Source organism: Cognatiluteimonas weifangensis (genome assembly GCF_003416885.1).
Taxonomy (GTDB): Bacteria; Pseudomonadota; Gammaproteobacteria; order Xanthomonadales; family Xanthomonadaceae; genus Cognatiluteimonas; species Cognatiluteimonas weifangensis.
In genome coordinates this window covers 1-54,999 of record NZ_QVPD01000013.1, presented here as the reverse complement: position 1 = coordinate 54,999, position 54,999 = coordinate 1, and the positions used below count along the sequence as shown (strand labels likewise).

Sequence of the window (54,999 nt, the reverse complement as noted above, 5' to 3'; positions counted from 1 at the left end):
GCGCGTCACCACCGGCTCGCGGCTGGCGGTGGCGGAAAACACGATGTCGACCTCGCCCAGGTGGCGGTCCAGTTCGGCCAGCGGCAGGGCGAAGCCGCCGTGGCGCGTGGCCAGGTCCTGGGCGTGGGCGAGGGTGCGGTTGGCGACCAGCAGGCGCTTGACCTGCGACTGGGTGAGATGGCGCGCGACCAGCTCGATGGTCTCGCCGGCGCCGACCAGCAGCACCGCGGCATCGGCCGGGCGGGCGAAGGAGGCCTGCGCCAGGCGTACCGCGGTGGACGCCACGGAAACCGGGTTGGCGCCGATGCGGGTATCGGTGCGCGCGCGCTTGGCGGCGGCGAAGGCCTGCTGGAACAGGCGGTCGAGCTGGCCGCCGAGGGTGCCGGCGTGGCGCGCGGTGGTCCAGGCGTGCTTGACCTGGCCGAGGATCTGCGGCTCGCCCAGCACCAGCGAATCCAGCCCGGTGGCGACCCGGAACAGGTGCCGGACCGCGGCCGCATCCTGGTGCCGGTAAAGGTAGGCGCGCAGGTCGGCGCCGGTGTCGGGATGGCTGGCGAGCCAGTCGACCAGCACGTGGCCGTCGTCGTCGGCCACGGCGTAGAGCTCGGTGCGGTTGCAGGTGGACAGCAACGCGACCTCGCGCACCGACGGCAGGGTGCGCAAGGTGGCCAGCGCGCCGGGCAGGCTGTGATCGGCAAACGCCACCCGTTCGCGCAGGCTGACCGGCGCGGTCTGGTGGTTGAGGCCGATGGCCAGCAGGGTCATCCGGTGGACGGGTCCGTTCAGGTGCGTGCGCTAAGCTGCGCGCGGAGCAAGGTCGCCATTTTACGGCCCGGTTGCAGTCGATGCCCGTTTCGCTGTGTTTTTCCCGCATCTGCCGGTCCGGCGTCGCGTTCGGCCTGCTGCTGTTGTGCCTGTCCGCTGCGCCGGCGGCGTCCGCGCGCGCGCCGGCCGAGGACACGCTGGGCGCGACCCTGGCCGGCGAGTTCGCCTTGCAGGCCGGCAAGCTGGACCAGGCGGCGCGCTGGTACCTGGAGGCCGCGCGCGCCGCCGAGGGCGATGCCGGTCTGGCCGAACGCGCGGCCCGGATCGCGCTGCTGGCCGACGACGAGGCCAGCGCCGCCGCCGCGGTGCGGCTGTGGCGGCAGCGGGCGCCGCAGTCGCTGGCGCTGCGCGCGGCCGAGGTCACGCTGGCCTTGCGCCGCAACGACGAGCGCGGCGCCCGGCGCGGGCTGGAGGCGCTGCTGCGCAGCCGCGACGCCGGGGGCGACGGCTGGCGCTACGCGCTCGCGGCACTGGGCGGCAGCGGCCAGCATCCGCAGCTCGCGGCCCGGCTGCTGGGCCAGTTGCTGGATGCGGACCTGATCCCGAACCAGCTGCAGGCCTGGCTCGCCTTCGGCGGCCTGGCGCAACGGCTGGACCAGGAAGCGCTGGCGGCGCGCATCGTCGCCGCGGTGATCGCGCGGTTCCCCGGCGAGCCGCGGGTCGCGCTGCTGCACGCCAGCCAGTTGCGCGAAAGCGGCAATCTCGAGGACGCGCGGCGCATCCTCGCCGGCCTCGAGGCGGCCACCGACGACAACCCCGACCTGCGGCTGTCTGTGGCGGCCGAATACGACGCCCTCGGCGATCCGGGTGCCGCCGCCGCGGTGCTCGCGCGCGGGCCGCAGGACGACCGCAGCTATGGCCTGCGCGCCGCGCTGCTGGCCAGGGCCGACGACAAGGCCGGGCTCGGCCGGCTGTACGAGGCCTTGCAGCGTGATGCCGCCAGCCCCGATCCGCAGCGGCGCCTGCTGCTGGGCCAGGTCGCCGAATTCCTCGGCCGCCAGGCGCAGGCGCTGGAGTGGTACCGCAGCGTCCCCGGCGGCGGGGAGCGCTGGCAGGCGCGCCTGCGCGCGGCCAACGTGCTGCACGCGCTGGCCCGCGCCGACGAGGCCTACGCCGAGCTGCGCCGGCTGCAGGCCGAGGCCGCCGCCGACGAGGACGCGCGCCGCGATGCCTATCTGCTGGAAGCCGAACTGCGGCGCCAGGACCAGGACGATCGCGGCGAGCTCGAGGCCTACGCCCGCGGCCTGGCCGCCTTCGCCGACGATGCGGCGCTGCTGTACGCGCGCGGCCTGGCCTGGGAGCGGCGCGACGACATCCCCCGCGCGGAAGCGGATTTCCGCCGCATCCTGGTGGCCGAGCCGGACAACATCGCCACCCTCAACGCGCTGGGCTACACCCTGGCCGACCGCACCACGCGCTACACCGAGGCGCTGGAGCTGATCGACCGCGCCCGCGTCGCCGAACCCGACAACCCCGCGATCATCGACAGCTACGGCTGGGTGCTGTACCGGCTGGGCCGGCACGAGGAGGCGCTGGTGCAGCTGCGGCGCGCCTTTGCCCTGCAGAAGGATCCGGAAATCGCCGCGCACCTGGGCGAGGTGCTGTGGGTCGGCGGGCAGAAGGACGAGGCGCGACGGTATTTCGAGGAAGGCCGCAAGCTCGACCCCGACAACCGCGCGCTCAAGCGGGCGCTGGCCAGGACCGGGGCGTGAGCGTGCGCGGCTGCCTGTTCGCCGTGCTCGGTGCCGGCCTGCTGGCGGGCTGCGTCACCCCCGCGCCGCGGGCGCCGCTGCCGCCGGCCGCGCGCGCCGCCGCCGAGGCGCAGCAGCAGGCGCGCGAGACGGCGCTGGCCCGGGCCGCGGACTGGGGGCTGCAGGGCCGGGTGGCGCTGGCCAACGACGGCCGCGGCGGCAGCGGCCGGATCGACTGGCGGCAGACCGGCGCGGCCTACGCCGTCGCCTTGAGCGCTCCGGTGACGCGGCAGAGCTGGCGGCTGCAGGGCGATGCCGACGGCGCGCGGCTGGACGGGCTGGAGGGCGGCCCGCGGGTCGGCGACGACGCGGTGCAATTGCTGCGCGAGACCACCGGCTGGGACATCCCGGTGATTGCACTGGCGGCCTGGGTGCGCGGCGCGCGCGCGCCGCAGGCCGGCCCGGCGCAGCTGCAGTTCACCGCCGACGGTCGCCTGGCGCAGTTGCAGCAGGACGGCTGGACCCTTGAGTACGGCGACTGGCGGCCGCAGCCCGGGCCGGGCCTGGAGCTCCCGATGCGGATCAGTGCCGAACGCGGCGCGGCGCGGGTGCGGCTGGTGGTGGACGCCTGGAATACCGGCGGCACCGACCCGTGAACCCGCAGCCCGCCCACACCGCGGACGGCTGGTCGCGCTGGCCGGCCCCGGCCAAGCTCAACCTGTTCCTGCGCATCCCCGGCCGCCGCGCCGACGGCTACCACCGGCTGCAGACCGTGTTTCGCCTGCTGGACTGGGGCGATAGCGTGCACCTGCGGCCGCGCCGCGATGCCCGCATCGTCCGCCACGGCGCCTCGGTGCCGGGCGTGGAGGCTGCCGACGACCTCCTGGTGCGCGCCGCGCAATTGCTGGCAGTAGAAGCCAGCATCGGCAAAGGCGTCGACATCCGCGTCGAAAAGCGTATCCCGGCCGGGGCCGGCTTCGGCGGCGGCTCGTCCGATGCCGCGACCGTGCTGGTGGCGCTGGACCAGCTCTGGGGCACGCACCTGGGCCTGGACCGGCTGGCCGCGCTGGGCCTGCGCCTGGGCGCCGACGTGCCGGTGTTCGTGCGCGGCGCCAATGCCTGGGCCGAGGGCGTCGGCGAGCTGCTGACGCCGCTGGACCTGCCGCCGGCGTGGTACGTGCTGGCCGATCCCGGGGTGCATGTCGCCACCGCGGCCTTGTTCCAGGCGCCTGAATTGACGCGCGATGCGCCCCTCGCGACAATAGCCGACTTCGTTTCGGGTGCTCCGCTCGGCAATGCCTTCGAGCCGGTGCTGCGCCGCCGCGAACCGGCCGTGGAGGCCGCGTTCGCTGCGCTGGCGCGGATCGGCCGGCCGCAGTTGACCGGGTCGGGCAGCGGCTGCTTCGTCGGCTTCGGCGATCGTGCTTCCGCGCAGGCCGGGCTGACCTTGCTGCAACAGGGCAGGCCGGCCGGCTTGCGGGCATGGATCGCCGAGGGCGCGGCGCGGTCGCCGTTGCATGAGGCGCTGGACGCGTATCGCCTGCAGGGGCGTCGCCAAGTGGCCCAAGGCACCGGGTTTTGATCCCGGCATTCGCAGGTTCGAATCCTGCCGCCCCTGCCATCCGCGGACCGTTCCGCGGCAGTGCGCGCCTGCGGGTGCGCAGGCGGGACAACCGGAAACCCGCGCACGGATGCGCTCCACCCACAGCCGCCAAGGTCAGAGCGACGCGGACATGACAAGGCAAGACGATCGCAACCTGCTGGTGTTCACCGGCAACGCCAACCGGCCGCTGGCCCACGCGGTGTGCAAAGAGCTCGGCGTGCGTCCCGGCAAGGCGCTGGTCGGGCGTTTTTCCGACGGCGAGGTGCAGGTCGAGATCGAGGAGAACGTCCGCGCCCAGGACGTGTTCGTGATCCAGCCCACCTGCGCGCCCAGCGCCGAGAACCTGGTCGAGCTGCTGGTGCTGATCGACGCGCTCAAGCGCGCCTCGGTGGCCAGCGTGACCGCGGTGGTGCCGTATTTCGGCTACGCCCGCCAGGACCGCCGCCCGCGCTCGGCACGCGTGCCGATCACCGCCAAGGTCGCCGCGCAGATGTTCTCCACCGTGCGCACCGACCGGGTGCTGACGGTGGACCTGCACGCCGAGCAGATCCAGGGCTTCTTCGACATCCCGGTCGACAACGTGTACTCCTCGCCGCTGCTGCTGGCCGACATCTGGCGCCACTACGGCACCCAGGACATGGTGGTGGTGTCGCCCGACGTCGGCGGCGTGGTCCGCGCCCGCGCCATCGCCAAGCGCCTGGACGACGCCGACCTGGCGATCATCGACAAGCGCCGCCCCAAGGCCAACGTGGCCACGGTGATGAACATCATCGGCGACGTCGCCGGCAAGGCCTGCGTGCTGGTCGACGACATCGTCGACACCGCCGGCACCCTGTGCGCGGCGGCGGCGGCGCTGAAGGCGCGCGGCGCGCTCAAGGTGGTCGCGTACTGCACCCATCCGGTGCTCTCCGGCGCCGCGCTCGACAACCTGGGCAAGTCGCAGCTCGACGAACTGGTGGTGACCGACACCATCCCGCTGTCGGAAGCGGCCCGCAACAGCGGCCGCATCCGCCAGCTCAGCGTCGCCGAGCTGCTGGCCGAGACCATCCGCCGGATCGCCTTCGGCGAGTCGGTCAGTTCGCTGTACGTGGATTGACCAGGGAGTCGCGATTCGGGATCCGGGAGCGGGCACTTCGCCGCTCCCCGATCCCGAATCCCGATTCCCGGGAGCCACCGCTCACCTGGTCGCGGGTGAGTGGCATCGCCGCCGCGAGGCGGTCCAACGCAACGAGAAGCGAGTAACGAAATGTCCGAACACAAGATCACGGCCACCAGCCGCAAGGACGAGGGGAAAGGTGCGAGCCGCCGCCTGCGTCGTGCCGGCCAGGTCCCGGCCATCGTCTACGGCGGTCGCGCCGAGCCGCTGAGCATCCAGGTCGAGCACGAGCGCACCTGGCTGCTCAGCCAGCAGGAGTGGTTCTATTCCTCGATCCTCGAGCTTGAGGTCGACGGCAAGGCGCAGAAGGTGCTGCTGCGCGATATGCAGCGGCACCCGTACAAGCAGCGGATCATGCACCTGGACTTCCAGCGGGTGAGCGCGGACGAGGCGATCCGGATGTCGGTGCCGCTGCGCTTCCTCGACGTGGAGAAGTCGCCGGCGGGCAAGACCGCCGGCGTGGTGGTGATGCACGAGCTGACCCAGATCGAGGTGAGCTGCCTGCCGGGCAACCTGCCCGCGTTCATCGCCGTCGACCTGTCCGGGCTGCAGCCGGGCGACACCATCCACCTGTCGAAGGTGCAGCTGCCGGCGGGCGTGGAAGTGCCCGAGCTCAAGCTCGGCCCCGACCACGACGTCGCCGTGGTGGTGGCGCGCTTCGCCCGCGCCGAGGCCGAGGAGCCGGCGGCGACGCCGGCGGCCGAGGCCGCGCCGGCCGCGGGTGCGGCCGCCGAGGGCAAGGGCGAGTAATCGCCGCGCCGCGGTGCGCCCGATGCGGGCGCGCCGCCGCGCGCCTTCGCGATGGCGGGTCTGCGACTCATCGTCGGGCTGGGCAACCCCGGTCCCGAGCACCTCAGGACCCGGCACAACGCCGGGTTCTGGTTTGTGGACGCCCTGGCGTCGCAGGCCGGGGCGCGGTTCGGGCTGGAGGCCAAGCTGTTCGGCGAGACCTGCAAGGTCGAGATCGCCAGGCAGCCGGTCTGGCTGCTGAAGCCGGCGACCTTCATGAACCTGTCGGGCAAGGCGGTCGCCGCGGCGCTGCGCTACTGGAAGATCGAGCCGGAGCAGGCATTGCTGGCGCACGACGAGCTCGACCTGCCGCCGGGCACGGCGCGGCTCAAGTTCGACGGCGGCCACGGCGGCCAGAACGGCCTGCGCGACACCATGCGCCTGCTCGGGCACGGGAAGTTCCACCGCCTGCGGATCGGCATCGGCCATCCCGGGCACAAGGACCGGGTCACGCCGTGGGTGCTGGGCAAGCCTGGCCGCGACGACGAGGCCGCGATCCTGCGCGCGATCGGCGACGCCCTCGACGTGCTGCCGCTGGCGGTCGCCGGCGACTTCAACGAGGCCATGAAGCGGCTGCACACGCCGCGCGAATAGCAGCATCACCGCGTCCGGCGCCCGCGCCGCACGCACGGAGTAGCACACGATGGGCATCCAATGCGGCATCGTCGGCCTGCCGAACGTCGGCAAGTCGACCCTGTTCAACGCGCTGACGAAGGCCGGCATCGCCGCGGCCAACTTCCCCTTCTGCACGATCGAGCCCAACGTCGGCGTGGTGCCGGTGCCGGACCCGCGGCTGGTCGCGCTGGCGGAGATCGTCAAGCCGCAGAAGGTGATCCCGACCGCGGTCGAATTCGTCGACATCGCCGGGCTGGTGGCCGGCGCCGCCAGCGGCGAGGGCCTGGGCAACAAGTTCCTGGCCCATATCCGCGAGGTCGACGCGATCTGCCACGTGGTGCGCTGCTTCGAGCACCCGGACGTGATCCACGTCGCCAACAAGGTCGACCCGATCGCCGACATCGAGACCATCGACACCGAGCTGGCGCTGGCCGACCTGGAATCGGTGGACAAGGCCCTGCAGCGCGCCGAGCGCGCGGCCAAGACCGGGGACAAGGACGCCCGGGCCCGGGTCGAGGTGCTGGCGCGGCTGCGCGCCGGGCTGGACGCCGGCCGGCCGGCGCGCGCGCTGGGCCTGTCGGAGGAGGATCGGGCCGCGGTTCGCGACCTGTTCCTGCTGACCCTGAAGCCGGTGATGTACGTGGCCAACGTGCTCGAGGACGGCTTTGCCGGCAACCCGCACCTGGACGCGGTCCGCGCCCGCGCGGCGGGCGAGGGTGCCGAGGTGGTGCCGGTCTCGGCGGCGATCGAGGAGGAGCTGAGCCAGCTGGAGGACGCCGACCGCGACGTCTTCCTGGCCGACCTGGGGCTGGCCGAGCCCGGCCTGAACCGGGTGATCCGCGCCGCCTACACGCTGCTGGGCCTGCAGACCTACTTCACTGCCGGGGTCAAGGAGGTCCGAGCCTGGACGGTGAAGGCCGGCGCGACCGCGCCGCAGGCGGCGGCGGTGATCCATACCGACTTCGAGAAGGGCTTCATCCGCGCCGAAACCATCGGCTACGAGGACTTCATCCGCTACCGCGGCGAGGCCGGGGCCCGCGAGGCCGGCCGGCTGCGGCTGGAAGGCAAGGACTACCGCGTTCAGGAAGGCGACGTGCTGCACTTCCGCTTCAACGTCTGAACGGGCGCGTTGACAGGAATCCCGGGCCCCGTCAAAATCGCGGGCTGTTTCACGATCGCTCGTGCGGACGCACCGGAGGGATACCCAAGCGGCCAACGGGGGCAGACTGTAAATCTGCTGGCTTACGCCTTCGGTGGTTCGAATCCACCTCCCTCCACCAGTTGTACCCACGCGACAAGGTTTCAGGCGGTTCCCGGCGCGGGAGTAGTTCAATGGTAGAACCTCAGCCTTCCAAGCTGATGGTGCGGGTTCGATTCCCGTCTCCCGCTCCATTGGACTCGACGCACCGGTCGGCGGACCACAGGCAACGACGCAACACAACCAGTTTCACGCTCACGTAGCTCAGTCGGTAGAGCACCTCCTTGGTAAGGAGGAGGTCGATGGTTCGATTCCATTCGTGAGCACCAACACGCGGGTCGCCCCGCAACACCCCGCCGAGTCCCGTGCGGGTTTGCGAAAGAAAAGCGGTTCCACCGGACTGTTCCATCACAAACGTTAGCGAGACGCAGCCATGGCAAAGGGTAAGTTCGAGCGCACCAAGCCCCACGTGAACGTGGGCACGATTGGCCACGTGGACCACGGCAAGACGACGCTGACGGCGGCGCTGACGAAGGTGGGCGCGGAGCGTTTCGGCGGCGAGTTCAAGGCGTACGACCAGATCGACATGGCGCCGGAAGAGAAGGCGCGCGGGATCACGATTTCGACCTCGCACGTGGAGTACGAGTCGCCGAGCCGGCACTACGCGCACGTGGACTGCCCGGGTCACGCGGACTACGTGAAGAACATGATCACGGGTGCGGCGCAGATGGACGGTGCGATTCTGGTGTGCAGTGCGGCGGACGGCCCGATGCCGCAGACGCGCGAGCACATTCTGCTGGCGCGGCAGGTGGGCGTGCCGTACATCGTGGTCTACCTGAACAAGGCGGACATGGTGGACGACGCCGAGCTGATGGAGCTGGTGGAGATGGAAGTCCGCGAGCTGCTGAGCAAGTACGAGTTCCCGGGGGACGACACGCCGATCATCAAGGGGTCGGCGCTGAAGGCGCTGGAAGGCGACCAGTCGGAGATCGGGGTGCCGTCGATCCTGAAGCTGGTGGAGGCGCTGGACAGCTGGATTCCGGAGCCGCAGCGCGACGTGGACAAGCCGTTCCTGATGCCGGTGGAGGACGTGTTCTCGATTTCCGGTCGCGGCACGGTGGTGACGGGGCGGATCGAGCGCGGCGTGATCAAGGTGGGCGACGAGATCGAGATCGTGGGCATCCGGCCGACGGTGAAGACGACGGTGACGGGCGTGGAGATGTTCCGCAAGCTGCTGGACCAGGGGCAGGCGGGCGACAACGCGGGCCTGCTGCTGCGCGGCACCAAGCGCGACGAGGTGGAGCGCGGGCAGGTGCTGGCCAAGCCGGGGACGATCACCCCGCACACCGAGTTCGAGGCCGAGGTGTACGTGCTGAGCAAGGACGAGGGCGGGCGTCACACGCCGTTCTTCAAGGGTTACCGTCCGCAGTTCTACTTCCGGACCACGGACATCACCGGTGCGGTGACGCTGCCGGAGGGCGTGGAGATGGTGATGCCGGGCGACAACGTGAAGATGGTGGTGTCGCTGATCAACCCGGTGGCGATGGACGAGGGGCTGCGGTTCGCGATCCGCGAGGGCGGCCGCACGGTCGGCGCCGGGGTGGTGGCCAAGATCCTGAAGTGACGCGACGGGGCGTCCGCGCCTGCGCGGACGCCTTGCCGGGACATGCCGGGAAGGGCGTAGGCGGCGCGAGCCGCCGTTGCCTTTTTCGGAAAGAGGTAAAAAACCGATACGCCAGTAGCTCAATTGGCAGAGCAGCGGTCTCCAAAACCGCAGGTTGGGGGTTCGAGTCCCTCCTGGCGTGCCAAAAATCAAGCGGGACGGCCGGATCGTCGTCCAACCGGACAAGGCATTGAGAAGTCCGCACAGGGATGTCCGGGCTCTTGCGAGGGACTCGCATTACGTGAACAGCAAGCTCGATCAATCCAAAGCCGCCGCGAGTCCGGGCGACCTGATGAAGTACGCGCTGGCGGCCTTGCTGGCGGTGGCGGGCCTGTTCGTCTGGTTCTACTTCGACGGCCGCTGGCCCGACGTGGCCCGCGTGCTGACCATGCTCGGCGGCCTGGTGGGCGCCGTGGTCGTGTTCCTGACCAGCCGCAAGGGCGTGGAAACCCGCGAATTCCTGTCCGAATCGCGCTTCGAGCTGCGCAAGGTGGTCTGGCCGACGCGGCAGGAGGCCACGCGCTCGACCTGGGTGGTGATCGCGGTGGTGGTGCTGATCAGTCTGGTGCTGGCCTTCTTCGACGTGATCATCCAGGCGGCGGTGAAGTGGTTCCTGGCGCGCTGACAGACGCACCGATTGCTGGAGCAGCAGGTTGATGGAAACGCAAGACAACGATGCAGGCAAGACCGCCACGGGCGCCGGCAAGCGCTGGTACGTCGTGCACGCCTATTCCGGCTTCGAGAAGTCGGTGGCGCAGGCGCTGCGCGACCGCATCGTGCGCCTGGGCATGGAAGAGCGCTTCGGCGAGGTGATGGTGCCGACCGAGGAAGTGGTGGAGATGCGCGCCGGCCAGAAGCGCCGTTCCGAGCGCAAGTTCTTCCCCGGCTACGTGCTGGTGCAGATCGCCACCCGCGACGAGGGCGGAATCCCGCGCATCGACAGCGAAAGCTGGCACCTGATCAAGGAAACGCCGAAGGTGATGGGCTTCATCGGCGGCACCGCCGACAAGCCGCTGCCGATCCGCGACGACGAGGCCGACGCGATCCTGCAGCGGGTGCAGGAGGGCGTGGAGAAGCCGCGTCCGAAGGTGCTGTTCGAGGCCGGGCAGATGGTCCGGGTCATCGACGGTCCGTTCAACGACTTCAACGGCGTGGTCGAGGAAGTCAACTACGAGAAGAGCCGCCTGCGCGTGGCGGTGCTGATCTTCGGGCGTTCCACGCCCGTGGAGCTGGAATTCGGCCAGGTGGAAAAGGCCTAGGAGCGTGGTTGCCGATTAGGGGTTGGCGGTTGGCGGAAGCACGGCTTTCGCGAATCGCGAACCACGGATCGCCGATCACTCGTTCACCAACGCGAGGAGCCTCACGGCGCTTGCACTCGCAGGAGCAAAGCAAATGGCAAAGAAAGTCGTCGGTTACATCAAGCTGCAGGTCAAGGCCGGCCAGGCCAACCCGTCGCCGCCGGTGGGCCCCGCCCTCGGTCAGCGCGGCCTGAACATCATGGAGTTCTGCAAGGCGTTCAACGCCGCCACGCAGAAGCTCGAGCCCGGCCTGCCGATCCCGGTGGTCATCACTGCGTACTCGGACCGCACCTTCACCTTCATCACCAAGACGCCGCCGGCGACGATCCTGCTGAAGAAGGCCTCGGGCGTGCAGTCCGGTTCCAAGCGTCCCAACACCGAGAAGGTGGGCAAGGTCACCCGCAAGCAGCTCGAGGACATCGCCAAGGCGAAGGAGCCCGACCTGACCGCGGCCGACCTGGAAGCGGCGGTGCGCACGATCGCGGGCTCGGCCCGTTCCATGGGCCTGACGGTGGAGGGCTGAGGACATGACCACGATGAGCAAGCGGATCAAGGCCCAGACCAAGCTGGTGCCGGGCAAGGCCTACGCCGTCGACGAGGCGATCGAGATCGTCCGCGGCAACGCCAAGGTGAAGTTCGTCGAGTCCGTCGACGTCGCCGTGCGCCTGGGCGTGGACGCCAAGAAGTCCGACCAGCAGGTGCGCGGCTCCACCGTGCTGCCCGCCGGCACCGGCAAGAGCGTGCGCGTGGCGGTGTTCGCGCCCGCGGGCGCCAAGGCCGACGAGGCCCTGGCGGCCGGCGCCGATGCCGTGGGCATGGACGACCTGGCCGAGAAGATGCAGGGCGGCGACCTCAACTACGACGTCGTCATCGCCACCCCGGACGCGATGCGCGTGGTCGGCAAGCTCGGCCAGCTGCTCGGTCCGCGCGGGCTGATGCCCAACCCCAAGGTCGGCACCGTGTCGCCGAACCCGGCCGAGGCGGTGAAGAACGCCAAGGGCGGCCAGGTCCGTTACCGCACCGACAAGGCCGGCATCATCCACTGCACCATCGGCAAGGCCGACTTCGAGGCCGGCAAGCTGAAGGACAACCTGCAGGCGCTGCTGCTGGACCTGATCAAGGCCAAGCCGGCGACCGCCAAGGGCCAGTATCTCCAGAAGATCTCGCTGAGTTCGACCATGGGCCCGGGCGTGACCGTGGACCCGTCGACGCTCGCGCTGAAGTGACGCGACGGCGCCCGCGCCTCGCGCGAGCGCCGTAGCCGGAACGCCGTCCGCGCACGCGGGGGCCCACCGGCGATCGGAAGTGTTGCGGGTTCCCGCTGTGGCGGGAGGAATGGATGGAAGGGTGGCGGTCCGGCGACCGCCATCCGCGACAGGTTTTGAGGGCATCGCCGAAGTCGCTCGCCGACCGACGCGATAGCCGTCAAAGACCGCAGGCGCGGTCTGCGCACATCGATGGCGGGCAGGGAGGCTCGCATTGGCAGGGAATCGCCGTCGATGGAAGCGGGATCGCTTAATGAGCTCCGCAAGGGGCGAGGCCTGCGTAGATGGTGCCGACCCTCCAGGGTTTTGCTGGCGCGAGCCAGCCTGGAAACGGCCACCACCCGGAACGCCACGAGGCGTTCCCGGCATCGCGCCAAACGATGCCGACCGAGGACCGCTCCCGCGCGCGTCGTGCGGGGCGGAGTTGAAGTACGGAGGAGTGCAATGGCTCTCAATCTGACCCAGAAGCAGGAAGTCGTTGCCGAACTGGCCGCGGTCGCCGGCAAGGCGCACTCGCTGGTCGCCGCGGAGTACGCGGGTCTCACGGTCGAGCAGTTGACCGGCCTGCGCAAGAAGGCGCGCAACGAAGGCGTGTTCCTGAAAGTCGCCAAGAACACGCTGGTGTCGCGCGCGGTGGAGGGTACCGATTACGCGGTCGTCAAGGACGCGCTGACCGGCCCGCTGCTGTACGCCTTCTCGCAGGAGGACCCCGGCGCCGCCGGACGTCTGATCAAGGAGTTCGCCAAGGCGAACGACAAGCTGAAGCCGCGCCTGGTGTCGCTGGGCGGGCAGTTGTACCCGGGCTCCCATGTGGATGTCCTGGCGTCGCTGCCGACCCGCGATCAGGCGTTGTCGATGCTGCTCAGCGTCATGGTCCAGCCCGCCACCATGCTCGTGCGCCTGCTCTCCGAGCCGGCCGCGCAGATCGCCCGCGTCACCAACGCGGTCGGTCAGCAGAAGGCGGCGTAAGGCCACCCAGTTCGGTTTCGGTTTCCGAATCAGTCGTTTCCAATCTTAGATAACAGAGGTAATCACGATGTCCCTTTCCAACGAGCAGATCATCGAAGCGATCGCCGGCAAGTCCCTCATGGAGGTGATGGAGCTGGTGAAGGCGATGGAAGAGAAGTTCGGCGTGTCCGCCGCCGCCCCGGTGGCCGTCGCCGCCGGTCCGGTCGCCGCCGCTGCCCCGGTCGAGGAGCAGACCGAGTTCAATGTGGTGCTGAAGTCGGCCGGCGAGAAGAAGGTCGAGGTCATCAAGGTGGTCCGCGCGATCACCGGCCTGGGCCTGAAGGAAGCCAAGGACCTGACCGAGGCCGGCGGCACGGTCAAGGAAGCCGTGTCCAAGGACGACGCCGCCAAGTTCAAGAAGGACCTGGAAGCGGCCGGCGCCACGGTCGAAGTCAAGTAAGCGTTGTCGCGTCGCCTGCGGCACGAGGCGACACCAAGGCTGGGGGCGCAAGCCCCCGGCCTTTGGCCGTTGTAGCAAGACCCGAAAACCGACACGAGTTGACAGTTGGAAGTAGCGGGAGAAGGCGTGCTGGTGCCGGCAATACCAGCGACTTCCCACTGGCAATTCCCCGATCTGAACAAGATTGTCCCCCCGGGCCCCGCGGACGCGCGGTTCCCGACAATCCGAGGCGGTAACCCACCATGACCACGGCTTCCACGACAGCTTCCAAGTCGATCCAGGCTTCCAAGGGCAGCTACTCCTTCACCGAGAAGAAGCGCATCCGCAAGGACTTCGGCAAGAGCCGTTCGATCCTCGAGGTGCCGTTCCTGCTCGCGATCCAGGTCGACTCCTACCGCGAATTCCTGCAGGAGCACGTCGAGCCTTCGCAGCGCGCCGACCGCGGCCTGCACGCCGCGCTGAAGTCGGTGTTCCCGATCGTCAGCTACAACGGCTATGCCGCGCTGGAATACGTGGGTTACAAGCTCGGCGAGCCGGGCTTCGACGAGCGCGAGTGCCGCAACCGCGGCCTCAGCTACGGCGCCCCGCTGCGGGTGACCGTGCGCCTGGTGATCTACGACCGCGAGTCGTCGAGCAAGGCCATCAAGTACGTGAAGGAGCAGGAGGTCTACATGGGCGAGATCCCGCTCATGACCGACAACGGCACCTTCATCGTCAACGGCACCGAGCGCGTCATCGTCTCGCAGCTGCACCGTTCGCCCGGCGTGTTCTTCGACCACGATCGCGGCAAGACCCATTCCTCGGGCAAGCTGCTGTACAGCGCCCGCATCATCCCCTACCGCGGCTCCTGGCTGGACTTCGAGTTCGACCCGAAGGACGCGCTGTTCACCCGCATCGACCGCCGCCGCAAGCTGCCGGTCAGCGTGCTGCTGCGCGCGCTGGGCTACTCCAACGAGGAGATGCTCAACGAGTTCTTCGAGATCAACACCTTCCATATCGATCCGGAGGCGGGCGTGCAGCTGGAGCTGGTGCCCCAGCGCCTGCGCGGCGAGACCCTGAACTTCGACCTGGCCGACGGCGACAAGGTGATCGTCGAGGCCGGCAAGCGCATCACCGCGCGCCACATCAAGCAGCTGGAGCAGGCCGGCGTGGCCGCGCTGGCGGTGCCGGACGAATACCTGGTCGGCCGCATCCTCTCGCACGACGTGGTCGACGCGGCCACCGGCGAACTGCTGGCCAGCGCCAACGACGAGATCACCGAAGAACACCTGGCCGCGTTCCGCAAGGCCGGCGTCGAGACCGTCGGCACCCTCTGGGTGAACGACCTGGACCGCGGCCCGTACCTGTCCAACACCCTGCGCATCGACGCGACCAAGACCCAGCTCGAAGCGCTGGTCGAGATCTACCGGATGATGCGTCCCGGCGAGCCGCCGACCAAGGATGCCGCGCAGAACCTGTTCCACAACCTGTTCTTCACCTTCGAGCGCTACGACCTGTCGGCCGTGGGCCGGATGAAGTTCAACCGCCGCATCGGCCGCAAGGAAGTCACCGGCGCCTCGGTGCTGTACGACGCCAAGTACTACGCCGAGCGCAAGGACGACGAGTCGGTGCGCCTGCGCGAGCAGCTGGGCGACAGCTCCGACATCCTCGACGTGATCAAGGTCCTGACCGAGATCCGCAACGGCCGCGGCACCGTGGACGACATCGACCACCTCGGCAACCGCCGCGTGCGCAGCGTCGGCGAGATGGCCGAGAACGTGTTCCGCGTTGGCCTGGTGCGCGTCGAGCGCGCGGTGCGCGAGCGCCTGACCATGGCCGAGGCCGACGGGCTGACGCCGCAGGAGCTGATCAACGCCAAGCCGGTCGCGGCCGCAGTGAAGGAATTCTTCGGCTCGTCGCAGCTGTCGCAGTTCATGGACCAGAACAACCCGCTGTCCGAGGTCACCCACAAGCGCCGCGTTTCGGCGCTGGGCCCGGGCGGCCTGACCCGCGAGCGCGCCGGCTTCGAGGTGCGCGACGTGCACCCGACCCACTACGGCCGCGTCTGCACCATCGAGACCCCGGAAGGCCCGAACATCGGCCTGATCAACTCGCTGGCGGTGTTCGCGCGCACCAACAAGTACGGCTTCCTGGAGACGCCGTACCGCAAGGTCGTCGACGGCAAGGTCACCGACGAGGTCGAGTTCCTCTCGGCGATCGAGGAAAACGAATACGTCATCGCCCAGGCCAACGCGCCGCGCGACGAAAAGGGCACCCTGACCGCACAGTTCGTCGCCTGCCGCTACCAGGGCGAGAACCTGCTCAAGCCGCCGTCCGAAATCCATTACATGGACGTCTCGCCGATGCAGACCGTGTCGGTCGCCGCGGCGCTGGTGCCGTTCCTGGAGCACGACGACGCCAACCGCGCGCTGATGGGCGCCAACATGCAGCGCCAGGCGGTGCCGACGCTGCGCGCGCAGAAGCCGCTAGTCGGCACCGGCATCGAGCGTGCCGTGGCGCGCGACTCGGGCGTGACGGTGAACGCGCGCCGCGGCGGCACGGTCGAGCAGATCGACGCCGGCCGCGTCGTGGTCAAGGTGAACGAGGACGAGATCTCCGGCGAGACCGATGCCGGCGTCGACATCTACTCGTTGATCAAGTACACGCGCTCCAACCAGAACACCTGCATCAACCAGACCCCGCTGGTGAACGTGGGCGACGTGGTCGCGCGCGGCGACGTGCTCGCCGACGGCCCGTCCACCGACATCGGCGAGTTGGCGCTGGGCCAGAACATGCTGGTCGCGTTCATGCCCTGGAACGGCTACAACTTCGAGGACTCGATCCTGCTCTCCGAGCGCGTGGTGCAGGAAGACCGCTTCACCACGATCCACATCGAGGAGCTGACCGTCCAGGCGCGCGACACCAAGCTCGGCCCGGAGGAGATTTCCGCCGACATCCCCAACGTCTCCGAGCAGGCGCTCAACCGCCTCGACGAGTCCGGCGTGGTCTACATCGGCGCCGAGGTCCGCGCCGGCGACATCCTGGTCGGCAAGGTCACGCCCAAGGGCGAGTCGCAGCTGACCCCGGAGGAGAAGCTGCTGCGCGCGATCTTCGGCGAGAAGGCCTCCGACGTGAAGGACAGCTCGCTGCGCGTGCCCCCGGGCATGGACGGCGTGGTCATCGACGTGCAGGTGTTCACCCGCGACGGCATCGAGAAGGACAAGCGCGCCAAGCAGATCGAGGAATCCGAGATCAAGCGCGTCAAGAAGGACTTCGACGACCAGTTCCGGATCCTGGAGGGCGCGATCTACGCGCGCCTGCGCGAGCAGCTGCTGGGCAAGATCGCCAACGGCGGCCCCGGCGTGAAGAAGGGCGACACCGTGTCCTCGCTGGTGCTCGACGGGCTGAAGAAGTCCGACTGGCTGCAGCTGCGGATGAAGGACGACGACGCCATCGAGGCGATCGAGCGCGCACAGAAGCAGATCGAGATCCACGAGAAGGAATTCGAGAAGCGCTTCCAGGACAAGCGCGCCAAGATCACCCAGGGCGACGACCTCGCCCCGGGCGTGCTGAAGATGGTCAAGGTGTACCTGGCGGTGAAGCGCCGCATCCAGCCGGGCGACAAGATGGCCGGCCGCCACGGCAACAAGGGCGTGGTCTCGATCATCGTCCCGGTCGAGGACATGCCGTACATGGCCAACGGCCAGTCGGTGGACGTGGTCCTCAACCCGTTGGGCGTGCCGAGCCGCATGAACATCGGCCAGATCCTCGAGACCCACCTGGGCTGGGCCGCCAAGGGCCTGGGCGAGAAGATCGACCGCATGCTGCAGGCCCAGGCCAAGGTCGCCGACCTGCGCAAGTTCCTCGACGAGATCTACAACCACGACACCCCAGCCAACCGCCGCGCCATCGGCGAGCAGCGCGTCGACCTGAAGCAGTTCAGCGACGAGGAACTGCTGGCGCTGGCCCGCAACCTGGCCGACGGCGTGCCGATGGCCACCCCGGTGTTCGACGGCGCGGACGAGACCGAGATCAAGAAGATGCTCGAACTCGCCGACCTGCCGACCAGCGGCCAGACCATCCTGCACGACGGCCGCACCGGCGAGGCGTTCGAGCGCCCGGTCACGGTCGGCTACATGCACATGCTCAAGCTCAACCACCTGGTCGACGACAAGATGCACGCGCGCTCCACCGGTCCGTACTCGCTGGTCACCCAGCAGCCGCTGGGCGGCAAGGCGCAGTTCGGCGGCCAGCGCTTCGGCGAGATGGAAGTCTGGGCGCTGGAAGCCTACGGCGCGGCCTACACCCTGCAGGAGATGCTGACGGTGAAGTCCGACGACGTGCAGGGCCGCAACCAGATGTACAAGAACATCGTCGATGGCGAGCACGAGATGGTCGCGGGCATGCCCGAGTCCTTCAACGTGCTGGTGAAGGAAATCCGCTCGCTGGCCATCAACATGGAGCTGGAGGAGCACTGATCCGCGCATAGCCGCGAACACCCAGTGCCCCTCGACCGGAGAACATCCAAATGAAAGACCTGCTCAACCTCTTCAACCAGCAGCGCCCGACGCTCGACTTCGACGCGATCAAGATCGCCCTGGCCTCGCCGGACCTGATCCGTTCGTGGTCTTTCGGCGAGGTGAAGAAGCCGGAGACCATCAACTACCGCACCTTCAAGCCCGAGCGCGACGGCCTGTTCTGCGCCGCGATCTTCGGCCCGATCAAGGACTACGAGTGCCTGTGCGGCAAGTACAAGCGCATGAAGCACCGCGGCGTGGTCTGCGAGAAGTGCGGCACCGAGGTCACCCTGGCCAAGGTGCGCCGCGAGCGCATGGGCCACATCGACCTGGCCTCGCCGGTCGCCCACATCTGGTTCCTCAAGTCGCTGCCCTCGCGCATCGGCCTGATGCTGGACATGACCCTGCGCGACATCGAGCGCATCCTGTACTTCGAGGCCTACGTCGTCACCGAGCCGGGCCTGACCCCGCTCGAGCGCGGCCAGCTGCTCAACGAAGAGCAGTTCATGCAGATGCGCCAGGAGCACGGCGACGACTTCGACGCCGCGATGGGCGCCGAGGCGGTGTTCGAGCTGCTGCGCACGATCGACCTGCAGGCGCAGATGGTGCAGCTGAAGGAGGAGATCGCCGCCACCGGTTCGGAGACCAAGCTCAAGCGCCTGACCAAGCGGATCAAGCTGGTCGAGGCGTTCCTGGAGTCGGGTAACCGCCCCGAGTGGATGGTCATGACCGTGCTGCCGGTGCTGCCGCCGGACCTGCGCCCGCTGGTGCCGCTGGACGGCGGCCGCTTCGCGACCTCCGACCTGAACGACCTCTACCGCCGCGTCATCAACCGCAACAACCGCCTGCGCCGCCTGCTGGAGCTCAACGCGCCCGACATCATCGTGCGCAACGAGAAGCGCATGCTGCAGGAGTCGGTGGACGCGCTGATGGACAACGGCCGTCGCGGCCGCGCCATCACCGGCACCAACAAGCGCCCGCTGAAGTCGCTGGCCGACATGATCAAGGGCAAGCAGGGCCGCTTCCGCCAGAACCTGCTCGGCAAGCGCGTCGACTACTCCGGCCGCTCGGTCATCGTGGTCGGTCCGTACCTGAAGCTGCACCAGTGCGGCCTGCCGAAGAAGATGGCGCTGGAGCTGTTCAAGCCCTTCATCTTCGCCAAGCTGCAGCGCCGCGGCCTCGCCACCACGATCAAGGCGGCCAAGAAGCTGGTCGAGCGCGAAGAGGCGGAAGTCTGGGACATCCTCGAAGAAGTCATCCGCGAGCACCCGGTGCTGCTCAACCGCGCCCCGACCCTGCACCGCCTCGGCATCCAGGCGTTCGAGCCGGTGCTGATCGAAGGCAAGGCCATCCAGCTGCACCCGCTGGTCTGCACCGCGTTCAATGCCGACTTCGACGGCGACCAGATGGCCGTGCACGTGCCGCTGTCGCTGGAAGCCCAGCTGGAAGCGCGCGCGCTGATGATGGCGTCCAACAACATCCTGTCGCCGGCTAACGGCGAGCCGATCATCGTGCCGTCGCAGGACGTGGTGCTCGGCCTGTACTACATGACCCGCGCACTGGAGAACACCCCGGGCGAGGGCATGGTCCTGGCCAACATCGCCGAGGTGAAGCGCGCCTACGACAACCGCGTCGCCGGCCTGCACGCCAAGGTCAAGGTGCGCATCACCGAGACCGTGATCGCCGCCGACGGCTCGCGCGAGAAGAAGACCTCGATCGTGGACACCACGATCGGGCGCGCGCTGCTGGCCGAAATCCTGCCGGAGGGCCTGCCGTTCGCGCTGGCCAACGTCGAGCTGACCAAGAAGAACATCAGCCGCCTGATCAACAGCTGCTACCGCACGCTCGGCCTGAAGGACACGGTCGTGTTCGCCGACAAGCTGATGTACACCGGCTTCGCCTACGCCACCCGCGCCGGCGTGTCGATCGGCATCGACGACATGATCATCCCGGGCGAGAAGAAGGAGATCCTCGAGGAGGCCGAGTCCGAGGTGCTGGAAATCCAGCAGCAGTACCAGTCCGGCCTGGTCACCGCCGGCGAGCGCTACAACAAGGTGGTCGACATCTGGTCGCGCACCAACGAGCGCGTGGCCAAGGCGATGATGGAGGCGATCGGCACCGAGAAGGTGAAGAACGCCAAGGGCGAGGTCGTCGACCAGAAATCGATGAACTCCGTCTACATCATGGCCGACTCCGGCGCCCGCGGTTCGCAGGCGCAGATCCGCCAGCTGGCCGGCATGCGCGGCCTGATGGCCAAACCGGACGGCTCGATCATCGAGACCCCGATCACCTCGAACTTCCGCGAGGGCCTGAACGTCCAGCAGTACTTCATCTCGACCCACGGCGCCCGCAAGGGCCTGGCGGACACCGCGCTGAAGACCGCGAACTCGGGCTACCTGACCCGTCGCCTGGTCGACGTCGCCCAGGACGTGGTGATCACCGAGAGCGATTGCGGTACCCACGATGGCCTGACCATGACCCCGATCGTGGAAGGCGGCGACGTGGTCGAGCCGCTGCGCGACCGCGTGCTCGGCCGGATCGTGGCCGAGGACGTGTTCCTGCCCGGCGACGACGTCGATCCGGTGGTGACCCGCAACACCCTGCTCAACGAGTCCTGGGTGCGCAAGCTCGAGGAAGCGGGCGTGCAGTCGATCAAGGTGCGCTCGACCATCACCTGCGAAAGCGCCTTCGGCGTGTGCGCGCACTGCTACGGCCGCGACCTCGGCCGCGGCCACATCGTCAACCATGGCGAGGCCGTGGGCGTGGTCGCCGCGCAGTCGATCGGCGAACCCGGCACCCAGCTGACCATGCGCACGTTCCACATCGGCGGCGCGGCGTCGCGTGCGGCGGCTATCGACAACGTCACCGTCAAGACCACCGGCTCGGTCAAGTTCAACAACCTCAAGCACGTGCGGCACGCCAGCGGCAGCCTGGTCGCGGTGTCGCGCTCGGGCGAACTGTCGATCCTCGACGCCCACGGCCGCGAGCGCGAGCGCTACAAGCTGCCCTACGGCGCCACCATCACCGTCGACGACGGTGCCACGATCAAGGCCGGGCAGACGCTCGCGCACTGGGATCCGCACAACCATCCGATCGTGTCGGAGGTGGCGGGCTTCGTCCGCTTCATCGACTTCATCGACGGCGTGACCGTGATCGAGAAGACCGACGAACTGACCGGCCTGGCCTCGCGCGAGATCACCGACCCCAAGCGTCGCGGTTCGCAGGGCAAGGACCTGCGCCCGATCGTGCGCATCGTCGACAAGAACGGCGAGGACCTCAACATCCCGGGCACCGATCTGCCGGCGCAGTACCTGCTGCCGCCGCGCTCGATCGTCAACCTGCAGGACGGGGCCGCGGTAGGGGTCGGCGACGTGGTCGCCAAGATTCCGCAAGAGGCGTCCAAGACCCGCGACATCACCGGCGGCCTGCCGCGCGTGGCCGACCTGTTCGAGGCGCGCAAGCCCAAGGACCCGGCGGTGCTGGCCGAGGTCTCCGGCATCGTCTCCTTCGGCAAGGACACCAAGGGCAAGCAGCGCCTGATCATCAAGGACGCCGACGGCAACGAGCACGAGGAGCTGATCCCCAAGTACCGCCAGATCATCGTGTTCGAAGGCGAGCACGTGGAGAAGGGCGAGACTGTGGTGGACGGCGAGCCGGCGCCGCAGGACATCCTGCGCCTGCTCGGCGTGGAACCGCTGGCCGTGTACCTGACCAAGGAAATCCAGGACGTCTACCGCCTGCAGGGCGTGAAGATCAACGACAAGCACATCGAGGTGATCGTTCGCCAGATGCTGCGCAAGGTCGAGATCACCGATCCGGGCGACAGCAAGTTCCTCAATGGCGAGCAGGCCGAGCGCCAGCGCGTGATCGAGGAGAACGCCAGGCTGGTCGCCCGGGGCGAGCTGCCGGCGAAGTTCGCGCCGGTGCTGCTGGGCATCACCAAGGCCTCGCTGGCGACCGAGTCGTTCATCTCCGCGGCCTCCTTCCAGGAGACCACCCGGGTGCTGACCGAGGCGGCCGTGCGCGGCACCCGCGACAACCTGCGCGGGCTCAAGGAAAACGTGATCGTCGGCCGCCTGATCCCGGCCGGCACCGGCCTGGCCTACCACGCCCAGCGCCGCCGCAATGCCGCCGGGTTGACCGAATCGGAGATGGAGACCCTGGCCGGCACGGTCACGGCCGAAGCCGAAGCGGTCGCCGAGAACGCCCCGGCGGGCGACGAGGCGGACGCCGGCTGATAGAATGCCGGCGTCGGCGGCCTTCCGGGGCCGCCACCAGACCACGAAATGAGGCGCAGGGAGCGCCTCGTCTTCGGCCCAGGGCAGGGCGGGAAATCAGGGAATCCGGGTGGATGGCCACGGCCGTCCCCCGGGGGTTCCGGCGATAGGCCGCGTTGACGCTAGCGTCGGGCGCGGGCTATACTTTTTCGTCTGAGCAGGCCGACTTATGCGGCCTGCTTCGTTTTCACCAGCGGATGCCGGTTCCCGACAAAACGGCCGCGCCGCTCCCCATCGAGCCCCGAACAACGCATGGCAACGATCAACCAGCTGGTGCGCAAGCCGCGCAACCCCGAGACCTACAAGAGCAATTCGCCGGCGCTGGCGAACTGCCCGCAGCGTCGCGGTGTCTGCACCCGTGTCTACACGACCACCCCGAAGAAGCCGAACTCGGCGCTGCGCAAGGTGGCCAAGGTACGTCTGACCAACGGTTACGAGGTCATCTCCTACATCGGCGGCGAAGGCCACAACCTGCAGGAGCACTCGGTGGTGTTGATCCGCGGCGGTCGCGTCAAGGATCTGCCGGGCGTGCGCTATCACACCGTGCGCGGTTCGCTCGACGCCGCCGGCGTGGCCAAGCGCAAGCAGGCCCGCTCCAAGTACGGCGCCAAGCGTCCGAAGGGTTGAGTCCGTCCGGGCGCCTGCCCGGAGCGGCGAGAGCGGCCACTCGTGGCCGCATTTCCAAACAAGCATTTTGAGATAGGCGAGCATCAGCTATGTCGCGTAAAGGCAACACTCCGCAACGCTCGGTCCTGCCAGACCCCAAGCACGGCAGCGAGACGATCGCGCGCTTCATCAACATGGTCATGTACAGCGGCAAGAAGTCCGTGGCCGAGAAGATCGTCTACGGCGCCATGGACGTGATCGGAGAGAAGAATCCGAATCCTCTGGAAGTGGTCGAGAAGGCGCTCGGCAACATCTCCCCGTCGGTCGAGGTCAAGTCGCGTCGCGTCGGCGGCGCCACCTACCAGGTGCCGGTCGAAGTGCGGCAGTCGCGGCGCATGGCGCTGGCGATGCGCTGGCTGATCGACTCGGCGCGCAAGCGCGGCGAGAACACCATGCCGCGCAAGCTCGCCGGCGAGCTGCTCGACGCCGCCGAGAACCGCGGCGGCGCGATCAAGAAGCGCGAAGAAACCCACCGCATGGCGGAAGCCAACAAGGCCTTCGCGCACTACCGCTGGTAAGCGCCGCCGCTCCGGCGACGGAGCCGTGGCGACGCAACCGGCGCGGGGCGAGCAGCCCCGGCTGCAAGAAGAGGCCGCCGCGAGGCGGCCACTGCGATTCGATCGCATGAGCCCGCACCGCGTGCGGACGACCCATTCGAAAAGAGATCACCACCGTGGCCCGCACCACTCCCATCGAGCGTTACCGCAACTTCGGCATCATGGCCCACATCGATGCCGGCAAGACCACCACGTCCGAGCGCATCCTGTTCTACACCGGCGTCAGCCACAAGCTGGGCGAGGTGCACGACGGCGCCGCGACCATGGACTGGATGGAGCAGGAGCAGGAGCGCGGCATCACCATCCAGTCGGCGGCCACCACCGCGTTCTGGACGGGCATGGACAAGTCCATGCCGCAGCATCGCTTCAACATCATCGACACCCCCGGGCACGTCGACTTCACCATCGAGGTCGAGCGTTCGCTGCGCGTGCTCGACGGCGCGGTGTTCGTGCTGTGCGCGGTCGGCGGCGTGCAGCCGCAGTCGGAGACCGTGTGGCGCCAGGCCAACAAGTACCACGTGCCGCGCCTGGCGTTCGTCAACAAGATGGACCGCACCGGCGCCAACTTCGACAAGGTCGTCGGCCAGCTGAAGTCGCGCCTGGGTGCGTACCCGGTGCCGATGCAGGTGCCGGTCGGCGCCGAGGACGGCTTCGACGGCGTCATCGACCTGGTCAAGATGAAGCGTATCCACTGGGATACCGCGTCCCAGGGCACGATTTTCGAATACGGCGAGATCCCGGCAGACCTTCTCGACAAGGCCACCGAGGCGCGTGCGTTCATGGTCGAGGCCGCGGCCGAGGCCAACGAAGCGCTGATGGACAAGTACCTCGAGGGCGGCGAGCTCAGCGAGGACGAAATCCTGGCCGGGCTGCGCGAGCGCACCCTGAAGACCGAGATCGTGCCGGTCTTCTGCGGCACCGCGTTCAAGAACAAGGGCGTGCAGGCCATGCTCGACGGCGTGATCCAGTTGCTGCCGTCGCCGGTCGACGTGCCGCCGGTCGTGGGCCTCGACGAGAAGGAGCAGGAGGCGCACCGCGAGTCTTCCGACAAGGCGCCGTTCTCGGCGCTGGCGTTCAAGATCATGACCGACCCGTTCGTCGGTTCGCTGACCTTCTTCCGCGTGTACTCGGGCGTGCTCAATTCCGGCGACCAGGTCTACAACCCGGTCAAGTCGCGCAAGGAGCGGATCGGCCGCATCCTGCAGATGCACTCCAACGAGCGCAGCGAGATCAAGGAAGTGCGCGCCGGCGACATCGCCGCCGCCGTGGGCCTGAAGGACGTCACCACCGGCGACACCCTGTGCGCGGTCGACAACGTGATCACCCTGGAGCGGATGACCTTCCCGGAGCCGGTGATCTCGATGGCGGTCGAGCCCAAGACCAAGTCCGACCAGGAAAAGATGGGCCTGGCACTGGGCCGGCTGGCGCAGGAGGACCCGTCGTTCCGCGTCAAGACCGACGAGGAGTCCGGCCAGACCATCATTTCCGGCATGGGCGAGCTGCACCTGGACATCATCGTCGACCGCATGAAGCGCGAGTTCAACGTCGAGGCCAACGTCGGCAAGCCGCAGGTCGCCTACCGCGAGACCATCCGCAAGGCGGTCAAGGCCGAAGGCAAGTTCGTGCGCCAGTCGGGCGGCAAGGGCCAGTTCGGCCACGTCTGGCTGGAGATCTCGCCGAACGAGCAGGGCAAGGGCTACGAGTTCGAGAACGCGATCGTCGGCGGCGTGGTGCCGAAGGAATACATCCCGGCGGTGGACAAGGGCATCCAGGAAGCGGTGGCCAACGGCATCATGGCCGGCTACCCGATCGTGGACGTCAAGGTGCGCCTGGTCGACGGCTCCTACCACGAGGTCGACTCGTCGGAAATGGCGTTCAAGATCGCCGGCTCGATGGGCTTCAAGGAAGGCTTCAACCGCGCCTCGCCGGTGCTGCTGGAGCCGATCATGAAGGTCGAGATCGTCACCCCCGAGGATTATCTCGGCGACGTGATGGGCGACGTCAGCCGCCGCCGCGGCATCCTGCAGGGCCAGGACGACAGTCCGTCGGGCAAGATCATCAACGCCATGCTGCCGCTGGGCGAGATGTTCGGCTACGCGACCAGCCTGCGTTCGATGTCGCAGGGCCGCGCCACGTTCACCATGGAATTCGACCACTACGCGGAAGCGCCGGCGAACATCGCCGAAGCCGTGATCAAGAAGAGCTGAGGCCGGGCCGTCGACGCCCGGGCCTCGGGCGATCGGCTCCCGGAACTGCGGAAGCCACTTTTTTCGAATCCAATCCGAATTACTGCACTAAAGAGAGACAGCCATGGCAAAGGGTAAGTTCGAGCGCACCAAGCCCCACGTGAACGTGGGCACGATTGGCCACGTGGACCACGGCAAGACGACGCTGACGGCGGCGCTGACGAAGGTGGGCGCGGAGCGTTTCGGCGGCGAGTTCAAGGCGTACGACCAGATCGACATGGCGCCGGAAGAGAAGGCGCGCGGGATCACGATTTCGACCTCGCACGTGGAGTACGAGTCGCCGAGCCGGCACTACGCGCACGTGGACTGCCCGGGGCACGCGGACTACGTGAAGAACATGATCACGGGTGCGGCGCAGATGGACGGTGCGATCCTGGTGTGCTCGGCGGCGGACGGCCCGATGCCGCAGACGCGCGAGCACATCCTGCTGGCCCGCCAGGTGGGCGTGCCGTACATCGTGGTCTACCTGAACAAGGCGGACATGGTGGACGACGCCGAGCTGATGGAGCTGGTGGAGATGGAAGTCCGCGAGCTGCTGAGCAAGTACGAGTTCCCGGGCGACGACACGCCGATCATCAAGGGTTCGGCGCTGAAGGCGCTGGAAGGCGACCAGTCGGAGATCGGGGTGCCGTCGATCCTGAAGCTGGTGGAAGCGCTGGACAGCTGGATTCCGGAGCCGCAGCGCGACGTGGACAAGCCGTTCCTGATGCCGGTGGAAGACGTGTTCTCGATTTCCGGTCGTGGCACGGTGGTGACGGGCCGAATCGAGCGCGGCATCGTGAAGGTGGGCGACGAGATCGAGATCGTGGGCATCCGGCCGACGGTGAAGACGACGGTGACGGGCGTGGAGATGTTCCGCAAGCTGCTGGACCAGGGGCAGGCGGGCGACAACGCGGGCCTGTTGCTGCGCGGCACCAAGCGCGACGAGGTGGAGCGCGGGCAGGTGCTGGCCAAGCCGGGAACGATCACGCCGCACACCGAGTTCGAGGCCGAGGTGTACGTGCTGAGCAAGGACGAGGGCGGGCGTCACACGCCGTTCTTCAAGGGTTACCGTCCGCAGTTCTACTTCCGGACCACGGACATCACCGGTGCGGTGACGCTGCCGGAGGGCGTGGAGATGGTGATGCCGGGCGACAACGTGAAGATGGTGGTGTCGCTGATCAACCCGGTGGCGATGGACGAGGGTCTGCGGTTCGCGATCCGCGAGGGCGGCCGCACGGTCGGCGCCGGGGTGGTGGCCAAGATCCTGAAGTGATGCGACGGGGCGTCCGCGCCTGCGCGGACGCCTTGCCGGGCTTCCGCCCCCCCGATCGTTTCGGTGGGACAGGGCGGGCGGATGGCAAGCTGAACCCGGGAGCCGGCCTGAAGGCAGGTCCCCGGGTGCCGGGCCCGCGAGGGCATGACAGCAAATCGCCGGCGGCTGCAGAAATGTGCTTGCGCATTTCTGCCTGCCCCGGCTAGAATGTGCGGCTCCGCGGCCCTTGCTTCCAACTGGGAGCCGCAATCAGCGAAATGAGGCGCAGGAGGCGCCTCGTTTTCGCCAGGCAGGGAAATGCCGCGCGGCAGCGCTCCGTCCGTCCCGAAAGATAGTTCGGGGCATCGTTGACGGGGCCGCACGCGCGTATGCAGTTTCCACCTGGCGGACCGGGCAACCGGTCCGCCTCGTTTTTCGGCCCGGAAGGCCGGCGGGGAACGCTCTCGCTTCTCCGGCAAGTCGTTGATTCGCAAGCATCCGTTGTTCACGGGTTCGGCGCACCCAGCCGTCGGCCTTCGCTCTTTACTTCGAGGAATTCCTCATGGCGGACCAGAAGATTCGCATCCGGCTGAAGGCGTTCGATCATCGCCTGATCGACCGTTCGGCCAGCGAGATCGTCGAGACGGCCAAGCGGACCGGCGCGCAGGTGCGCGGCCCGATCCCGCTGCCGACCAAGATCGAGCGCTACACCGTGCTGGTGTCGCCGCACGTCGACAAGGACGCGCGCGACCAGTACGAAACCCGCACGCACAAGCGCGTGCTCGACATCGTCGACCCCAACGACAAGACCGTGGACGCGCTGATGAAGCTCGAGCTCGCGGCCGGCGTCGACGTCCAGATCAAGCTGACCTGAGGGCCCCGCCATGACCGCGAAGAAGCATTCGTTGGGCATCGTCGGCCGCAAGGCCGGCATGAGCCGCCTGTTCACCGAGGACGGCAAGTCCGTGCCGGTGACCCTGATCGAGGCGACCCCCAACCGCATCACCCAGATCAAGACCGTCGAGAGCGACGGTTACAGCGCCGTCCAGGTCGCCGTCGGCGCCAGGCGCGCCGCACTGGTCAACAAGCCCGAGGCCGGCCACCTGGCCAAGGCCAAGGTCGAGGCCGGCCGCGGCCTGTGGGAACTGCGCGTGGCCGACGACCGGATCGGCGACTTCCAGGTGGGCGGCGAGATCCGCGCCGACATCTTCGAGGCCGGCCAGATCGTCGACGTCCAGGGCGTGACCAAGGGCAAGGGCTTCCAGGGCACGATCAAGCGCTGGAACTTCCGCATGGGCGACGCCACCCACGGCAACTCGCTGTCGCACCGTGCGCCGGGCTCGATCGGCCAGCGCCAGACCCCGGGGCGCGTGTTCCCGGGCAAGAAGATGGCCGGCCACATGGGCGCGGTGCGGCAGAGCACGCAGCGCCTGCAGGTGGTCAAGGTCGATGCCGAACGCGGCCTGATCGCGATCCGCGGCGCAGTGCCGGGCGCGCCCGGCGGCGACGTGATCGTGCGCCCGTCGAGCAAGGTTTAAGGAGAGATGACGATGGAACTCGCCATCAACAACGGCAAGACGCTGTCGGTGTCCGACGCGGTCTTCGGCCGTGAGTTCAGCCAGGACCTGGTCCACCAGGTCGTCGTCGCCTACCGCAACGCGGGCCGCGCCGGCACCAAGGCGCAGAAGACGCGCTCGGAAGTCAGCGGCACCACCAAGAAGTCGAAGAAGCAGAAGGGCGGCGGCGCCCGCCACGGCGCGCTGACCGCGCCGATCTTCGTCGGCGGCGGCGTGACCTTCGCGGCCAAGCCGCGCAGCTTCGCGCAGAAGGTGAACCGCAAGATGTACCGCGCCGCGATCTCCGCGATCCTGTCCGAGCTCAATCGCCAGGGACGGATCACGGTGGTCGAGAATTTCGACGTCGACGCACCGAAGACGTCCGGACTGGTCTCGAAGCTGAAGGATCTCAACGTCGGCCAGCGCCCGCTGATCGTCACCGAGGAAGCCTCCGAATCCCTGTACCTGTCGGCGCGCAACCTTCCCTACGTGGAAGTGCGCGACGTGCAGGGCCTGGACCCGGTCGCGCTGGTCGGCGCCGATTCGGTCGTGATCACGTCCCAGGCAGTCAAGAAGATCGAGGAGTGGCTGGCATGAACAGCGCTACCAGCGGCGCGGCGCGCGAGCTCGCCGCCAGCAAGCTCTACAGCATCATCCGTGCGCCGCGCGTGTCCGAGAAGACCGCGCGCCTGCAGGAAGTCTCCAACCAATACGTCTTCGAAGTGGCCACCGACGCGACCAAGGCCGACATCAAGGTCGCGGTCGAGAAGCTGTTCGACGTCAAGGTCGATGCGGTCAACGTGGTCAACGTGAAGGGCAAGAACAAGGCCTTCAAGAACCGCTCCGGCCGCCGCGGCGACTGGCGCAAGGCGTACGTGAAGCTGGCCGAAGGCCAGTCGATCGACGTGATGGCCAAGGCCTGAGGAACGATCCATGGCATTGATGACCTTCAAACCCACTTCCGCCGGCCGCCGCAGCGCGGTGCGCGTGGTCACGCCGGGCCTGCACAAGGGCGAGCCGCATGCCCCGCTGCTGGAGAAGCAGGGCAGGACCGGCGGCCGCAACCACCATGGCCGCATCACCACCCGCCACATCGGCGGCGGCCACAAGCAGCACTACCGGATCATCGACTTCAAGCGCGACAAGGAAGGCATCCCGGCGCGCGTGGAGCGGATCGAGTACGACCCCAACCGCACCGCGCACATCGCGCTGCTGTGCTACGTCGACGGCGAGCGCCGCTACATCATCGCGCCCAAGGGCCTGAAGGCCGGCGAGCAGGTGATCGCGGGTTCCGACGCGCCGATCAAGGTCGGCAACACCCTGCCGCTGCGCAACATCCCGGTCGGCTCCACCGTGCACTGCATCGAGATGAAGCCCGGCAAGGGCGCGCAGATCGCGCGTGCCGCCGGCGCCGGCGTGCAGCTGGTCGCCCGCGAGGGCGTCTACGCGATGCTGCGCCTGCGCTCGGGCGAGATGCGCAAGGTGCCGTCCGAGTGCCGCGCCACCATCGGCGAAGTCGGCAACGACGAGCACAACCTGGAGAAGCTCGGCAAGGCCGGCGCCAGGCGCTGGCTCGGCATCAAGCCGACCGTGCGCGGCGCCGCCATGAACCCGGTCGACCACCCGCACGGCGGCGGCGAGGCCAAGGCCGGCCAGGGCAACCCGCATCCGGTCACCCCGTGGGGCGTCCCGACCAAGGGTTACAAGACCCGCAAGAACAAGCGCACCCAGCAGTTCATCGTGCGCGATCGCAGGAGCTAATCGGCCATGGCACGTTCACTGAAGAAGGGCCCGTTCGTCGACCACCACCTGATGAAGAAGGTGGAGACCGCGGGCAGCAGCAAGAAGCCGATCAAGACATGGTCGCGCCGCTCGATGGTGATGCCGGAAATGGTCGGCTTCACCATCGCCATCCACAACGGCAAGAACCACATCCCGGTGCTGGTCAACGAGAACATGGTCGGGCACAAGCTCGGCGAGTTCGCCATGACCCGCACGTTCAAGGGCCATGGCGGCGACAAGAAGGCCGGGAAGTAAGGAGATGGCAATGGAAGCGAAGGCAATCCTGCGCACCGCGCGCATCTCTCCCCAGAAGGCCCGCCTGGTCGCCGACCAGGTGCGCGGGCTGTCGGCCGAGCGCGCCGTCAACCTGCTCAAGTTCTCCGACAAGAAAGCCGCCCACATGATCCGCAAGGTCGTCGAGTCGGCGATCGCCAACGCGGAGAACAACCAGGGCGCCGATGTCGACGAGCTCAAGGTCACCACCATCATGGTCGACGAGGGCCCGACGCTGAAGCGCTTCATGGCGCGGGCGAAAGGCCGCGGCACGCGCATCCTCAAGCGCACCAGCCACATCACCGTCGTCGTCGGCGAGGGCAAGTAATCATGGGTCACAAAGTTCATCCGACCGGTATCCGCCTTGGCATCTCCAAGGACTGGAACTCCAAGTGGTTCGCCGGCAAGAAGGAATACGCCGGCTACCTCGCCGCCGACCTCAAGGTCCGCGAGATGCTGCGCAAGAAGCTGGCCGCCGCCGGGATCAGCAAGATCCTGATCGAGCGCCCGGCCAAGACCGCGCGCGTCACCATCCACACCGCCCGCCCGGGCGTGGTGATCGGCAAGCGCGGCGAGGACATCGAGAAGCTGCGCAAGGAAGTCAGCGACCTGATGGGCGTTCCGGCGCACATCAACGTCACCGAGGTGCGCAAGCCCGAGCTCGACGCGCAACTGGTCGCCGAGTCGATCGCGCAGCAGCTGGAGCGCCGCATCATGTTCCGCCGCGCGATGAAGCGCGCGGTCGGCAACGCCATGCGCCTGGGCGCGCTGGGCATCAAGGTCAACGTCGCCGGCCGCCTCAACGGCGCCGAGATCGCGCGCTCGGAGTGGTACCGCGAGGGTCGCGTGCCGCTGCACACGCTGCGCGCCGACGTCGACTACGGTTTCGCCGAGGCCCGTACCACCTACGGCATCATCGGCATCAAGGTGTGGGTCTACAAGGGCGAGATCTTCGATTTCTCCCAGGTGGGCCAGGAGAAGCAGGACGATGCGCCGCGCGGCGATCGCCCTGACCGCAGCGACCGTCCGCGTGCGCCGCGTCGTGACCGCGAGGCGAGGGAATAAGCCATGTTGCAACCCAAGCGAACCAAATTCCGCAAGATGCACAAGGGCCGCAACGACGGCCTGTCCTGGAACGGCAACGCCGTCAGCTTCGGCGAGTACGGGCTGAAGGCGACCGCCACCGGCCAGCTCACCGCGCGCCAGATCGAGGCCGCGCGCCGTTCCATCAGCCGCTACGTCAAGCGCGGCGGCAAGATGTGGATCCGCGTGTTTCCCGACAAGCCGATCACCAAGAAGCCGATCGAGGTCCGCATGGGCTCGGGCAAGGGCAACGTCGAGTACTGGGTCGCGCAGATCCAGCCCGGCCGCATGATCTACGAGATCGAGGGCGTCGACGAGGCCACCGCGCGCGAGGCGTTCCGCCTGGCCGCGGCCAAGCTTTCGGTGACCACCACTTTCGTGTCCCGGACGGTGCGCTGATGGAACTCAAGCAGATGCGTCAGAAGTCGGCTGACGAGCTCAAGGCCCACCTGGTCGAGCTGCACAAGGAGCAGTTCTCCCTGCGCATGCAGAAGGCCACCGGCCAGCTCGCCAAGACCCACGAGGCCCGCCGGGTGCGCCGCGAAATCGCGCGCGTCAACACCCTGCTTGGCCAGCAGAAGTAAGGAATGGCCGACATGACGGAAAACAACGGGAAGAAGCTGCACACGGTCGAAGGCCGCGTGGTCAGCAACAAGATGGACAAGACGGTGACGGTGCTCGTCGAGCGCCAGGTCAAGCACGCGTTGTACGGCAAGTACGTCCGCCGCTCGACCAAGCTGCACGCCCACGACGCCGACAACGCCTGCAACACCGGCGACATGGTGCGCGTGGCCGAGTGCGCGCCGATGTCCAAGACCAAGAACTGGCGCGTGGTCGAGATCCTCGTCCGCGCGGCTGAATAAGGAGGGCCCGGCAATGATCCAGATGCAGAGCCACCTCGACGTGGCCGACAATTCGGGCGCCAAGGAAGTCATGTGCATCAAGGTGCTCGGCGGCTCCAAGCGCCGTTACGCCGGCATCGGCGACATCATCAAGGTGTCGATCAAGGATGCGATCCCGCGCGGCAAGGTCAAGAAGGGCGAGGTCTACGACGCCGTGGTGGTGCGCACCCGCAAGGGCGTGCGCCGCGCCGACGGTTCGCTGATCCGCTTCGACGGCAACGCCGCGGTGCTGCTCAACAACAAGCACGAGCCGATCGGCACGCGCATCTTCGGGCCCGTGACCCGCGAGCTGCGCTCCGAGAAGTTCATGAAGATCGTCTCGCTCGCACCTGAAGTGCTCTGAGCGGAGGAACGCAGATGAATCGCATCAAGAAGGGCGACCACGTGGTCGTCACCGCAGGCAAGGACAAGGGCAAGCGCGGCGACGTCGTGCGCGTGGCCGGCGACAAGGTCGTCGTGTCCAACGTCAACATCGTCAAGCGCCATACCAAGCCCAACCCCCAGGCCAACCAGCCTGGCGGGGTGATCGAGCGCGAGGCGCCGATCCATGTTTCGAACGTGATGCTGTTCAATCCTGCCTCGGGCAAGGGCGAGCGCATCGGTACCAAGGTGCTGGAGGATGGACGCAAACTGCGTGTGTTCCGCTCCAGCGGTGAGGCGATCGACGCCTGAGGAATGCAGCAATGACCAGCCGATTGGAAGAGTTCTACAAGCAGGAAGTGGTGCCGAAGCTGATGCAGAAGTTCGGCTACACCAACCCGATGCAGGTCCCGCGCCTGTCCAAGATCACGCTCAACATGGGCGTGGGCGAGGCCGCGACCAACAAGAAGATCCTCGAAAACGCGACCGCCGACATGGCCAAGATCGCCGGCCAGAAGCCGGTGGTCACCAAGTCGCGCGTCTCGGTGGCCTCGTTCAAGATCCGCGACGGCTGGCCGATCGGCTGCAAGGTGACGCTGCGCCGCGCGAAGATGTACGAGTTCCTGGATCGCCTGATCAACGTCTCGCTGCCGCGCGTGCGCGACTTCCGCGGCGTGTCGGGCCGCGCGTTCGACGGCCGCGGCAACTACAACATGGGCGTGAAGGAGCAGATCATCTTCCCGGAGATCGACTTCGACCAGGTCGACGCGCTCCGCGGCATGGATATCGCCATCACCACCACCGCCCGTACCAACGAGGAAGCCAAGGCCCTGCTCGAGGCCTTCCGGTTCCCGTTCCGCAACTGATCGACAGGACAGACAAATGGCAAAGACCTCCATGGTCAACCGCGAGACGAAGCGCGCGAAGCTGGCGAAGAAGTACGCTGCCCGGCGCGAGTCGCTCAAGCAGGTCATCAGCAGCCGGACGGCGAGCTACGAGGAGAAGATGGACGCCGCGGTCAAGCTGCAGAAGCTGCCGCGCGATTCCTCCGCCAGCCGCCAGACCACCCGTTGCGCCCTGACCGGCCGTCCGCGCGGCGTGTACAGCAAGTTCGGCCTCGGCCGCAACAAGCTGCGCGAAGCGACCATGCGCGGCGACGTCCCGGGCCTGCGCAAGGCCAGCTGGTAAGCAAAGGCTCCGCCCGCGACGGCAATTGCCGTCGCGGTTCCACGAATTCGCAATTCCGCGGATATCGGTGCACTCAAAGGTGACATTCAATGAGCATGACTGATCCCATCGCCGACATGCTGGTCCGCATCAGGAATGCGGCGGCGGTCGGCAAGCCGACGGTGAAGATGCCGTCGTCCAAGACCAAGGTCGCGATCGCCAAGGTCCTCCAGGACGAAGGCTACATCGCCGGCGCGCACGTGACCGAGGACGGTGCCAAGGCCGAGCTCGAGATCGTGCTGAAGTACTACGAGGGCAAGCCGGTGATCGAGCGCCTGCATCGCGTCTCGCGTTCGGGCCTGCGCCAGTACCGCGGCAAGGACGCGCTGCCCAAGGTGCTGGGCGGCCTCGGCGTCGCCATCATCTCCACCTCCAAGGGCATCATGACCGATGCGCAGGCGCGCCAGCAGGGCGTCGGCGGCGAAGTCCTGTGCTTCGTGGCCTAAGGGAGCAGCGAACATGTCTCGTGTAGCCAAGAAGCCGATCGCCCTCGCCAAGGGCGTCGAGCTGAACATCCAGGCCGACAGGATCGGCGTCAAGGGCCCGAAGGGCACGCTGTCGATCGCCAAGCCAGAGGGCGTCGAGGTCAAGGTCGAGGACGGCCACGCCGTGCTCTCCGCCGCCGACCCGATGTGGGTGCCGATGGCGGGCACCCTGCGCGCGATTCTGGCCAACATGGTGCAGGGCGTTTCCGCCGGTTTCGAGCGCAAGCTCGAGCTGGTCGGCGTCGGCTACCGCGCCGCGATGCAGGGCAAGGACCTGAACCTGTCGCTGGGCTTCTCGCACCCGGTGCTGTTCCCGGCGCCCGAGGGCATCACCATCACCACCCCGACCCAGACCGAGATCGTGGTCAGCGGGGCCGACAAGCAACGCGTCGGCGAAGTCGCGGCCAAGATCCGCGGCTTCCGACCGCCGGAGCCGTACAAGGGCAAGGGCGTCAAGTACGCCGGCGAGAACATCATCCGCAAGGAAGCCAAGAAGGCATAACGCGGATCCTTCCGCAAGAGCCCGCACAGCCATGCGCGGACTTTTCGAACCTTCAGCTTCCGGAGACAGAAGACCATGGAAAAGAAGATTGCCCGCCTGCGCCGCGCCAAGTCCACGCGCGCGCACATCCGCGAACTCGGCGTGCCGCGCCTGTCGGTGCTGCGCACCGGCCAGCATCTGTACGCACAGGTGTTCAGCGCCGACGGCTCGAAGGTCCTGGCCGCGGCCAGCACCACCCAGGCCGACGTGCGCGAGGGCCTGAAGAACGGCAAGAATGCCGACGCCGCCGCCAAGGTCGGCACCGCGATCGCGCAGAAGGCACGCGCCGCCGGCATCGAGAAGGTCGCTTTCGACCGCTCGGGCTACCGCTACCACGGCCGCATCAAGGCGCTGGCCGATGCCGCGCGCGAGGGCGGCCTGCAGTTCTGATTCGCGTCACCTGCCGGTGCGGGCCGCACCGGACGGCACGGCCAGTTCTGGTCGTGTCCGGCACATCCGGACCACGCCACAACCATAAGCGGCTCCGCCGCAAGCAAACCCCTCAACAGACGGAATCATCGAGATGGCAGACGAACGAGCACCGCGGGGCCGCGATCGCGATCGCAACCGCGAGGAAATGGACGACGGCATGATCGAGAAGCTGATCGCGGTCAACCGCGTCAGCAAGACGGTCAAGGGCGGCCGCCAGTTCACCTTCACCGCGCTGACGGTGGTGGGCGACGGCGACGGCAAGGTCGGTTTCGGCTACGGCAAGGCGCGTGAAGTGCCGGTCGCAATCCAGAAGTCGATGGAGCAGGCGCGTCGCGGCATGTCCCGCGTCGACCTCAACAACGGCACCTTGTGGCACGCGGTCAAGTCCGGTCACGGCGCGGCGCACGTGTACATGCAGCCGGCCTCGGAAGGTACCGGCGTGATCGCCGGCGGCGCCATGCGCGCCGTGCTTGAGGCGGTGGGCGTGAAGAACGTGCTGGCCAAGGCCACCGGCTCGCGCAACCCGATCAACCTGGTGCGCGCCACCCTCAAGGGGCTGACCGAAATGCATTCGCCGGCCCGGATCGCGGCCAAGCGCGGCAAGAAGGTGGAGGACCTGCAGCATGGCTAAGAAGGAAACCGGCGCCACCCAGGGCAGCGGCACCGTCAAGGTGCGGCTGGTCAAGGGCCTGCGGGGAACCCAGGCACGCCATCGCCTGTCTGTGAAGGCTCTGGGCCTGAACAAGCTCAACGACATGCGCGAACTCAAGGACAGTCCGCAGGTCCGCGGCCTGATCAACAAGGTCCACTACCTCGTGCGGGTTGAGGAGTAATCACCATGAAGCTCAATACACTCAAGCCGGCCGACGGCGCGCGCCAGGAGCGCAAGCGCGTGGGCCGTGGCATCGGTTCGGGCCTGGGCAAGACCGCGGGTCGCGGTCACAAGGGTTCGTTCGCGCGCTCGGGCAAGGGCAAGATCAAGCCCGGCTTCGAGGGCGGCCAGATGCCGATGCAGCGGCGCCTGCCGAAGATCGGTTTCGCCTCGCTGAAGAAGCACGACACCGCCGAAGTGCTGCTGTACCGGCTGGATACGCTGCCGGCGGGCGAGGTCGATTTCGCCGCGTTGCGCGCCGCCAAGCTGGTCCCCGCCAGCGCCAGGCAGGCCAAGGTCGTGAAGAAGGGCGAGATCAGCAAGTCGTTCGTGCTCAAGGGCGTGCTGGCCACCGCCGGCGCCAAGGCCGCGATCGAGGCGGCCGGCGGCCGCGTCGCCGCCGCGGAAGCAGGGGAGTAAGCCGCGCATGGCGCGCAGCGCTAACGCATTGGCCGGGCTGGCCGGCGCCGGCAAGTTCACCGAACTGCGCCAGCGCCTGCTGTTCGTGGTCGGTGCGCTGCTGGTGTACCGCCTGGGCTGCTACATCCCGGTCCCGGGCGTGAATCCGGAGGCGATGCTGCAGCTGATGGAGTCGCAGGAAGGCACCATCGTGGACATGTTCAACATGTTCTCCGGCGGCGCCCTGTCGCGCTTCAGCCTGTTCGCGCTGAACGTGATTCCGTACATCTCCTCCTCGATCGTCATGCAGCTGATGGTGCAGGTCCTGCCCAGCCTGAAGGCGATCCAGAAGGAAGGCGAATCCGGACGCCGCAAGATCACCCAGTGGTCGCGCCTGGGCTCGATCCCGCTGGCGATCTTCCAGTCGGCGGGCATCGCCATCGCGCTGCAGAGCTCCGGCGCCAGCAACGGCATCCCGGTGGTGTACGCCCCGGGTTGGGGCTTCGTGATGACGGCGGTGGTGGCGCTGACCGCCGGCACCATGTTCCTGATGTGGGTCGGCGAGCAGGTGACCGAGCGCGGCGTTGGCAACGGCGTGTCGCTGATCATCTTCGCCGGCATCGTCGCCGGGCTGCCGGGGGCGGTGTTCGGCACGCTCGAGCAGGCGCGCAACGGCGACATCAGCGCGCTGGCGGTGATCTCGATCGGGCTGATCGTGATGGCGGTGACCTGGTTCGTGGTGTTCGTGGAAAGCGGGCAGCGCCGGATCACGGTCAACTACGCGCGCCGCCAGGGCGGCCGCAGCGCGTACATGAACCAGTCCTCGTTCCTGCCGCTCAAGCTCAACATGTCGGGCGTGATCCCGCCGATCTTCGCCTCCTCGATCATCATGTTCCCGGCGACGGCCTCGACCTGGTTCGGCCAGGCCGGTTCGGCGCTCTGGCTGCAGAAGGCGAGCCAGGCGCTGTCCCCGGGGGAGCCGTTGTACCTGCTCCTGTACGGCGGGCTGATCGCCGGTTTCACCTTCTTCTACACTGCGCTGGTCTTCAACTCGCAGGAAACCGCCGACAACCTGAAGAAGTCCGGTGCGCTGATCCCGGGCATCCGCCCCGGCAAGGCCACCGCCGACTACGTCGACGGCGTGCTGACGCGGCTGACGGCGGTCGGCGCCGCCTACCTGGTGGCGGTCTGCCTGCTGCCGGACCTGATGCGGACCGAACTGGGTGCCTCGTTCTATTTCGGCGGCACCTCGCTGCTGATCGTGGTGGTGGTGGTGATGGACTTCATCGCGCAGATCCAGGCGCACCTGATGTCGCACCAGTACGACAGCCTGCTGAAGAAGGCGAACCTGAAGGGGCGAGGGGGCGCACGCTAGCGCGGCACCGCTTCGACCGCCCGGCCACGGCCGGCCGGGCCGGACTCCCCGGAGTCCGGCGCCAGCGCCATGGAGGGCATGCAATACCCGCCGGACCGACCTATGCGCGGACCGGCAAGATGGGCGACCCGGGCGGCGGTCTCGCGCGCGGGTGGTCCGGGGCCGATCCGCGCGCCGGAGTAGCGCGCGGGGCCGGATAGGGCGGTTCGCCGCCCGCTCCGGCCAGCCCGGGACCGTCGCCGGAGCATGGGCACACTCCCCATGCCGGAGTCGCGGAAGCCCCGGCTTCCGAGGCTTCCTGTGAACCCGAGACCCTGTTAGAATTTTCGATTCACTCCGCCGGGTGTGACCCATCCGGCCGCCAACCAGTTTGGAGACCGCGTCATGGCGCGTATTGCCGGCGTCAACCTGCCTGCCCAGAAGCACGTCTGGGTCGGGCTGCAAAGCATCTACGGCATCGGCCGTACCCGTTCCAGGCAGGTCTGCGAGGCCGCCGGCGTCGCGCCGTCGACCAAGATCCGCGACCTGTCGGAGCCGGAAGTCGAGCGCCTGCGCCTGGAGATCGGCAAGTTCGCCGTCGAAGGCGACCTGCGCCGCGAGGTCGGCGTGGCCATCAAGCGGCTGATGGACCTGGCCTGCTACCGCGGCCTGCGCCACCGCCGCGGCCTGCCCCTGCGCGGCCAGCGCACCCGGACCAACGCCCGTACCCGCAAGGGTCCGCGCAAGGCCATCAAGAAGTAAGGAACCGACATGGCCAAGCCAGCTGCTGCGAAAGTCAAGAAGAAGATCAAGCGCGTCGTCACCGACGGCATCGCCCACGTCCACGCTTCTTTCAACAACACCATCGTCACCATCAGCGACCGCCAGGGCAACGCGCTGTCGTGGGCGACCTCCGGCGGCGCCGGCTTCCGCGGCTCGCGCAAGTCGACCCCGTTCGCCGCGCAGGTCGCCGCCGAAAAGGCCGGCAAGGCCGCGCTCGACTACGGCGTGAAGTCGCTGGAAGTGCGGATCAAGGGCCCGGGCCCGGGCCGCGAATCGGCCGTGCGTTCGCTGAACAACGTCGGCTACAAGATCACCAACATCATCGACGTGACCCCGATCCCGCACAACGGGTGCCGTCCGCCGAAGAAGCGTCGCGTCTGAGGAGCTGAGAAGAGATGGCTCGTTATATCGGTCCCACCTGCAAGCTCGCCCGTCGCGAAGGCGCCGACCTCGGCCTGAAGTCGCCGGCCCGCGCGCTGGATTCCAAGTGCAAGCTGGAGCAGAAGCCCGGCCAGCACGGCGCCGGCACCGGCGCCCGCCGCAGCAAGCTCTCCGACTACGCCACCCAGCTGCGCGAGAAGCAGAAGGTCAAGCGTATCTACGGCTTGCTGGAGCGCCAGTTCCGCAACTACTACAAGAAGGCCTCGACCCGGAAGGGCAACACCGGCGAGAACCTGTTGCAGCTGCTGGAAACCCGTCTGGACAACGTCGTCTACCGCATGGGCTTCGCCATCACCCGCCCGGCGGCGCGCCAGCTGGTCAGCCACCGCGGCGTCACCGTCAACGGCAAGCCGGTCAACCTGCCGTCCTACCAGGTCAAGGCCGGCGACGCGATCGCGTTGTCCGAGCGCGCGCAGAAGCAGTTGCGCGTGCAGGAATCGCTGACCGTGTCCTCGCAGATGGACCTGTCGCCGTCCTGGATCGAGGTCGACGCCAAGAAGTTCGCCGGCGTGTTCAAGGCGGTGCCGGATCGCGCCGACCTGCCGGCCGACATCAACGAGGCGCTGATCGTCGAGCTGTATTCCAAGTAACCAGACCGGCGCTCCCGGGTGTCTATCGGCATCCGGGGTCGCCTCGAGACATCGCCGGCCCGCCCTGCGGACACCGGCCGCCCTCCCGCCCGGAGGGCAGCAAGAGCTGCAAGCCGGCGCCCACCCCAAGCGCCGGAATATTTGGAGACGCTGCAAACATGACGGTTACCGCCAACCAAGTCCTGCGTCCGCGCGGCCCCCAGATCGAACGCCTCGCCGGCAACCGCGCGAAGGTCGTGATCGAACCGCTGGAGCGCGGCTACGGCCATACCCTGGGCAACGCGCTGCGCCGCGTGCTGCTGTCCTCGATCCCCGGCTTCGCCATCACCGAGGTCGAGATCGACGGCGTGCTGCACGAATACAGCACCATCGAAGGCCTGCAGGAAGACGTGCTCGAGGTGCTGCTCAACCTCAAGGACATCGCCATCCGCATGGGCACCGGCGACAGCTCGACCCTGAGCCTGTCCAGGCAGGGCCCGGGCGTGGTCACCGCCGGCGACATCAAGACCGACCACAACGTCGAGATCCTCAACCCCGAGCACGTCGTCGCGCACCTGACCAAGGACACGGCGCTGAACATGCGGCTCAAGATCGAGCGCGGCTTCGGCTACCAGCCGGCCGCGGCCCGCCGCAAGCCCGACGAGGAAACCCGCGCGATCGGCCGGCTGATGCTGGACGCCTCGTTCTCGCCGGTGCGCCGCGTCGCCTACGCGGTGGAAGCCGCGCGCGTGGAACAGCGCACCGACCTGGACAAGCTGGTGCTCGACATCGAGACCAACGGCACCATCGACGCCGAGGAAGCCGTGCGCACCGCCGCCGACATCCTCAGCGACCAGCTGTCGGTGTTCGGCGACTTCACCCACCGCGACCGCGGCGCGGCCAAGCCGACCGCCGCCGGCGTCGACCCGGTGCTGCTGCGCCCGATCGACGACCTGGAACTGACCGTGCGCTCGGCCAACTGCCTCAAGGCCGAGAGCATCTACTACATCGGCGACCTGATCCAGAAGACCGAGGTCGAGTTGCTGAAGACCCCGAACCTGGGCAAGAAGTCGCTCACCGAGATCAAGGAAGTGCTCGCCCAGCGCGGCCTCTCGCTCGGCATGAAACTGGAGAACTGGCCGCCGGCGGGCATCGCCTCGCACGGCATGATGGGGTAAGCCCGGGCCGCTTGCGCGGCATTGCCGCGCGCCTGGGCGAACGCCCGGCGTACTGCGCCGGGCAGGGGTACCAGACTTCGACTGCGATGTCGTAGCCGAAGCCGAAGCATCGGATCCAGGGCAGGCTGCCACGGACCCGGAGGCAGCGAAGCGATACCACGCCGACGGGCCCAAGGCCCGCGGTGCGCCGCCCACGGAGGGTCGGCCAGGACCAGCGCAGTCCGCAGTTCCAACGCCACGACGGCGACAGCGAAGTTCAACGATTTCAACATTCACCAGGAATCCAAGCCATGCGCCACCAGAAATCCGGACGCAAGTTCAGCCGCACCAGCGCGCATCGCCAGGCGATGTTCGAGAACATGGCCGCCTCGCTGATCAAGCACGGCCTGATCCGCACCACCCTGCCCAAGGCCAAGGAGCTGCGGCGGGTCGCCGAGCCGCTGATCACGCTGGCCAAGACCGATGGCGTCGCCAACCGCCGCCTGGCGTTCACCCGCCTGCGCGACAAGGAGGCGGTCGGTACCCTGTTCACCGTGCTCGGCCCGCGCTACAGCACCCGCCCGGGCGGCTACCTGCGCATCCTCAAGTGCGGTTTCCGTGCCGGCGACAACGCGCCGATGGCGTACGTGGAACTGGTCGATCGGCCGCAGGCCGCTGCCGAATAACAAGCCCCTCGCGTCGTCCCTGTCTGCCGAAACCCCGGCCCGCGCCGGGGTTTCGCGTTGTGGGGCGGGCCGACCGTGGCCGCGCCGCGCGCCGCCTGCCGCGCTGCGCGCGGAAGCGCGGCCGATCCGGCCGCGGTCGCGGCTTTCCAAGCCGGGCCGCGGCCATTATCGTGCACGGCATGACGATGAATCCCCTCCGCTGGTCTTTCCGCGCCCGCTGCCTGGCGGGTTTTGCCGTGTGCGCGGCCCTGATCGCCTACGCCCTCTACGCGCAACTGGTCGACGGACTGCAACCGTGCCCGCTGTGCATCTTCCAGCGCGTGGCGTTCGCCGCGCTCGCACTGGTGCTGCTGATCGCGGGCCTGCATGCGCCGCGCGGCGACGGGGGCCGGCGCGCCTACGGCGTGCTGGCGCTGCTCGCTGCGCTGACCGGCCTCGCCATCGCCGGCCGCCACGTCTGGTTGCAGCACCTGCCGCCCGACCAGGTGCCGATGTGCGGTCCGGGGCTGGATTACCTGCTGGAGGCGATGCCGGTCGCCGGCGTGATCCGCACCGTGCTGACCGGCTCGGGCGAGTGCGCGGCGGTCGACTGGACGCTGCTCGGGCTGTCGATGCCGGAGTGGAGCCTGCTCTGGTTCGTGCTGCTCGCGGCATGGGTCGCGGCGACGATGTTCCGCCGGCAGCGTTGAAGGCGGCCTGCGGGCCCGCGCGGGCTTTCCACGGTCGCGGTTGCGGCGGCACCATGCCGGCGCGATGATGAACGGCCGCATCGCCGCCAACAGAAACCGTCCATGCCCGGCCCAGATCGCAACCTGCAATCCGTGAACCTCGACGCAGGCTGGGCGCCGGAATCCTGGCGCGCGCGCCCGTCCACGCAACTGCCGGCGTATCCGGATGCCCGCGCGCTGCAGGAAACGCTGGCGGAACTGCGCGCGTTGCCGCCGCTGGTGACCTCCTGGGAGATCCTCGCGCTCAAGCAGCGCCTGGCCGAGGCGCAGGACGGCCGGCGCTTCCTGCTGCAGGGCGGGGATTGCGCCGAGAACTTCGGCGACTGCAGTCCCGATGTGATTTCCAACCGGCTCAAGGTGCTGCTGCAGATGAGCCTGGTGCTGGTGCACGGCCTGCATCTGCCGGTGGTGCGCGTGGGCCGTTTTGCCGGGCAGTACGCCAAGCCGCGCTCGCTCGACACCGAAACCGTCGACGGCACGACCCTGCCCAGCTATCGCGGCGACATCGTCAACGCGCCGGAGTTCGACGCGCGGGCGCGCACGCCGGACCCGCAGCGCATGATCAGGGCGCACGCGCGTTCGGCGATGACCATGAACTTCGTGCGTGCGCTGATCGACGGCGGCTTCGCCGACTTGCATCATCCCGAATACTGGAACCTGGACTGGGTCGGGCATTCGCCGCTGGCCGACGAATACCGGCGCATGGTCGTCGGCATCGGCGATGCGGTGCGCTTCATGGAGACCCTGTCCGGCAACGCGGTGAACAACCTCGACCGGGTCGACTTCTACACCTCGCACGAAGCGCTGCTGCTGCCGTACGAGGAAGCGCAGACGCGGCAGGTGCCGCGGCAGTGGGGCTGGTTCAACCTGGGCACGCATTTCCCGTGGGTCGGCATGCGCACCGCCGCGGCGGACGGGGCGCACGTGGAGTACCTGCGCGGCATCCGCAATCCGGTCGCGCTCAAGGTCGGGCCGTCGGTGGCGCCGGAACAGCTGCTGCGCCTGGTCGACGTGCTCAACCCCGACGACGAGGCCGGACGGCTGACGCTGATCCACCGCATGGGCGCGACGCAGGTCGCGAACAAGCTGCCGCCGTTGCTCGACGCGCTGCGCCGCGACGGGCGCCGCGTGCTGTGGGTCTGCGACCCGATGCACGGCAACACCGAGGTCACCAGCAACGGCTACAAGACCCGCCGTTTCGCCAACATCCGCAGCGAGCTCGAGCAGGCTTTCGAGCTGCACGCGGCGGCCGGCACCCGGCTGGGCGGCGTGCACCTGGAGCTGACCGGCGAGGACGTCACCGAGTGCACCGGCGGCGCGCGCGCCTTGACCGATGCCGACCTGGCGCGCGCTTACCGCTCCACCGTGGATCCGCGCCTGAACTACGAGCAGGCGCTGGAGATCGCGATGCTCATCGTACGCAAGCAGGCGCAACTGGCCGCGCCGGCATCGACCTGATCCGCCGCCGGCGCATGCCAGGTTCGATGCGGTCCCGCCCGGAGCGCGCCATGTCCCCGATGCCGATCCTGCTGCTGGTCGCCACACTGTTCGCCGCCGGCGCCGCCCGTGCCGGGGAGGCGGTCCGCATCCTGCCGCAGGACAGCGGCGTGGAGGTGCGCCTGCGCGGGATTTCCGCGGTCGATGCCGATGTGGCTTGGGCCAGCGGCCGCGAGGGCACGGTCCTGCGCACCATCGACGGCGGCGCGCACTGGCGCGCGCTCGAGGTGCCGGGCGCCGGCGCGCTCGATTTCCGCGATATCGAGGGTTTCGACGCCGACACCGCGGTGGTGCTGAGCATCGGCCCGGGCGCGGCCTCGCGCGTCTATCGCACCGAGGACGGCGGCAAGAGCTGGTCGCTGACGCTGCAGAACGACGACCCGCGCGCGTTCTTCGATTGCATGGCGTTCCGGGGCGAGCGCGGCTGGCTGCTGGGCGACCCGGTCGACGGCCGCTTCCAAATCTATGCCAGCGCCGATGGCGGGCGCAGCTGGCGCTTGCAGGAAACCCGCATGCCGCAGGCACGGGCCGATGAAGCCGCGTTCGCCGCCAGCGGCACCTGCATCGCACCCACGCCCTGGGGCGAACAGCTTGCGGTCAGCGGCGGCGGCGCGGCGCGCGTGTACCTGGGCGATTCCGGACAGCGCGAATGGTGGGCCGTGGACAGCGGCCTGCCGTCGCGGGTGCCGGCCGCGGGCCTCTTTTCCGCCACACCGATGGGCGAGGACATGCTGCTGGTCGGCGGCGACTTCGAGCACGAGGCGGCTGCGGGCAGCGCGGCGCGGGTGCGCTTCGTCGACGGCCACGGCATGACGGTCGAAGCGTTGCCGGCGCCGCGCGGTTACCGATCCGGTGCAGCCTGCGCAGGCGCGGGCGATGCACGCTGCGTCGCGGTCGGCCCCAGCGGCGTGGATGCGCTGGTCGACGGCGCCTGGCGCGGTGTGTCGGAGACCGGCTACGACGCCGTCGATTTCGCCGGCGGCGTCGGCTGGGCCAGCGGCGATGCGGGCCGGATTGCCCGCATCGAGTTCAGCGACTGAGCGCCTGCGTCACTGCGCCGGCGGTTGGCGCAGGTCCAGTGTCGGCAGGAACCGTGGTGGCTGGCGCGCCTGCGTGGCCTGCTCGAACCCGTAGGCGATCGCGATCAACGTCGGTTCGCTCCAGGCCGCGCCCATGAACACGATCCCGATCGGCAGCTCGTGGGCGAACCCCGCCGGGACCGTGATCGAGGGATAGCCCGCGACCGAGGTCAGCTGCGAGACGCCGCCGATGGTCGGGTCGCCGCTGACGACATGGTCGCCGAGCACCGGGTCGGTGGGGAAGGCGGGGCCCCACGACGGCGCCAGCAAGGCGTCGAGACGGTGCGCCTGCAGCGCCGCATCGATGCCTTCCGGGCCGGCGCGGCGCTGCGCCCGCGCCAGTGCGTCCAGGTAGGCGCGGTCGCTCAGCGGGCCCTTGGCCTGCGCCTGCTCGAACAGTTCCTGCCCGAACCACGGCATTTCCTGCGCGGCATGCGCCCGGTTGAAGGCGATCAGGTCCGCCAGCGTCTTCACCGGCGCATCGGCTTGCGCCAGGTAGGCGGCGATGTCGTGCTTGAACTCGTACAGCAGCACGGTGAACTCGTCGTCGCCGAGGGCGTCGATGTTGGGTACCTCGACCGGGTCGACGATCACCGCGCCCTGCGCCTTGAGCACCGCGATGGCCTGCTCCAGCACGCGGTCGGCATTGGGTTCCAGGCCGGCGAGCTTGCGCACCACGCCGATGCGCTTGCCGGCCAGCGCCCCGGGCTTGAGGAACGCGGTGTAGTCGGTCGCATGCGCCGCCGCCGGGGCCGTGGCCGCATCCGCCGGATCGCTGCCGGCCAGCGCGGTCAGCAGGATCGCGGCGTCGGCCACGGTGCGCGTCATCGGCCCGGCGGTGTCCTGCGAGTGCGCCAGCGGGATGACGCCGCTGCGGCTCACCAGCCCCAGCGTCGGCTTGATCCCGACCAGCCCGGTCATCGCCGCCGGGCAGATCACGCTGCCGTCGGTTTCGGTGCCGACCCCGACCGCGGCCAGGCCGGCCGCGATCGCGCTGCCGGTACCGGAGCTGGAGCCGCAGGGATTGCGGTCCAGCACGTACGGGTTGCGGGTCTGTCCGCCGCGTCCGCTCCAGCCCGAGCTGGAACGGTTGGAGCGGAAGTTGGCCCACTCGCTGAGGTTGGTCTTGCCCAGGATCACCGCGCCGGCCGCGCGCAGGCGCTGCACCAGGAAGGCGTCGGCCTGCGGCCGGTGCTCGGCCAGCGCCAGCGAGCCTGCGGAGTTGACCATCGGCGTGGCGTCGATGTTGTCCTTGAGCAGTACCGGGATCCCGTGCAGCGGGCCGCGCGACTGGCCGGCCTTGCGTTCGGCGTCGCGGGCATCGGCGTCGGCGAGCGCATCCGGGTTGAGTTCGATCACCGCGTTGAGCGTGGGACCGGCGGCGTCGATCGCGGCGATGCGGTCGAGGTAGGCCCGGGTGAGGGCGCGGCTGCTCAGGCTGCCGTCGCGCAGTCGTGCCTGCAGGGCGGCGATGTCGCTTTCCGCGATATCGGACGGTTCCGCATCGGCGGACGCGATCGCTGCCTGCGCGCGCGGTGGCGGCGCGGAGCCGGCGAGCGCGGGAGCGAGCGGCAGCAGCAGCGCCAGCAGCAACGGTTTGCAGCGCATGACGTTTTTCCCCGTGTGCGGTGCGGCGACCGCGAGGCCGACAGCATCCCGCCGGACGCCGCCGCAGGCAAGTCGCGGGCGGCTAGTAGCGGCGCCGCAGCAGGTCGCGCGCCAGCACCCACACGATCAGCAGGTTGATCGCCAGCACCGCCAGCGCCGGCCAGCCCGGGTGTCCCCACAACGCGTACAAGTCCAGCGGCAGGTACAGCGAAGCGGCGATGCAGCCCAGCCACGAGGCCCACGCCCGCGCGTGCCACAGGCCCCAGGCTTCGAGCAGATGCAGCAGGCCGTAGGCCAGGATGGCCGCGGCCGCCAGGTGCACCGCATCGGGGTTGATCTGGCGCGCGAACAACGCCAGCGTGCCGTCCCGCGGATCCAGGTGGAAACGTTCGATCAGCGCCCGCACCCAGCGCCGCAGCGGGGCCGGCCCCAGCAGCTCCAGACCGCTGGCGGCGAGCACCGCCAGCAGGCCCTTGGCGCCTTCGACCAGGGCGATGGCATGCAGTCCCGGATGCGCGTGCGGATCGGGGTTGTAATGCGGATGCCGCGGGTCCGTCGGCGGGTAGTCCACGCCCGGGCGCGGGCTGCGCGCGGCCTCGCGCACCGGGGCGCCCGGGGCGGTCATGCCGCCCGCGATGCGCGCTTGCGGTCGACTTCGGTGCGGTGCTTCTTGCGCAGGCGGATCGCCCGCGGCGTGACCTCGACCAGTTCGTCGTCGTCGATGAATTCCAGCGCCTGCTCCAGCGACAGCCGGATCGGCGGGATCAGGCCTTCGTCGTCGTCCTTGCCGGCGGCGCGGAAGTTGGTCAGCTGCTTGCCGCGCAGGGCGTTGACGGTGAGGTCGTTGTCCTTGGAGTGGATGCCGACGATCTGGCCCTCGTAGATCTCCTCGCCCGGCTCGATGAACAGCCGCCCGCGCTCCTGCATCGCGATCTGCGCATAGGCCGGCGAGCTGCCGGTGCCGTTGGAGATCAGCACGCCGTTCTGGCGCTGGCCGATCGCGCCCTCGGCCCTCGGCCGGTAGTGGTCGAACACGTGGAACAGCAGGCCGGTGCCGGCGGTGAGGGTACGGAACTCGGTCTGGAAGCCGATCAGCCCGCGCGCCGGGATCAGGTAGTCCAGGCGCACGCGGCCCTTGCCGTCGGGCTCCATGGTCTGCAGCAGCGCGCGACGCTCGCCCAGCCGCCCCATCACGCCGCCCTGGAACTGCTCCTCCAGGTCGACCACCAGCGACTCGTACGGCTCCTGCAGCACGCCGTCGATCTCGCGGATGATCACCTCCGGGCGCGACACGGCCAGCTCGTAGCCCTCGCGGCGCATGTTCTCGATCAGGATCGACAGGTGCAGCTCGCCGCGGCCGGAGACCTTGAACTTGTCGGCATCGGCGGTGTCCTCGACCTTGAGCGCGACGTTGTGCGCGGTCTCGCGGACCAGGCGGTCGCGCAGCTGGCGCGAAGTCAGGAACTTGCCGCCGCTGCGCTCCTTGACCCCCGCGAACGGCGAGTCGTTGACCTGGAAGGTCATCGAGATGGTCGGCTCGTCGACCGTCAGCACCGGCAGCTGCTCGACCGCGGACGGATCGCAGAGGGTGTCGGAGATGCCCAGGCCCTCGATGCCGCTGAAGGCGATGATGTCGCCGGCGCTGGCTTCCGCCACCTCCACCCGCTCCAGGCCCATGAAGCCGAGCACCTGCAGCACCTTGGCGTTGCGGGTCCTGCCGTCGGCGGACACCACCGTCACCGGCATGTTGGTGTGCACCGTGCCGCGCTGGATGCGGCCCACGCCGATCACGCCGACGTAGTTGTTGTAGTCCAGCGAGGTCACGCGCATCTGGAACGGGCCGTCCGGGTCCACCGGCGGTGGCGACACGTGCTGGCAGATCGCCTCGAACAGCGGAGTCATGTCGCCTTCGCGCACGTCCTCGCTGAGCCCGGCATAGCCCTGCAGGCCGGAGGCGTACACGGTGTGGAAATCGAGCTGTTCGTCGTTGGCGCCGAGCCGGTCGAACAGGTCGAAGGTCTGGTCCAGCACCCAGCTCGGGCGCGCGCCCGGGCGATCGACCTTGTTGATCACCACGATCGGCTTGAAGCCCATCGCGAACGCCTTCTGGGTGACGAAGCGCGTCTGCGGCATCGGCCCGTCCATGGCGTCGACCAGGATCAGCACCGAGTCGACCATCGACAGCACCCGCTCGACCTCGCCGCCGAAATCGGCGTGCCCGGGGGTGTCGACGATGTTGATACGCCAGACCTGGCCGTCGCGGTCGGTCCAGCGGATCGCGGTGTTCTTGGAGAGGATGGTGATGCCGCGTTCCTTCTCGATGTCGTTGCTGTCCATGACCCGGTCCGGGACCGCGGCGCGCTCGTCCAGAGTGCCGGACTGCTTGAGCAGCTGGTCGACCAGGGTGGTCTTGCCATGGTCGACGTGGGCGACGATGGCGATGTTGCGGAGGCGTTCGATGGACATCGGGGATGCGCGCCGGGACACGGCGGGGCGGAGGAAAGGGAGCCGGACATTATACGGGCATGGCCTGACCCCACGCCGGCTACGGTAAACTCCGCGCCCCCGGCGACCCGCGACCCCGCGCGGCATCCCGGCCACCGCAAGGAGTCCGCCCCATGTCCCTCACCGCCCTTTTCGACACCGATCGCGGCCCGATCAAGGTCGAGCTGTACCCCGACAAGGCCCCGCTGACGGTGGCCAATTTCGTCAACCTGGCCCGGCGCGGCTTCTACGACGGGCTCAATTTCCACCGCGTGATCCCCGATTTCATGATCCAGGGCGGCTGTCCGGAGGGATCCGGGCGCGGCGGCCCGGGCTACCGGTTCGAGGACGAGACCGGCAACGGCGTCCGCCACGAGCGCGGGGTGCTGTCGATGGCCAACGCCGGCCCCAACACCAACGGCAGCCAGTTCTTCATCACCCATGTCGCCACGCCGTGGCTGGACGGCAAGCACACCGTGTTCGGCAAGGTGCTCGAAGGCCTGGAGGCGGTCGACAAGATCGAGCAGGGCGACCTGATCCGCTCGGTGCGGATCGAGGGCGATGCCGACGCGGCGCTGGCGGCGAAGGCCGACCGCGTCGCCGAATGGAACCGCATCCTGGCGGCCTGAACGCCTGCGCGACCGGCGCGCGCGGCACGGCGGCTCCCCGGGTTGCGGGAGCCGCTGTGCTAAAATTTCGGGTCTCCCAGCGTCATTTTCCCGAGGTTTCGCGATGCTCCAGTTCGCTCGCCGCGTCGGTCGCGCCAAGCCCAGCGCGATCATGCAGGTCGCCGAGAACGCCAAGCGGCTGAAGGCCGAAGGCCGCGACATCATCAGCTTCTCGATCGGCGTGCCGAACTTCCTGCCGGGCGAGCACGTCTACGCCGCCGCGCGCGACGCGCTGGCGCACGACTCCGGCCAGTACGGCAGCAATCGCGGCTCCGACGCGCTGCTGGACGCCTTCCTCGCGCACATCGCGCAGGTCGGCCTCAGCGGCTATACCCGCGCCAACTGCGCCACCGGCATCGGCGCCAAGCACGTGCTCTACAACCTGGCCGAGGCGCTGCTGGAGGAGGGCGACACGATCGCCTTCCCGGTGCCGTACTGGACCAGTTACCTGGACATCGCCGAGATCCTCGGCGCCAACGTCGAGCTGCTGCCGTGCCCGGCGTCGCAGGACTACAAGCTCACGCCCGCGCAACTGGATGCGGCGCTGGCGAAGAAGCCGCGCGTGTTCCTGTTCAACAACCCGTCCAACCCGACCGGCATGGTCTATTCGAAGGCCGAGATCTCCGCGCTGGCCGATGTGATCGCCAGGCACCCGGACACCTGGGTCATCACCGACGACATCTACAACCGCATGGTGTTCGACGGCGTGGGCTACCACAACTTCGTGCACGCCCGGCCGGGGCTGCGCGAGCGCGTGATCTTCGTCGACTCGCTGTCCAAGACCTACGGCATGCCGGGCTGGCGGGTGGGGTTCATGGCGGGGCCGGAGTCGGTCGCCAAGGCGGTGGTCACGCTCAATTCCAACCACATCACCAACCTGCCGGAAATCACCACGGCCGCGGCGGTCGCCGCGCTGTCGGGGCCGCAGGACGTGCCGCAGGCTAGGTGCGCCGAGTTCCAGGCGCGGCGCGACCAGGTGGTCGCCGCGTTCGCCGCAATCCCGGGCGTGGTCTGCCCCCGGCCGCAGGGCGCGTTCTACGTGTTCCCCGACGTCAGCGTCGCCTTCGGCAAGACCCACGCGCCCAGCGGCACCCGGATCGGCAACGATGTCGAACTGTGCAATGCGCTGCTGGAAACCAAGGGCGTGGCCTGCGTGCCGGGCTCGGCGTTCGGCGAGCCGCGCGCCTTGCGCATCAGCTACACCTGTCCGGCGCCGCAGCTGGCGCCGGGACTGCAGCGCATCCGCGAGTTCTTCGCCGAGCTGAGCTGACGGCCAGCGGCGAATGGGGATTCGGGATTCGAGATTCGGAAGATCCCGGGCCCTCAGTGAGCCTGTTTTGACGAATCCCGAATCTCCAATCCCGCATCCCGGAGTGACCCCATGAAACAACCCGTCCGTGTCGCCGTCACCGGCGCTGCCGGCCAGATCGGCTACGCCCTGCTGTTCCGCATCGCCGCCGGCGAAATGCTGGGCAAGGACCAGCCGGTGATCCTGCAGCTGCTGGAGCTGCCGATGGAGAAGGCCCAGGCGGCGCTGCGCGGCGTGATGATGGAGCTGGAGGACTGCGCGTTCCCGCTGCTGGCCGGGATGGTCGGCACCGACGATCCGGAAGTCGCGTTCAAGGACGCCGACGTCGCCCTGCTGGTCGGCGCGCGCCCGCGCGGCCCGGGCATGGAGCGCAAGGACCTGCTGCTGGAGAACGCCAAGATCTTCACCGTCCAGGGTGCGGCGCTGAACAAGGTCGCCTCGCGCGACGTCAAGGTGCTGGTGGTCGGCAACCCGGCCAACACCAACGCCTACATCGCGATGAAGTCGGCGCCGGACCTGAAGCCCGCGAACTTCACCGCCATGCTGCGCCTGGACCACAACCGCGCGCTGAGCCAGCTCGCCGTCAAGGCCGGCGTCGCGGTCGGCGACATCGAGAATCTGGTCGTGTGGGGCAACCACAGCTCGACCATGTATCCGGATTACCGCTTCGCCACCGTCGGCGGCGCATCGCTGAAGGACAGGATCGACGACGCCGACTGGAACGCGAACAGCTTCATCCCGACGGTCGCCAAGCGCGGCGCCGCGATCATCGAGGCGCGCGGGCTGTCCTCGGCCGCCTCGGCCGCCAACGCCGCGATCGGCCACGTGCGCGACTGGGTGCTGGGGACGAACGGCAAGTGGGTGACGATGGGCGTGCCCTCGGATGGCAGCTACGGCATTCCCGAAGGCATCATTTACGGCGTGCCGGTGACCACCGCCAACGGCACCTACACCCGCGTCCAGGGCCTGCCGATCGACGAGTTCAGCCGCGCGCGCATGGACAAGACCCTGGCCGAGCTGGAGGAAGAGCGCGCCGGCGTGGCGCACCTGCTGTAGGCAGACGGCGAAGGCGGCCACGGCCGCCTTCGCCGCGTTGCGTTTCCTGCGCGTCATTCCCGCGCAGGCGGGAATCCAGGGTTTTTTCACCGTACCCGGTAGCCAACGTTCACGGGATCCCGCCTCGGCGGGGACGACGAGTCGAGAGGTCACCATGTCACAGCACTCCGCCGGCGCCCGTTTCCGTGCCGCGCTCCGCGAAGAATCGCCGCTGCAGGTGATGGGCGCGATCACCGCCTACGCCGGACTGATGGCCAAGCGGGTCGGCTACAGGGCGCTGTACCTGTCCGGCGGCGGCGTGGCCGCCAATTCGCTGGGCGTGCCGGACCTGGGCATCTCGACCATGGAGGACGTGCTCACCGACGCGCGCAGGATCGTCGACGCCACTGGCTTGCCGCTGCTGGTCGACATCGACACCGGCTGGGGCGGGGCATTCAACATCGCCCGCACCATCCGCAGCTTCGAGCGCATCGGCGTGGCCGCGGTGCACATGGAGGACCAGGTCGGGCAGAAGCGCTGCGGCCATCGCCCGGGCAAGGAAGTGGTGCCCGCTGAGGAGATGGTCGACCGGGTCAAGGCCGCGGTGGACGCGCGCGGCGACGCCGGCTTCGTGATCATGGCGCGCACCGACGCGGCCGCGGTGGAAGGCATCGACGCCGCGATCGAGCGTGCGGTGGCCTACGTCGAGGCCGGCGCCGACATGATCTTCCCGGAGGCGATGAAGACGCTGGACGATTACCGCAAGTTCAAGGCGGCGGTGCGGGTGCCGATCCTAGCCAACCTGACCGAGTTCGGCAGCACCCCGTTCTTCACCACCGACGAACTGCGCGGCGCCGGCGTCGACATCGCCCTGTATTGCTGCGGCGCCTACCGCGCGATGAACAAGGCCGCGCTGAATTTCTACGAAACCGTGCGCCGCGAAGGTACGCAGAAAAACCTCATCGGCACCCTGCAGACGCGGGACGAACTCTACGACTTCCTCGGCTACCACGCCTACGAAGACAAACTCGACGCGCTGTTCGCGCAGAAGAAGTAAGGGGATTCCATGAACGACGCTACCAGCACCCTGCCCAGGCCGAAGAAGTCGGTCGCCCTCAGCGGCACCGCCGCCGGCAATACCGCGCTGTGCACGGTCGGCCGCAGCGGCAACGACCTGCACTACCGCGGCTACGACATCCACGACCTGGCCACGCAGTCGAGCTTCGAGGAGGTCGCGCACCTGCTGGTGCACGGTGCGCTGCCGACCGTGTCGCAGCTGAAGGCCTACAAGGCCAAGCTGCAGCGCCTGCGCGGGCTGCCGGCCATTGTCGCCGAGGCGCTGGAGCTGGTGCCGGCCAACGCCCATCCGATGGACGTGCTGCGCACCGGCTGCTCGGTGCTGGGCACGGTGCTGCCGGAGCGCGACGGCCACCCGGCCAGCGAGGCGCGCGACATCGCCGATCGGCTGATGGCCAGCTTCGGCTCGATGCTGCTGTACTGGTGGCATTTCACCCGCAACGGCCGCCGCATCGACTGCGAGACCGACGACGACTCGATCGCCGCGCACTTCCTGCACCTGCTGCACGGGCAGCCGCCGTCGCAGCTGCACGCCGAGTCGCTGGACAAGTCGCTGATCCTGTACGCCGAGCACGAGTTCAACGCCTCGACCTTCACCGCCCGGGTGATCGCCGGCACCGGCAGCGACATGCATTCCTGCATCACCGGCGCGATCGGCGCGCTGCGCGGGCCCAAGCACGGCGGCGCCAACGAGGTGGCGATGGACATCATCAGCCGCTACGCGACGCCGGACGAGGCCGAGGCCGACATCCGCGCGCGGATCGAGCGCAAGGAAATCGTGATCGGCTTCGGCCATCCGGTCTACACCGTCGGCGATCCGCGCAATCCGATCATCAAGGAAATCTCGCGCAAGCTGTGCGCGGATGGCGGCAACCGGCTGCTGTTCGACGTGTCCGAGCGGATCGAGACGCTGATGATGGACAGCAAGAAGATGTTCCCCAACCTGGACTGGTACAGCGCTTCGGCCTACCACATGCTCGGGGTGCCCACGCCGCTGTTCACGCCGCTGTTCGTGATCGCCCGTACCTCCGGCTGGAGCGCGCACGTGATCGAGCAGCGCGAGGACGGCAAGATCATCCGCCCCAGCGCCAACTACACCGGCCCCGAAGACCGCGCCTACGTGCCGGTCGACAAGCGCTGAGCCCGCTGCTGCCGCTCCCGCCTGCGCGGGGGCGGCGGCAAGACTTCGCTTCCCGACTTGGGGATCTGCGCCCTGCTGACGATGTCGCGTCTTCAGTCGGGGCGCAGGCCATGCCTAGCGCCCGACCTCGGGTCGTGGCCTGGCCTTTTGAGATCGGCTTCGCAGGAGTCGCTGCCCGGCGGGCTGGAGGTGCTGCGCCCTCCTCACGACCTCCCGTCCTCAAGTCGGGGCGCGGGCCATGCATGCCCTGACGGACCGTCACGTCTGCAATCTGGAGATTGGCTTCAGACGGAGTCGCCGCCCGACGGGCTGGGGATGCTGCGCCCTCCTGGCGACGTCCTGTCTTCAAGTCGGACCGCAGACTATTCATGGCCTGATCTTGGGAAATCGGCTTCGGAGGGAGTCGCCGCCCGGCGGGCTGGGGGTGCTGCGCCCTCCTGACGACCTCCTGTCTTTAAGTCGGGTCGTGGACCATCCATGGTCCA

59 protein-coding genes and 5 tRNA genes (1 of these 64 only partly in view) are annotated in these 54,999 nt (G+C 68.5%); 60 read left to right on the top strand and 4 right to left on the bottom strand.

All coding sequences use genetic code 11. The annotated features are described in order from the left end of the window. A protein-coding gene (gene hemA, locus D0Y53_RS11200; RefSeq protein WP_117203405.1) for a glutamyl-tRNA reductase crosses the window boundary here: on the bottom strand, positions 1–765 show its 5' portion. The gene continues 558 nt to the left of window position 1, outside the view; the window shows 765 of its 1,323 coding nt (coding positions 1–765); it begins with the start codon at positions 763–765; its stop codon lies beyond the left edge, outside the window. Positions 766–845: 80 nt separating this feature from the next. Between hemA and D0Y53_RS11195 the strand changes: the two genes are divergently transcribed. The 55 genes from D0Y53_RS11195 to D0Y53_RS10925 all read left to right on the top strand — a co-directional run bounded on the left by D0Y53_RS11195 (position 846) and on the right by D0Y53_RS10925 (position 45,153). After that, complete coding sequence (locus tag D0Y53_RS11195; protein ID WP_117203404.1) at positions 846–2,537, top strand: tetratricopeptide repeat protein; 1,692 nt, start codon at positions 846–848, stop codon at positions 2,535–2,537. Continuing rightward, positions 2,534–3,172, top strand: coding sequence for a lipoprotein insertase outer membrane protein LolB (gene lolB / locus D0Y53_RS11190; protein WP_117203403.1), 639 nt, complete (start codon positions 2,534–2,536; stop codon positions 3,170–3,172). The genes D0Y53_RS11195 and lolB overlap by 4 nt, the downstream gene beginning before the upstream one ends. Further along, entirely contained in the window at positions 3,169–4,098 is a 930-nt protein-coding gene (ispE, locus tag D0Y53_RS11185) for a 4-(cytidine 5'-diphospho)-2-C-methyl-D-erythritol kinase (protein ID WP_117203402.1), read from the top strand. The genes lolB and ispE overlap by 4 nt, the downstream gene beginning before the upstream one ends. After that, positions 4,061–4,137, top strand: a tRNA-Gln gene (locus tag D0Y53_RS11180). The genes ispE and D0Y53_RS11180 overlap by 38 nt, the downstream gene beginning before the upstream one ends. Positions 4,138–4,249: 112 nt before the next feature. After that, positions 4,250–5,215 carry a ribose-phosphate diphosphokinase gene (locus tag D0Y53_RS11175; RefSeq protein WP_158550647.1) on the top strand — a complete coding sequence of 322 codons (966 nt, stop codon included), beginning with the start codon at positions 4,250–4,252 and terminating at the stop codon, positions 5,213–5,215. 150 nt (positions 5,216–5,365) lie between these two features. Beyond that, positions 5,366–6,025, top strand: a complete 660-nt coding sequence (locus D0Y53_RS11170) for a 50S ribosomal protein L25/general stress protein Ctc (protein WP_117203400.1) — start codon at positions 5,366–5,368, stop codon at positions 6,023–6,025. 51 nt (positions 6,026–6,076) lie between these two features. Then, complete coding sequence (gene pth, locus D0Y53_RS11165) at positions 6,077–6,658, top strand: aminoacyl-tRNA hydrolase (protein WP_117203399.1); 582 nt, start codon at positions 6,077–6,079, stop codon at positions 6,656–6,658. Positions 6,659–6,707: 49 nt separating this feature from the next. Further along, a complete protein-coding gene (ychF, locus tag D0Y53_RS11160) occupies positions 6,708–7,799 on the top strand; it encodes a redox-regulated ATPase YchF (RefSeq protein WP_117203398.1) in 1,092 nt (363 codons plus the stop codon). 74 nt (positions 7,800–7,873) lie between these two features. Further along, positions 7,874–7,959: transfer RNA gene (locus tag D0Y53_RS11155), tRNA-Tyr, on the top strand. 38 nt (positions 7,960–7,997) lie between these two features. After that, a tRNA-Gly gene (locus D0Y53_RS11150) sits at positions 7,998–8,071 on the top strand. A 59-nt stretch (positions 8,072–8,130) separates the two neighbouring features. Then, positions 8,131–8,206, top strand: a tRNA-Thr gene (locus tag D0Y53_RS11145). Between the two features lie 104 nt (positions 8,207–8,310). Then, complete coding sequence (tuf, locus tag D0Y53_RS11140; RefSeq protein WP_117203397.1) at positions 8,311–9,501, top strand: elongation factor Tu; 1,191 nt, start codon at positions 8,311–8,313, stop codon at positions 9,499–9,501. A gap of 108 nt (positions 9,502–9,609) precedes the next feature. Then, positions 9,610–9,685: transfer RNA gene (locus tag D0Y53_RS11135), tRNA-Trp, on the top strand. A gap of 96 nt (positions 9,686–9,781) precedes the next feature. Beyond that, entirely contained in the window at positions 9,782–10,165 is a 384-nt protein-coding gene (gene secE / locus D0Y53_RS11130; RefSeq protein WP_117203396.1) for a preprotein translocase subunit SecE, read from the top strand. A 31-nt stretch (positions 10,166–10,196) separates the two neighbouring features. Next, positions 10,197–10,799, top strand: a complete 603-nt coding sequence (gene nusG, locus D0Y53_RS11125) for a transcription termination/antitermination protein NusG (RefSeq protein WP_117203395.1) — start codon at positions 10,197–10,199, stop codon at positions 10,797–10,799. Between the two features lie 133 nt (positions 10,800–10,932). Beyond that, positions 10,933–11,361, top strand: coding sequence for a 50S ribosomal protein L11 (gene rplK / locus D0Y53_RS11120; protein WP_117203394.1), 429 nt, complete (start codon positions 10,933–10,935; stop codon positions 11,359–11,361). Between the two features lie 4 nt (positions 11,362–11,365). Next, a complete protein-coding gene (gene rplA, locus D0Y53_RS11115) occupies positions 11,366–12,064 on the top strand; it encodes a 50S ribosomal protein L1 (RefSeq protein ID WP_199492054.1) in 699 nt (232 codons plus the stop codon). Between the two features lie 483 nt (positions 12,065–12,547). Beyond that, on the top strand, positions 12,548–13,072 hold the full coding sequence (rplJ, locus tag D0Y53_RS11110; RefSeq protein ID WP_117203393.1) for a 50S ribosomal protein L10: 525 nt from the start codon (positions 12,548–12,550) through the stop codon (positions 13,070–13,072). A 67-nt stretch (positions 13,073–13,139) separates the two neighbouring features. After that, the gene (gene rplL / locus D0Y53_RS11105) at positions 13,140–13,511 is read left to right on the top strand and encodes a 50S ribosomal protein L7/L12 (protein WP_117203392.1); all 372 of its coding nucleotides are present in this window, start codon (positions 13,140–13,142) and stop codon (positions 13,509–13,511) included. Between the two features lie 242 nt (positions 13,512–13,753). Then, the gene (rpoB, locus tag D0Y53_RS11100; protein ID WP_117203391.1) at positions 13,754–17,968 is read left to right on the top strand and encodes a DNA-directed RNA polymerase subunit beta; all 4,215 of its coding nucleotides are present in this window, start codon (positions 13,754–13,756) and stop codon (positions 17,966–17,968) included. Between the two features lie 50 nt (positions 17,969–18,018). Further along, a complete protein-coding gene (gene rpoC, locus D0Y53_RS11095; RefSeq protein ID WP_117203390.1) occupies positions 18,019–22,245 on the top strand; it encodes a DNA-directed RNA polymerase subunit beta' in 4,227 nt (1,408 codons plus the stop codon). A 291-nt stretch (positions 22,246–22,536) separates the two neighbouring features. After that, positions 22,537–22,911, top strand: a complete 375-nt coding sequence (gene rpsL / locus D0Y53_RS11090; RefSeq protein ID WP_117203389.1) for a 30S ribosomal protein S12 — start codon at positions 22,537–22,539, stop codon at positions 22,909–22,911. A gap of 89 nt (positions 22,912–23,000) precedes the next feature. Continuing rightward, complete coding sequence (rpsG, locus tag D0Y53_RS11085) at positions 23,001–23,468, top strand: 30S ribosomal protein S7 (protein WP_117203388.1); 468 nt, start codon at positions 23,001–23,003, stop codon at positions 23,466–23,468. 155 nt (positions 23,469–23,623) lie between these two features. Continuing rightward, positions 23,624–25,714 (top strand): elongation factor G, encoded by a 2,091-nt coding sequence (gene fusA / locus D0Y53_RS11080; RefSeq protein ID WP_117203387.1) that lies wholly within the window; start codon positions 23,624–23,626, stop codon positions 25,712–25,714. Positions 25,715–25,817: 103 nt separating this feature from the next. Then, the gene (tuf, locus tag D0Y53_RS11075) at positions 25,818–27,008 is read left to right on the top strand and encodes an elongation factor Tu (RefSeq protein ID WP_117203386.1); all 1,191 of its coding nucleotides are present in this window, start codon (positions 25,818–25,820) and stop codon (positions 27,006–27,008) included. A gap of 541 nt (positions 27,009–27,549) precedes the next feature. Beyond that, positions 27,550–27,861: a 30S ribosomal protein S10 gene (gene rpsJ / locus D0Y53_RS11070; protein WP_005408208.1), complete on the top strand. Its 312-nt coding sequence runs from the start codon at positions 27,550–27,552 to the stop codon at positions 27,859–27,861. A 10-nt stretch (positions 27,862–27,871) separates the two neighbouring features. Then, complete coding sequence (gene rplC / locus D0Y53_RS11065) at positions 27,872–28,525, top strand: 50S ribosomal protein L3 (RefSeq protein WP_117203385.1); 654 nt, start codon at positions 27,872–27,874, stop codon at positions 28,523–28,525. Between the two features lie 12 nt (positions 28,526–28,537). After that, positions 28,538–29,140, top strand: a complete 603-nt coding sequence (rplD, locus tag D0Y53_RS11060) for a 50S ribosomal protein L4 (RefSeq protein ID WP_117203424.1) — start codon at positions 28,538–28,540, stop codon at positions 29,138–29,140. Further along, positions 29,137–29,466, top strand: coding sequence for a 50S ribosomal protein L23 (gene rplW, locus D0Y53_RS11055; RefSeq protein WP_117203384.1), 330 nt, complete (start codon positions 29,137–29,139; stop codon positions 29,464–29,466). The genes rplD and rplW overlap by 4 nt, the downstream gene beginning before the upstream one ends. A gap of 10 nt (positions 29,467–29,476) precedes the next feature. After that, positions 29,477–30,304 (top strand): 50S ribosomal protein L2, encoded by an 828-nt coding sequence (gene rplB / locus D0Y53_RS11050; protein WP_117203383.1) that lies wholly within the window; start codon positions 29,477–29,479, stop codon positions 30,302–30,304. A 6-nt stretch (positions 30,305–30,310) separates the two neighbouring features. Continuing rightward, positions 30,311–30,580 (top strand): 30S ribosomal protein S19, encoded by a 270-nt coding sequence (rpsS, locus tag D0Y53_RS11045; RefSeq protein ID WP_117203382.1) that lies wholly within the window; start codon positions 30,311–30,313, stop codon positions 30,578–30,580. Between the two features lie 10 nt (positions 30,581–30,590). Next, positions 30,591–30,926 (top strand): 50S ribosomal protein L22, encoded by a 336-nt coding sequence (rplV, locus tag D0Y53_RS11040; RefSeq protein ID WP_117203381.1) that lies wholly within the window; start codon positions 30,591–30,593, stop codon positions 30,924–30,926. 2 nt (positions 30,927–30,928) lie between these two features. After that, complete coding sequence (rpsC, locus tag D0Y53_RS11035; RefSeq protein ID WP_117203380.1) at positions 30,929–31,663, top strand: 30S ribosomal protein S3; 735 nt, start codon at positions 30,929–30,931, stop codon at positions 31,661–31,663. 3 nt (positions 31,664–31,666) lie between these two features. Continuing rightward, entirely contained in the window at positions 31,667–32,080 is a 414-nt protein-coding gene (gene rplP, locus D0Y53_RS11030; protein ID WP_117203379.1) for a 50S ribosomal protein L16, read from the top strand. Next, the gene (rpmC, locus tag D0Y53_RS11025; protein WP_117203378.1) at positions 32,080–32,265 is read left to right on the top strand and encodes a 50S ribosomal protein L29; all 186 of its coding nucleotides are present in this window, start codon (positions 32,080–32,082) and stop codon (positions 32,263–32,265) included. Before rplP ends, rpmC begins: the two co-directional genes overlap by 1 nt. Positions 32,266–32,277: 12 nt before the next feature. Next, the gene (gene rpsQ / locus D0Y53_RS11020; RefSeq protein WP_117203423.1) at positions 32,278–32,544 is read left to right on the top strand and encodes a 30S ribosomal protein S17; all 267 of its coding nucleotides are present in this window, start codon (positions 32,278–32,280) and stop codon (positions 32,542–32,544) included. A 13-nt stretch (positions 32,545–32,557) separates the two neighbouring features. Next, a complete protein-coding gene (gene rplN / locus D0Y53_RS11015) occupies positions 32,558–32,926 on the top strand; it encodes a 50S ribosomal protein L14 (protein WP_027080643.1) in 369 nt (122 codons plus the stop codon). A 14-nt stretch (positions 32,927–32,940) separates the two neighbouring features. Beyond that, complete coding sequence (gene rplX / locus D0Y53_RS11010; RefSeq protein WP_117203377.1) at positions 32,941–33,255, top strand: 50S ribosomal protein L24; 315 nt, start codon at positions 32,941–32,943, stop codon at positions 33,253–33,255. Between the two features lie 11 nt (positions 33,256–33,266). After that, complete coding sequence (gene rplE, locus D0Y53_RS11005) at positions 33,267–33,809, top strand: 50S ribosomal protein L5 (protein ID WP_117203376.1); 543 nt, start codon at positions 33,267–33,269, stop codon at positions 33,807–33,809. 16 nt (positions 33,810–33,825) lie between these two features. After that, a complete protein-coding gene (rpsN, locus tag D0Y53_RS11000; protein WP_117203375.1) occupies positions 33,826–34,131 on the top strand; it encodes a 30S ribosomal protein S14 in 306 nt (101 codons plus the stop codon). Positions 34,132–34,220: 89 nt separating this feature from the next. Beyond that, positions 34,221–34,616 carry a 30S ribosomal protein S8 gene (gene rpsH / locus D0Y53_RS10995; RefSeq protein WP_117203374.1) on the top strand — a complete coding sequence of 132 codons (396 nt, stop codon included), beginning with the start codon at positions 34,221–34,223 and terminating at the stop codon, positions 34,614–34,616. Between the two features lie 13 nt (positions 34,617–34,629). Beyond that, the gene (rplF, locus tag D0Y53_RS10990; protein WP_117203373.1) at positions 34,630–35,157 is read left to right on the top strand and encodes a 50S ribosomal protein L6; all 528 of its coding nucleotides are present in this window, start codon (positions 34,630–34,632) and stop codon (positions 35,155–35,157) included. 75 nt (positions 35,158–35,232) lie between these two features. Further along, on the top strand, positions 35,233–35,586 hold the full coding sequence (gene rplR / locus D0Y53_RS10985; RefSeq protein WP_117203372.1) for a 50S ribosomal protein L18: 354 nt from the start codon (positions 35,233–35,235) through the stop codon (positions 35,584–35,586). Between the two features lie 133 nt (positions 35,587–35,719). Then, the gene (rpsE, locus tag D0Y53_RS10980) at positions 35,720–36,259 is read left to right on the top strand and encodes a 30S ribosomal protein S5 (RefSeq protein WP_117203371.1); all 540 of its coding nucleotides are present in this window, start codon (positions 35,720–35,722) and stop codon (positions 36,257–36,259) included. Then, positions 36,252–36,461, top strand: a complete 210-nt coding sequence (gene rpmD / locus D0Y53_RS10975; protein WP_117203370.1) for a 50S ribosomal protein L30 — start codon at positions 36,252–36,254, stop codon at positions 36,459–36,461. Before rpsE ends, rpmD begins: the two co-directional genes overlap by 8 nt. Beyond that, positions 36,461–36,919, top strand: coding sequence for a 50S ribosomal protein L15 (gene rplO / locus D0Y53_RS10970; RefSeq protein ID WP_199492055.1), 459 nt, complete (start codon positions 36,461–36,463; stop codon positions 36,917–36,919). Before rpmD ends, rplO begins: the two co-directional genes overlap by 1 nt. A gap of 7 nt (positions 36,920–36,926) precedes the next feature. Further along, positions 36,927–38,273, top strand: coding sequence for a preprotein translocase subunit SecY (gene secY / locus D0Y53_RS10965; RefSeq protein ID WP_117203368.1), 1,347 nt, complete (start codon positions 36,927–36,929; stop codon positions 38,271–38,273). A gap of 384 nt (positions 38,274–38,657) precedes the next feature. Further along, complete coding sequence (rpsM, locus tag D0Y53_RS10960; RefSeq protein ID WP_117203367.1) at positions 38,658–39,014, top strand: 30S ribosomal protein S13; 357 nt, start codon at positions 38,658–38,660, stop codon at positions 39,012–39,014. Positions 39,015–39,023: 9 nt separating this feature from the next. Next, positions 39,024–39,416, top strand: a complete 393-nt coding sequence (gene rpsK / locus D0Y53_RS10955) for a 30S ribosomal protein S11 (RefSeq protein WP_117203366.1) — start codon at positions 39,024–39,026, stop codon at positions 39,414–39,416. A gap of 14 nt (positions 39,417–39,430) precedes the next feature. Then, complete coding sequence (gene rpsD, locus D0Y53_RS10950) at positions 39,431–40,066, top strand: 30S ribosomal protein S4 (RefSeq protein ID WP_117203365.1); 636 nt, start codon at positions 39,431–39,433, stop codon at positions 40,064–40,066. Between the two features lie 158 nt (positions 40,067–40,224). After that, complete coding sequence (locus D0Y53_RS10945) at positions 40,225–41,223, top strand: DNA-directed RNA polymerase subunit alpha (protein ID WP_117203364.1); 999 nt, start codon at positions 40,225–40,227, stop codon at positions 41,221–41,223. Positions 41,224–41,513: 290 nt separating this feature from the next. Continuing rightward, positions 41,514–41,888 carry a 50S ribosomal protein L17 gene (rplQ, locus tag D0Y53_RS10940; protein WP_117203363.1) on the top strand — a complete coding sequence of 125 codons (375 nt, stop codon included), beginning with the start codon at positions 41,514–41,516 and terminating at the stop codon, positions 41,886–41,888. A gap of 185 nt (positions 41,889–42,073) precedes the next feature. After that, the gene (locus D0Y53_RS10935) at positions 42,074–42,577 is read left to right on the top strand and encodes a disulfide bond formation protein B (RefSeq protein WP_117203422.1); all 504 of its coding nucleotides are present in this window, start codon (positions 42,074–42,076) and stop codon (positions 42,575–42,577) included. A 102-nt stretch (positions 42,578–42,679) separates the two neighbouring features. Then, positions 42,680–44,074 (top strand): class II 3-deoxy-7-phosphoheptulonate synthase, encoded by a 1,395-nt coding sequence (locus D0Y53_RS10930; RefSeq protein ID WP_117203362.1) that lies wholly within the window; start codon positions 42,680–42,682, stop codon positions 44,072–44,074. A 50-nt stretch (positions 44,075–44,124) separates the two neighbouring features. After that, on the top strand, positions 44,125–45,153 hold the full coding sequence (locus tag D0Y53_RS10925; protein ID WP_199492052.1) for a WD40/YVTN/BNR-like repeat-containing protein: 1,029 nt from the start codon (positions 44,125–44,127) through the stop codon (positions 45,151–45,153). Between the two features lie 9 nt (positions 45,154–45,162). Here the strand turns inward: D0Y53_RS10925 and D0Y53_RS10920 are convergent, their stop codons facing one another. From D0Y53_RS10920 to typA, 3 genes are all read right to left on the bottom strand, one after another. Continuing rightward, positions 45,163–46,800 carry an amidase gene (locus D0Y53_RS10920; protein WP_117203361.1) on the bottom strand — a complete coding sequence of 546 codons (1,638 nt, stop codon included), beginning with the start codon at positions 46,798–46,800 and terminating at the stop codon, positions 45,163–45,165. Positions 46,801–46,882: 82 nt separating this feature from the next. Beyond that, positions 46,883–47,425, bottom strand: a complete 543-nt coding sequence (locus tag D0Y53_RS10915) for a DUF2127 domain-containing protein (protein ID WP_117203360.1) — start codon at positions 47,423–47,425, stop codon at positions 46,883–46,885. Continuing rightward, positions 47,422–49,266, bottom strand: a complete 1,845-nt coding sequence (gene typA / locus D0Y53_RS10910) for a translational GTPase TypA (RefSeq protein WP_117203359.1) — start codon at positions 49,264–49,266, stop codon at positions 47,422–47,424. The genes D0Y53_RS10915 and typA overlap by 4 nt, the downstream gene beginning before the upstream one ends. A gap of 152 nt (positions 49,267–49,418) precedes the next feature. On the opposite strand from typA, the gene D0Y53_RS10905 reads away from it, so the two are divergent. From D0Y53_RS10905 to prpC, 5 genes are all read left to right on the top strand, one after another. After that, the gene (locus D0Y53_RS10905) at positions 49,419–49,913 is read left to right on the top strand and encodes a peptidylprolyl isomerase (protein ID WP_117203358.1); all 495 of its coding nucleotides are present in this window, start codon (positions 49,419–49,421) and stop codon (positions 49,911–49,913) included. Between the two features lie 103 nt (positions 49,914–50,016). Next, positions 50,017–51,222 (top strand): pyridoxal phosphate-dependent aminotransferase, encoded by a 1,206-nt coding sequence (locus tag D0Y53_RS10900; protein WP_117203357.1) that lies wholly within the window; start codon positions 50,017–50,019, stop codon positions 51,220–51,222. 111 nt (positions 51,223–51,333) lie between these two features. Further along, the gene (locus D0Y53_RS10895) at positions 51,334–52,317 is read left to right on the top strand and encodes a malate dehydrogenase (protein ID WP_117203356.1); all 984 of its coding nucleotides are present in this window, start codon (positions 51,334–51,336) and stop codon (positions 52,315–52,317) included. 154 nt (positions 52,318–52,471) lie between these two features. Continuing rightward, positions 52,472–53,353 (top strand): methylisocitrate lyase, encoded by an 882-nt coding sequence (gene prpB / locus D0Y53_RS10890; RefSeq protein ID WP_117203355.1) that lies wholly within the window; start codon positions 52,472–52,474, stop codon positions 53,351–53,353. A gap of 9 nt (positions 53,354–53,362) precedes the next feature. Next, entirely contained in the window at positions 53,363–54,514 is a 1,152-nt protein-coding gene (gene prpC / locus D0Y53_RS10885) for a bifunctional 2-methylcitrate synthase/citrate synthase (protein ID WP_117203354.1), read from the top strand. Positions 54,515–54,999: the final 485 nt, after the last annotated feature.

Coding starts and splice junctions, on each gene's coding strand:
- rpsJ (WP_005408208.1), top strand. CDS start 27,550: ATGGCGGACCAGAAGATTCGCATCCGGCTGAAGGCGTTCGATCATCGC.
- rplN (WP_027080643.1), top strand. CDS start 32,558: ATGATCCAGATGCAGAGCCACCTCGACGTGGCCGACAATTCGGGCGCC.
- rpsE (WP_117203371.1), top strand. CDS start 35,720: ATGGCAGACGAACGAGCACCGCGGGGCCGCGATCGCGATCGCAACCGC.
- ychF (WP_117203398.1), top strand. CDS start 6,708: ATGGGCATCCAATGCGGCATCGTCGGCCTGCCGAACGTCGGCAAGTCG.
- rplJ (WP_117203393.1), top strand. CDS start 12,548: ATGGCTCTCAATCTGACCCAGAAGCAGGAAGTCGTTGCCGAACTGGCC.
- pth (WP_117203399.1), top strand. CDS start 6,077: ATGGCGGGTCTGCGACTCATCGTCGGGCTGGGCAACCCCGGTCCCGAG.
- rplX (WP_117203377.1), top strand. CDS start 32,941: ATGAATCGCATCAAGAAGGGCGACCACGTGGTCGTCACCGCAGGCAAG.
- D0Y53_RS10900 (WP_117203357.1), top strand. CDS start 50,017: ATGCTCCAGTTCGCTCGCCGCGTCGGTCGCGCCAAGCCCAGCGCGATC.
- nusG (WP_117203395.1), top strand. CDS start 10,197: ATGGAAACGCAAGACAACGATGCAGGCAAGACCGCCACGGGCGCCGGC.
- rpoB (WP_117203391.1), top strand. CDS start 13,754: ATGACCACGGCTTCCACGACAGCTTCCAAGTCGATCCAGGCTTCCAAG.
- D0Y53_RS10915 (WP_117203360.1), bottom strand. CDS start 47,425: ATGACCGCCCCGGGCGCCCCGGTGCGCGAGGCCGCGCGCAGCCCGCGC.
- rpsD (WP_117203365.1), top strand. CDS start 39,431: ATGGCTCGTTATATCGGTCCCACCTGCAAGCTCGCCCGTCGCGAAGGC.
- rpsG (WP_117203388.1), top strand. CDS start 23,001: ATGTCGCGTAAAGGCAACACTCCGCAACGCTCGGTCCTGCCAGACCCC.
- D0Y53_RS10935 (WP_117203422.1), top strand. CDS start 42,074: ATGAATCCCCTCCGCTGGTCTTTCCGCGCCCGCTGCCTGGCGGGTTTT.
- D0Y53_RS10895 (WP_117203356.1), top strand. CDS start 51,334: ATGAAACAACCCGTCCGTGTCGCCGTCACCGGCGCTGCCGGCCAGATC.
- rplK (WP_117203394.1), top strand. CDS start 10,933: ATGGCAAAGAAAGTCGTCGGTTACATCAAGCTGCAGGTCAAGGCCGGC.
- tuf (WP_117203397.1), top strand. CDS start 8,311: ATGGCAAAGGGTAAGTTCGAGCGCACCAAGCCCCACGTGAACGTGGGC.
- D0Y53_RS11175 (WP_158550647.1), top strand. CDS start 4,250: ATGACAAGGCAAGACGATCGCAACCTGCTGGTGTTCACCGGCAACGCC.
- rpsN (WP_117203375.1), top strand. CDS start 33,826: ATGGCAAAGACCTCCATGGTCAACCGCGAGACGAAGCGCGCGAAGCTG.
- D0Y53_RS10930 (WP_117203362.1), top strand. CDS start 42,680: ATGCCCGGCCCAGATCGCAACCTGCAATCCGTGAACCTCGACGCAGGC.
- rplB (WP_117203383.1), top strand. CDS start 29,477: ATGGCATTGATGACCTTCAAACCCACTTCCGCCGGCCGCCGCAGCGCG.
- D0Y53_RS11170 (WP_117203400.1), top strand. CDS start 5,366: ATGTCCGAACACAAGATCACGGCCACCAGCCGCAAGGACGAGGGGAAA.
- rpsS (WP_117203382.1), top strand. CDS start 30,311: ATGGCACGTTCACTGAAGAAGGGCCCGTTCGTCGACCACCACCTGATG.
- rplP (WP_117203379.1), top strand. CDS start 31,667: ATGTTGCAACCCAAGCGAACCAAATTCCGCAAGATGCACAAGGGCCGC.
- D0Y53_RS10945 (WP_117203364.1), top strand. CDS start 40,225: ATGACGGTTACCGCCAACCAAGTCCTGCGTCCGCGCGGCCCCCAGATC.
- prpC (WP_117203354.1), top strand. CDS start 53,363: ATGAACGACGCTACCAGCACCCTGCCCAGGCCGAAGAAGTCGGTCGCC.
- D0Y53_RS10920 (WP_117203361.1), bottom strand. CDS start 46,800: ATGCGCTGCAAACCGTTGCTGCTGGCGCTGCTGCTGCCGCTCGCTCCC.
- rpmD (WP_117203370.1), top strand. CDS start 36,252: ATGGCTAAGAAGGAAACCGGCGCCACCCAGGGCAGCGGCACCGTCAAG.
- rplE (WP_117203376.1), top strand. CDS start 33,267: ATGACCAGCCGATTGGAAGAGTTCTACAAGCAGGAAGTGGTGCCGAAG.
- rpoC (WP_117203390.1), top strand. CDS start 18,019: ATGAAAGACCTGCTCAACCTCTTCAACCAGCAGCGCCCGACGCTCGAC.
- rplQ (WP_117203363.1), top strand. CDS start 41,514: ATGCGCCACCAGAAATCCGGACGCAAGTTCAGCCGCACCAGCGCGCAT.
- rpsK (WP_117203366.1), top strand. CDS start 39,024: ATGGCCAAGCCAGCTGCTGCGAAAGTCAAGAAGAAGATCAAGCGCGTC.
- secY (WP_117203368.1), top strand. CDS start 36,927: ATGGCGCGCAGCGCTAACGCATTGGCCGGGCTGGCCGGCGCCGGCAAG.
- typA (WP_117203359.1), bottom strand. CDS start 49,266: ATGTCCATCGAACGCCTCCGCAACATCGCCATCGTCGCCCACGTCGAC.
- rplR (WP_117203372.1), top strand. CDS start 35,233: ATGGAAAAGAAGATTGCCCGCCTGCGCCGCGCCAAGTCCACGCGCGCG.
- D0Y53_RS11195 (WP_117203404.1), top strand. CDS start 846: ATGCCCGTTTCGCTGTGTTTTTCCCGCATCTGCCGGTCCGGCGTCGCG.
- rplV (WP_117203381.1), top strand. CDS start 30,591: ATGGAAGCGAAGGCAATCCTGCGCACCGCGCGCATCTCTCCCCAGAAG.
- rplD (WP_117203424.1), top strand. CDS start 28,538: ATGGAACTCGCCATCAACAACGGCAAGACGCTGTCGGTGTCCGACGCG.
- rpsM (WP_117203367.1), top strand. CDS start 38,658: ATGGCGCGTATTGCCGGCGTCAACCTGCCTGCCCAGAAGCACGTCTGG.
- D0Y53_RS10905 (WP_117203358.1), top strand. CDS start 49,419: ATGTCCCTCACCGCCCTTTTCGACACCGATCGCGGCCCGATCAAGGTC.
- rplW (WP_117203384.1), top strand. CDS start 29,137: ATGAACAGCGCTACCAGCGGCGCGGCGCGCGAGCTCGCCGCCAGCAAG.
- rpsL (WP_117203389.1), top strand. CDS start 22,537: ATGGCAACGATCAACCAGCTGGTGCGCAAGCCGCGCAACCCCGAGACC.
- tuf (WP_117203386.1), top strand. CDS start 25,818: ATGGCAAAGGGTAAGTTCGAGCGCACCAAGCCCCACGTGAACGTGGGC.
- rpsH (WP_117203374.1), top strand. CDS start 34,221: ATGAGCATGACTGATCCCATCGCCGACATGCTGGTCCGCATCAGGAAT.
- D0Y53_RS10925 (WP_199492052.1), top strand. CDS start 44,125: ATGTCCCCGATGCCGATCCTGCTGCTGGTCGCCACACTGTTCGCCGCC.
- rplA (WP_199492054.1), top strand. CDS start 11,366: ATGACCACGATGAGCAAGCGGATCAAGGCCCAGACCAAGCTGGTGCCG.
- prpB (WP_117203355.1), top strand. CDS start 52,472: ATGTCACAGCACTCCGCCGGCGCCCGTTTCCGTGCCGCGCTCCGCGAA.
- rpsQ (WP_117203423.1), top strand. CDS start 32,278: ATGACGGAAAACAACGGGAAGAAGCTGCACACGGTCGAAGGCCGCGTG.
- rplC (WP_117203385.1), top strand. CDS start 27,872: ATGACCGCGAAGAAGCATTCGTTGGGCATCGTCGGCCGCAAGGCCGGC.
- rplF (WP_117203373.1), top strand. CDS start 34,630: ATGTCTCGTGTAGCCAAGAAGCCGATCGCCCTCGCCAAGGGCGTCGAG.
- rplL (WP_117203392.1), top strand. CDS start 13,140: ATGTCCCTTTCCAACGAGCAGATCATCGAAGCGATCGCCGGCAAGTCC.
- rpsC (WP_117203380.1), top strand. CDS start 30,929: ATGGGTCACAAAGTTCATCCGACCGGTATCCGCCTTGGCATCTCCAAG.
- rpmC (WP_117203378.1), top strand. CDS start 32,080: ATGGAACTCAAGCAGATGCGTCAGAAGTCGGCTGACGAGCTCAAGGCC.